This window comes from Paraburkholderia ginsengisoli NBRC 100965 (assembly GCF_000739735.1).
GTDB lineage: Bacteria > Pseudomonadota > Gammaproteobacteria > Burkholderiales > Burkholderiaceae > Paraburkholderia > Paraburkholderia ginsengisoli.
The window spans coordinates 1-57,671 of record NZ_BBJF01000017.1 but is presented as its reverse complement, the minus strand read 5'-3'; the positions used below and the strand labels follow the sequence as shown (position 1 = coordinate 57,671).

The 57,671-nt window shown below is 59.9% G+C and carries 39 protein-coding genes and 2 pseudogenes (1 of these 41 running past the window's edge); 21 read left to right on the top strand and 20 right to left on the bottom strand.

Going from position 1 to position 57,671, the window contains the following annotated elements; translation table 11 throughout:
* Positions 1-95, bottom strand: the beginning of a protein-coding gene (locus BGI01S_RS22010; protein ID WP_042328152.1) for an MFS transporter. 1,312 nt of this gene lie to the left of the window's left edge; the window shows 95 of its 1,407 coding nt (coding positions 1-95); its start codon is at positions 93-95; its stop codon lies beyond the left edge, outside the window.
* Positions 96-384: 289 nt separating this feature from the next.
* On the opposite strand from BGI01S_RS22010, the gene BGI01S_RS22005 reads away from it, so the two are divergent.
* Together BGI01S_RS22005 and BGI01S_RS22000 are read left to right on the top strand one after the other, a co-directional pair.
* Positions 385-1,341, top strand: a complete 957-nt coding sequence (locus tag BGI01S_RS22005; protein ID WP_042328151.1) for a LysR family transcriptional regulator — start codon at positions 385-387, stop codon at positions 1,339-1,341.
* A 247-nt stretch (positions 1,342-1,588) separates the two neighbouring features.
* Positions 1,589-3,112, top strand: a complete 1,524-nt coding sequence (locus BGI01S_RS22000; RefSeq protein WP_042328150.1) for a CoA-acylating methylmalonate-semialdehyde dehydrogenase — start codon at positions 1,589-1,591, stop codon at positions 3,110-3,112.
* Positions 3,113-3,219: 107 nt separating this feature from the next.
* Here BGI01S_RS22000 and BGI01S_RS21995 read toward each other — a convergent pair whose 3' ends face one another.
* The 4 genes from BGI01S_RS21995 to BGI01S_RS21980 form a co-directional block, all read right to left on the bottom strand.
* Positions 3,220-4,572 (bottom strand): MFS transporter, encoded by a 1,353-nt coding sequence (locus BGI01S_RS21995; RefSeq protein WP_042328149.1) that lies wholly within the window; start codon positions 4,570-4,572, stop codon positions 3,220-3,222.
* Positions 4,573-4,639: 67 nt separating this feature from the next.
* On the bottom strand, positions 4,640-5,203 hold the full coding sequence (locus BGI01S_RS21990; RefSeq protein ID WP_042328148.1) for an isochorismatase family protein: 564 nt from the start codon (positions 5,201-5,203) through the stop codon (positions 4,640-4,642).
* Between the two features lie 26 nt (positions 5,204-5,229).
* Positions 5,230-5,682, bottom strand: a complete 453-nt coding sequence (locus tag BGI01S_RS21985; RefSeq protein WP_042328147.1) for a MarR family winged helix-turn-helix transcriptional regulator — start codon at positions 5,680-5,682, stop codon at positions 5,230-5,232.
* Between the two features lie 128 nt (positions 5,683-5,810).
* The gene (locus tag BGI01S_RS21980) at positions 5,811-6,458 is read right to left on the bottom strand and encodes a VTT domain-containing protein (protein ID WP_042328146.1); all 648 of its coding nucleotides are present in this window, start codon (positions 6,456-6,458) and stop codon (positions 5,811-5,813) included.
* 164 nt (positions 6,459-6,622) lie between these two features.
* Between BGI01S_RS21980 and BGI01S_RS21975 the strand changes: the two genes are divergently transcribed.
* Positions 6,623-7,150, top strand: a complete 528-nt coding sequence (locus BGI01S_RS21975) for a GNAT family N-acetyltransferase (protein WP_042328145.1) — start codon at positions 6,623-6,625, stop codon at positions 7,148-7,150.
* 244 nt (positions 7,151-7,394) lie between these two features.
* Here the strand turns inward: BGI01S_RS21975 and BGI01S_RS21970 are convergent, their stop codons facing one another.
* The 3 genes from BGI01S_RS21970 to BGI01S_RS21960 form a co-directional block, all read right to left on the bottom strand.
* Positions 7,395-8,456, bottom strand: a complete 1,062-nt coding sequence (locus BGI01S_RS21970) for an alkene reductase (RefSeq protein ID WP_042328144.1) — start codon at positions 8,454-8,456, stop codon at positions 7,395-7,397.
* A gap of 85 nt (positions 8,457-8,541) precedes the next feature.
* Positions 8,542-8,844 (bottom strand): ArsR/SmtB family transcription factor, encoded by a 303-nt coding sequence (locus BGI01S_RS21965; RefSeq protein ID WP_042328143.1) that lies wholly within the window; start codon positions 8,842-8,844, stop codon positions 8,542-8,544.
* A 329-nt stretch (positions 8,845-9,173) separates the two neighbouring features.
* Positions 9,174-9,878: a response regulator transcription factor gene (locus BGI01S_RS21960; protein WP_042328289.1), complete on the bottom strand. Its 705-nt coding sequence runs from the start codon at positions 9,876-9,878 to the stop codon at positions 9,174-9,176.
* Positions 9,879-11,040: 1,162 nt separating this feature from the next.
* Between BGI01S_RS21960 and BGI01S_RS21955 the strand changes: the two genes are divergently transcribed.
* Positions 11,041-12,423: a right-handed parallel beta-helix repeat-containing protein gene (locus tag BGI01S_RS21955; RefSeq protein WP_084585462.1), complete on the top strand. Its 1,383-nt coding sequence runs from the start codon at positions 11,041-11,043 to the stop codon at positions 12,421-12,423.
* Between the two features lie 1,453 nt (positions 12,424-13,876).
* The gene (locus BGI01S_RS21950; RefSeq protein ID WP_042328287.1) at positions 13,877-15,217 is read left to right on the top strand and encodes a sigma-54 dependent transcriptional regulator; all 1,341 of its coding nucleotides are present in this window, start codon (positions 13,877-13,879) and stop codon (positions 15,215-15,217) included.
* Here the strand turns inward: BGI01S_RS21950 and BGI01S_RS21945 are convergent.
* The 6 genes from BGI01S_RS21945 to BGI01S_RS21920 form a co-directional block, all read right to left on the bottom strand.
* Positions 15,214-17,739 (bottom strand): glycoside hydrolase family 2 protein, encoded by a 2,526-nt coding sequence (locus BGI01S_RS21945; protein ID WP_042328286.1) that lies wholly within the window; start codon positions 17,737-17,739, stop codon positions 15,214-15,216. The two genes, BGI01S_RS21950 and BGI01S_RS21945, sit on opposite strands and share 4 nt — an antisense overlap.
* Positions 17,740-17,846: 107 nt before the next feature.
* The gene (locus BGI01S_RS21940; protein WP_042328142.1) at positions 17,847-18,902 is read right to left on the bottom strand and encodes a DUF1839 family protein; all 1,056 of its coding nucleotides are present in this window, start codon (positions 18,900-18,902) and stop codon (positions 17,847-17,849) included.
* A complete protein-coding gene (locus tag BGI01S_RS21935) occupies positions 18,899-19,873 on the bottom strand; it encodes an amino acid--[acyl-carrier-protein] ligase (RefSeq protein WP_042328141.1) in 975 nt (324 codons plus the stop codon). The genes BGI01S_RS21940 and BGI01S_RS21935 overlap by 4 nt, the downstream gene beginning before the upstream one ends.
* Before the next feature lie 11 nt (positions 19,874-19,884).
* Positions 19,885-21,117, bottom strand: coding sequence for an acyl-CoA dehydrogenase family protein (locus BGI01S_RS21930; RefSeq protein ID WP_084585461.1), 1,233 nt, complete (start codon positions 21,115-21,117; stop codon positions 19,885-19,887).
* Complete coding sequence (locus BGI01S_RS21925) at positions 21,114-21,365, bottom strand: acyl carrier protein (protein ID WP_042328140.1); 252 nt, start codon at positions 21,363-21,365, stop codon at positions 21,114-21,116. Before BGI01S_RS21925 ends, BGI01S_RS21930 begins: the two co-directional genes overlap by 4 nt.
* Positions 21,366-21,719: 354 nt before the next feature.
* The gene (locus tag BGI01S_RS21920) at positions 21,720-22,529 is read right to left on the bottom strand and encodes a Crp/Fnr family transcriptional regulator (RefSeq protein ID WP_408638635.1); all 810 of its coding nucleotides are present in this window, start codon (positions 22,527-22,529) and stop codon (positions 21,720-21,722) included.
* A 970-nt stretch (positions 22,530-23,499) separates the two neighbouring features.
* Here BGI01S_RS21920 and BGI01S_RS21915 point away from each other — a divergent pair.
* The 9 genes and pseudogenes from BGI01S_RS21915 to BGI01S_RS21880 all read left to right on the top strand — a co-directional run bounded on the left by BGI01S_RS21915 (position 23,500) and on the right by BGI01S_RS21880 (position 39,708).
* Positions 23,500-24,309: a Crp/Fnr family transcriptional regulator gene (locus BGI01S_RS21915; protein ID WP_042328139.1), complete on the top strand. Its 810-nt coding sequence runs from the start codon at positions 23,500-23,502 to the stop codon at positions 24,307-24,309.
* Between the two features lie 18 nt (positions 24,310-24,327).
* Entirely contained in the window at positions 24,328-25,710 is a 1,383-nt protein-coding gene (locus BGI01S_RS21910) for an undecaprenyl-phosphate glucose phosphotransferase (RefSeq protein ID WP_042328138.1), read from the top strand.
* Positions 25,711-25,817: 107 nt separating this feature from the next.
* A complete protein-coding gene (locus BGI01S_RS21905; RefSeq protein WP_042328137.1) occupies positions 25,818-27,089 on the top strand; it encodes a polysaccharide biosynthesis/export family protein in 1,272 nt (423 codons plus the stop codon).
* Between the two features lie 221 nt (positions 27,090-27,310).
* Positions 27,311-28,471, top strand: coding sequence for a glycosyltransferase family 4 protein (locus BGI01S_RS21900; protein WP_042328283.1), 1,161 nt, complete (start codon positions 27,311-27,313; stop codon positions 28,469-28,471).
* A 202-nt stretch (positions 28,472-28,673) separates the two neighbouring features.
* Complete coding sequence (locus BGI01S_RS21895; protein ID WP_042328136.1) at positions 28,674-30,965, top strand: polysaccharide biosynthesis tyrosine autokinase; 2,292 nt, start codon at positions 28,674-28,676, stop codon at positions 30,963-30,965.
* A gap of 608 nt (positions 30,966-31,573) precedes the next feature.
* Positions 31,574-34,876 (top strand): annotated as a pseudogene (locus tag BGI01S_RS31435) (ESPR-type extended signal peptide-containing protein); the annotation flags it as partial.
* Positions 34,877-35,107: 231 nt separating this feature from the next.
* Positions 35,108-37,051 (top strand): annotated as a pseudogene (locus BGI01S_RS31430) (autotransporter family protein); the annotation flags it as partial.
* Positions 37,052-37,358: 307 nt separating this feature from the next.
* The gene (locus BGI01S_RS21885; RefSeq protein ID WP_042328133.1) at positions 37,359-38,369 is read left to right on the top strand and encodes a glycosyltransferase family 2 protein; all 1,011 of its coding nucleotides are present in this window, start codon (positions 37,359-37,361) and stop codon (positions 38,367-38,369) included.
* 40 nt (positions 38,370-38,409) lie between these two features.
* The gene (locus tag BGI01S_RS21880; protein WP_042328132.1) at positions 38,410-39,708 is read left to right on the top strand and encodes a lipopolysaccharide biosynthesis protein; all 1,299 of its coding nucleotides are present in this window, start codon (positions 38,410-38,412) and stop codon (positions 39,706-39,708) included.
* Positions 39,709-40,265: 557 nt separating this feature from the next.
* On the opposite strand, the gene BGI01S_RS21875 is transcribed toward BGI01S_RS21880, so the two are convergent.
* The 3 genes from BGI01S_RS21875 to BGI01S_RS21860 all read right to left on the bottom strand — a co-directional run bounded on the left by BGI01S_RS21875 (position 40,266) and on the right by BGI01S_RS21860 (position 44,314).
* Entirely contained in the window at positions 40,266-41,834 is a 1,569-nt protein-coding gene (locus tag BGI01S_RS21875) for a mannose-1-phosphate guanylyltransferase/mannose-6-phosphate isomerase (RefSeq protein WP_042328131.1), read from the bottom strand.
* Positions 41,831-42,454 carry a GNAT family N-acetyltransferase gene (locus tag BGI01S_RS21870; protein ID WP_042328130.1) on the bottom strand — a complete coding sequence of 208 codons (624 nt, stop codon included), beginning with the start codon at positions 42,452-42,454 and terminating at the stop codon, positions 41,831-41,833. Before BGI01S_RS21870 ends, BGI01S_RS21875 begins: the two co-directional genes overlap by 4 nt.
* Before the next feature lie 552 nt (positions 42,455-43,006).
* A complete protein-coding gene (locus BGI01S_RS21860; RefSeq protein ID WP_084585460.1) occupies positions 43,007-44,314 on the bottom strand; it encodes a glycosyltransferase family 4 protein in 1,308 nt (435 codons plus the stop codon).
* A 358-nt stretch (positions 44,315-44,672) separates the two neighbouring features.
* Here BGI01S_RS21860 and BGI01S_RS21855 point away from each other — a divergent pair, with 358 nt between their 5' ends.
* From BGI01S_RS21855 to BGI01S_RS21830, 6 genes are all read left to right on the top strand, one after another.
* Entirely contained in the window at positions 44,673-45,293 is a 621-nt protein-coding gene (locus BGI01S_RS21855) for a YfiR family protein (RefSeq protein WP_084585459.1), read from the top strand.
* Positions 45,290-46,573: a diguanylate cyclase gene (locus tag BGI01S_RS21850; protein ID WP_042328128.1), complete on the top strand. Its 1,284-nt coding sequence runs from the start codon at positions 45,290-45,292 to the stop codon at positions 46,571-46,573. Before BGI01S_RS21855 ends, BGI01S_RS21850 begins: the two co-directional genes overlap by 4 nt.
* Positions 46,570-47,091, top strand: coding sequence for an OmpA family protein (locus BGI01S_RS21845; RefSeq protein ID WP_052400507.1), 522 nt, complete (start codon positions 46,570-46,572; stop codon positions 47,089-47,091). The genes BGI01S_RS21850 and BGI01S_RS21845 overlap by 4 nt, the downstream gene beginning before the upstream one ends.
* Before the next feature lie 396 nt (positions 47,092-47,487).
* Positions 47,488-49,932: a putative bifunctional diguanylate cyclase/phosphodiesterase gene (locus tag BGI01S_RS21840; RefSeq protein WP_167335673.1), complete on the top strand. Its 2,445-nt coding sequence runs from the start codon at positions 47,488-47,490 to the stop codon at positions 49,930-49,932.
* Positions 49,932-50,666: a TenA family transcriptional regulator gene (locus tag BGI01S_RS21835; RefSeq protein WP_042328126.1), complete on the top strand. Its 735-nt coding sequence runs from the start codon at positions 49,932-49,934 to the stop codon at positions 50,664-50,666. Before BGI01S_RS21840 ends, BGI01S_RS21835 begins: the two co-directional genes overlap by 1 nt.
* Positions 50,667-50,969: 303 nt before the next feature.
* Positions 50,970-51,470 carry a hypothetical protein gene (locus BGI01S_RS21830; protein ID WP_157004250.1) on the top strand — a complete coding sequence of 167 codons (501 nt, stop codon included), beginning with the start codon at positions 50,970-50,972 and terminating at the stop codon, positions 51,468-51,470.
* Positions 51,471-51,527: 57 nt separating this feature from the next.
* On the opposite strand, the gene BGI01S_RS21825 is transcribed toward BGI01S_RS21830, so the two are convergent.
* From BGI01S_RS21825 to BGI01S_RS21815, 3 genes are all read right to left on the bottom strand, one after another.
* A complete protein-coding gene (locus tag BGI01S_RS21825; RefSeq protein ID WP_042328124.1) occupies positions 51,528-51,980 on the bottom strand; it encodes a type II toxin-antitoxin system VapC family toxin in 453 nt (150 codons plus the stop codon).
* The gene (gene vapB, locus BGI01S_RS21820; RefSeq protein ID WP_042328123.1) at positions 51,977-52,237 is read right to left on the bottom strand and encodes a type II toxin-antitoxin system VapB family antitoxin; all 261 of its coding nucleotides are present in this window, start codon (positions 52,235-52,237) and stop codon (positions 51,977-51,979) included. Before vapB ends, BGI01S_RS21825 begins: the two co-directional genes overlap by 4 nt.
* Positions 52,238-52,456: 219 nt before the next feature.
* Positions 52,457-54,694, bottom strand: a complete 2,238-nt coding sequence (locus BGI01S_RS21815) for an NADP-dependent isocitrate dehydrogenase (RefSeq protein ID WP_042328122.1) — start codon at positions 54,692-54,694, stop codon at positions 52,457-52,459.
* Between the two features lie 1,075 nt (positions 54,695-55,769).
* Here BGI01S_RS21815 and BGI01S_RS31425 point away from each other — a divergent pair.
* A partial coding sequence (locus tag BGI01S_RS31425) for an ESPR-type extended signal peptide-containing protein (RefSeq protein ID WP_042328278.1) occupies positions 55,770-57,671 on the top strand: 1,902 nt, incomplete at its 3' end.

The following is a 57,671-nucleotide window of genomic DNA, read 5'->3' as shown; positions in this document are numbered from 1 at the left end:
TAGTACTCGAGCGCCGAGCCGATCCAGCCGCTGGCGGTTGCTTTGCGAGCCTGCGATTGATGCTCCTGGGCGCTCGCCGATGCATTCGTTTCCATATCGTCTCCTGAACAGAAATGTTTTTGTCAGCTTCTATGGCTGACTTATTGGCGCGCTGAAAGCAAAACATTGCAAGCCAGGACTTTCCTGGGCACGCTGCCTGCATCCATTGCCGCTTGCCATTAGCGCTTGCCGCGCTGCGGCATCGAACGGGTTGGCGGGTTGGCCACGACACAGGGTTAACCAGTGCCTGGGTGTCCCGAGCATTGAGTCCGGTCCGCCCGCGCTTGCCCGATCAATCCGTTACGGCTAGGGTAATGTGCTTCTGCACCGACACAATGCGACCAGATGGAAAATCAGAATGCGCTCACAGCCAGCAATGAGTCTTTCCTGCGCGATCTGCAACTGTTCTGCAATATCGCGCGTCGGGGCAGCTTCGTTGCCGCATCGACCGAGATGGGTTTGTCGCCGTCGCATGTGAGCAAGCGGATCGCGATGCTGGAAGCCAGTCTCGGCGTCAAGCTGTTTCAACGCACCACACGCCGGGTCAGCGTGACGAGCGATGGCGAAGCCGCTTTGCAGTGGGCGCAGAAAATACTCGACGACGTGCAGGGCATGGCCGACGCATTCGCGGACCGGCGCACGGAGTTGCGCGGGCTGCTGCGAATCAGCACGAGTCTGCGGCTCGGCCGCAAACACGTGTCGCCGATTCTCGCGATGCTGCGCGAGCGTCATCCGAATCTTGAGATCTGGCTGGAGTTGCTTGACCGGCGTGCGGATCTGGTCGGCGAGAACTTCGACATCGACGTGCGCGTGGGCGAAGTGAACGAGCCGCATCTGATCGCGCACAAGATGGTGGAGAGCACGCGGATTCTCTGCGCGTCGCCGGCCTATCTCGAACGGCGCGGCATGCCGGCCGATCTGGGCGAACTGACGCAGCACGACTGCCTGCTGTTTCGCGGCCGCGACGATCGCTTCGGCGTCTGGCGCTTGAGCGGGCCGAATGGCGAAAAGAGCGTGAAGGTGACGGGTACGGTCGCGTCGAATCTCAGCGACATCGTCGTGCAGTGGGCGAAGGACGGCTACGGCGTGGTGATGGTGTCGATCTGGGATGTCGCCGAGAGTTTGCGCGCCGGTGAACTGGTGCGCGTGCTGCCGGACTATCAGCAGTCCGCCGATGTGTGGGCGGTGACGGCGGAGCGGTTGTCGTCGTCGGCGAAGATCCAGGTGTGCATCGAGTTCTTGCGCGAGCAGTTGACATGCGGGCCGTATGCGCTCGTGACGCGAGGCGTCGGCGGGTTTTGACCGAAACGAAACCCCGAGCCGCGCGCACGACATCGCCAATACAGTTGCGACGCAAAAAACAACACAGTGAGGCGCGGTTCTATCGCGCTGTATCGGGAATATGACCGGCGCCGTCGATACAGTTGGCGGGTCTCGAAGTAGCCAGCCCGCAAGCGGACCGCTGCGCGCGCTGCATGACGTAGCCGATATTTTTGCTCACGGCCCGGTGGCGATGCACCGCGGCCTATCCCGAACACGAGGTCAGGACATGAATGTAGCGAACGAACAAGCGAAGCTGTCGGTGCGGCAGTTGGGCCATTACATCGGCGGTGCGTCGGTTGCGCCGGCGAGCGGCCGCTTCAAGGACGTGTTCAATCCGGCGACCGGCAAGGTGACCGGTTCGGTCGCGCTAGCCTCGGTTGAGGAAGTCGATGCGGCAGTCCGGGCGGCGAAGGCCGCGTTTGCCGCGTGGAGCGAAACCGCGCCGATCAAACGGGCGCGCATCCTGTTCAAATTCAAGGAGCTGCTGAACCAGCATCACGACGAACTCGCGATGCTGATCACTCGCGAGCACGGCAAGGTGTTCACGGACGCGCAAGGCGAAGTGGTGCGCGGCATCGAAGTGGTCGAGTTCGCGTGCGGTATTCCGAACCTGTTGAAGACCGACTTCACCGATCAGATCGGCGGCGGCATCGACAACTGGAATCTGCGCCAGCCGCTCGGCGTGGTCGCGGGAATCACGCCGTTCAATTTCCCGGTGATGGTGCCGATGTGGATGTTCCCGGTCGCCCTCGCGTGCGGCAACACGTTCGTGCTGAAGCCGTCGGAACGTGATCCTTCGGCGTCGCTGCGGATCGCCGAATTGCTGAAGGAAGCGGGATTGCCGGACGGCGTGTTCAACGTCGTGAACGGCGACAAGGTGGCCGTCGATGCGTTGATCGAGCATCCGGACGTCGCGGCGCTGTCGTTCGTGGGCTCCACGCCGATTGCCGAATACATTCACACCGAAGCGTCGAAGCATGGCAAGCGCGTGCAGGCGTTGGGCGGCGCGAAGAACCATCTGGTGGTGATGCCGGACGCCGATCTCGACCAGGCCGTCGATGCGTTGATCGGCGCCGCGTACGGCTCGGCGGGCGAGCGTTGCATGGCGATCTCGGTCGCGGTCGCGGTGGGCGACGTTGCCGATCGGCTGATCGAGAAGCTGGTGCCGCGCGTCAAATCGCTTGTCATCAAGAATGGCGAACACCTGGACGCCGAGATGGGACCGTTGGTTACAGCGGAACATAAGGCCAAGGTGACCGGCTATATCGCATCGGGCGAAGCGGAAGGCGCGAAGCTGATCGTCGACGGCCGCGCGCATCCGGTGGCGGCGGAAGAGGGCTTTTTCATCGGCGGCACGTTGTTCGACAACGTCGGCACGCAGATGAAGATCTATAAGGAAGAGATCTTCGGCCCGGTGCTCGCGGTCGTGCGTGTGCCCGATTTCGCGAGCGCCGTCGAACTGATCAACGCGCACGAGTTCGGCAACGGCGTGTCGCTATTCACGTCCGATGGCGGCGTCGCGCGTGCGTTTGGCCGGCAGATTCAGGTGGGCATGGTCGGCATCAACGTGCCGATTCCGGTGCCGATGGCATGGCACTCGTTCGGCGGCTGGAAGCGTTCGCTGTTCGGCGATCACCATGCGTACGGCGAAGAGGGCGTGCGCTTCTATACACGCTACAAGAGCATCATGCAGCGCTGGCCGGACAGCATCGCGAAGGGTGCCGAGTTTACGATGCCGGTCGCGAAGTAAGCCGTAATGAACCGCAGGTGGCACAAGTAGCACGAGCACTGCGGTAAAAACAAAGCCGCGTCTGATCGATTCAGGCGCGGCTTTTTTGCATCGAGTGGGCCGTGGTGCTAGACGCTTGACGACGCGTCTTCTTCCGCTTCATTCACGGCGGCATTTTGCACGGCCGTGACGGGACCGACATAAGAGGTTGCCGCGCTGGCGGCCGGACGTGGATCGTCGATGCTGTAGCGCAGCCGCCGGCCTTCTACATAGACGCGCAACTGGCGGTACTTCACCAGATAAAGCAGCCCGACGAGCGCCGCCGCGAAGCCCGACGCGGCGCCCACGCCGAGCGCCCAGCGCGGGCCGAAGCGGTCCGCGACCCAACCCACGACCGGCGCGCCGAGCGGCGTGCCGCCCAGCGCGATCGCCAGCAGGATCGCGATCACGCGGCCACGCATCGCCGGTTCGGTGGTGAGTTGCACGAGGCTGTTGGTGGACGTGGTGAAGGTTTGAGTCGATACGCCGATCACGACGAGCGCCATGCCGAACAGCACGTAATTCGGCATCAGCGACGCGACCGTGCAGCCCACGCCGAATACGGCCGCCGCGCCGAGCAGCAGCGCCATCCGGGGGCGCGCGCGGCGCGCCGTGAGCAATGCACCGGTAACCGAGCCGATCGCCATCGTCGAACTCAGCACGCCGTATTGCCCGGCGCCCGCATGAAAGGCGGTGACCGACATCGTCGAGATGAAGATCGGGAAGTTCAGCCCGAACGTGCCGATCAGGAACAGCATCAGCAACGCGGCTTTCAGATCGGGCCGCGTCCACACATACTTGAAGCCTTCGACGAAGCTGCCGCGCGAGCGCACCGCGCGCGGCTTCAGATGCAGTTCGTGCAGCCGCAGCAGGCGCAGCGAGCCGAGTACCGCGACGAACGACAGCGCGTTGATCAGGAACACCCAGCCGGTGCCCACCGACGCGATCAGCAGGCCCGCCACCGCGGGCCCGATCATTCGTGCCGCGTTGAACGACGTGGAGTTGAGTCCGACCGCGTTCGCCAGATCGCTTTCGCCGACCAGATCGGACACGAAGGTCTGACGCGCCGGCGAATCGAAGGCGGTGACGCAGCCGAGCAGCCCCGCGAAAACATAGACCTGCCAGAGCTGCACGAGCCCGGTGACGGTGAGAATGCCAAGGGCCAATGCCAGCGAGCCCATCGCCGCCTGCGTGGCGAACAGCAGCTTGCGGCGGTCAAAGTGATCGGCCGCGTAGCCGGTGAGCGGCAGCAGTAGCATCTGCGGCCCGAACTGCAATGACATGACGATACCCACGGAAGTCGCATTGTGATGCGTGAGTTCCGTGAGTACGAGCCAGTCTTGCGCCGTGCGCTGCATCCACGTACCGACATTCGAGACGATCGCGCCACTCGCCCAGACCCGGTAATTGAAATTTCGCAGCGAACGGAATGTGCCTGTCACAGCACGGTTCCTGTCTGAACGACGAACCAGGTGGCGAGCACGCGCGAGCTTGCGCTCAGGCGCATAGTCATGCGCGCGTGCTGTCGAGCAGCGCCAGGAGTTCCTGCGTCGTGCCGGTTTCGCCGAGACGCGGGAAGATGCGCGTGACGCTGTTGGTGTGCGCGTCCGCATTCAGATCGGTCATGGCGTCGACGACGAGCGTGACGTTCAGGCCGAGTTCGCTCGCGTAGCGCGCGGTGGATTCGACGCCGATGCTGGTCGCGATACCCACCAGCACGACTTGCGTGACGCCTTCCTTGCGCAGATACGCTTCGAGGTCCGTGTTCGTGAACGCGCCCCAGGTGCGCTTGGTGACCACATGATCCGACGGCTGCTGCTTCAGTTCGGGCAGCAGGTCGGCGAAACCGGCGGGGAAGTCGCCGACGTGTGTGCCCTGGTCGGTGCGGCCCGGCGCGCCGGCCGCGACGTTCACGAGCACCACGGGCAGGCCGTGGCGACGAAACGCGTCGAGCACGGTGACCGAGCGTTGAACGATTTCGCTCGACGGCTGAACGGTGGGCAGTGCGACGATGCCGCGCTGCAAATCGATGACGATCAGTGCGGTTTTTGCGTCGAGAGTGGTGAGTGCCATGCTGTGCTCCTGGGTGGTACGAGTCGTTACGAGTCGATGAGTCGTTTGAGCAAGTCGACGCCGATTGCGAGTTGTTGCTGTTCGGTCGCCGAGAACTGGCTCTGGATGGTGCGAAACAGCCAGTCTTCGCGGGCGGCCCGGCTGGCCTTGATTTTCTTGCGAAAGGCCGGTGTCAGCGAGAGAACCGTCTGCCGGCCGTCATTCGGATCGGGCGCGCCGTTGACGAACCCCGCGGCTTTCAGCGCTGCAAGCATTTCGCCCATCGATTGCGGGCGCATGCCCTGAGCACGAGCCAGCGCGGTGACCGTGGCCGGACCGTCGCGTTCGAGCAGAGTGAGAACCTGTGCTTGCGAAGGCGTGAAGTCGCCCACGTTCGACTCTTCGCGCAGACGGCGGCGCAGCTTCACGCCCACTACGCGCAGGTTTTCAGCCAGTGCGTGCAGCGCCTCGGGCGCAAGCGGAGGGGCGTTCTTGCTCATGCGATGACAACCGGATGTGAAGGTTACCTGCGAAGGTTACCTTCGTATCTCGTTCGAGTCAAGTTGGGATGTGGGCGCGCATTCCGGCAACGGGGCCGCGCCGTGTCGGCAGGCTGCTGCCGGAACGCTCACGGAGCGCGCAAGCGACGATGGACCACACGCCACACCGTCCCGCCGAGCAGCATCACGCCGCCGAGCGCGATGCCCAGCAGCACCAGCGAGCTCATATGCTCGCGCACCATCGGCATGTTGCCGAACAGCGCGCCGGCGGCCATCAGCGACACGACCCACAGCGCCGCGCCGGCGGTTACCAGCCACACGAAACGCGAGAGCGTCATGCGCGAGACGCCGGCGACGAACGGCGCGAACGTGCGCACGACGGCGATGAACGGCGACAGCAGGAAGGTCAGGCCGCCGCGCGCCTCGCTGAAATCGTGCGCTTTACGCAGCGCGCGCTTGTTCAGCCATCGATAGTTGGCGGTATAGACCTTGTCACCGACCGCATGGCCGATTCCATAACCGACGATGCTGCCCCCCACCGTCGCGACGAACAGCACAGGCGCGACGATCCACGGATTCAGCGCGCCCGTGGCCGCGAGCGCGCCGCAAATGAAAATCAGCGGATCGCCGGGCAGGAAGAACAGCGGCAGGAAGCCGTACTCGACGAACACGACGACAAACAGCAGCACGTACACTCTGTCGCCGAATTGCGTGATCAGAGCGCTCAGGTGCTGGTCGAGATGCAGGGCGACCTGCAACACATTCAGGAGATCCATCGTGGGCCGGGGGAGAGTAGATGTCACGAGTTTAGTCCCGTGGCGGCGCGTGCACTTGTGTATTTGTCGCGTGGGATGTCAATATCCCGCGATATCTTCGGCAATCGCGGCCCGTGCGCAGTGCTCACGCGGCCGCCGCCTACAACGACTCCCTTCGACACGCCATGCAGCCCTTACCCGATATCACGTTCCGTTTTGCCGCGCCGCGCGAGGCGAATGCGATTCGCGCGATCGAATTCGAAGCCGGCCAGCGCTTCGTCAGCGTCGGCATGACCGGCATTGCCGATGCGCCGCCCATGGCGCCGGAACTCGCCGAACGCAAGATTGCGGCGGGCGAGATCATCGTCGCGGTGGACGCCGATGCGATCTGCGCGGGTTTCGTGATGTTCGAGCCGCAACCCACGCGCATCTATGTGCAGGAACTGGACGTGCTCACCTCGCACGCCGGGCGGCGCATCGGCGCGGCCTTGATCGAGCAGGTCGCGCAACTCGCGCAGACGCGCGGCTTGGCGCAACTCGTTCTGTCGACGTATCGCGAGGTGCCGTGGAATGCACCGTACTATCGGCGGCTGGGGTTTCGGGAGATCGAATTCGCCGAACTCGACGCGGCGCTGATCGAGCGGCGCAACGCGCATATCGCGCGAGGACTCGACGAATCGAAGCGTGTGTTCATGCAGCGCGATCTTGTGTGACGGGTGCGGTTTGCGGGTGGGCGCGGATCGTAACGAACGTGACGAGCGCGTTGAACCAAGCAAACACGGTTGAACGCGCGGCGCAAAAAAACGCGGCGGGTATGAGCTGAACATTGTTCGCTCATACCCGCCGCGCGGTTTTACAACGCTCTGCGATTCACGCGCCGCTTCACCGGAGCGGAGCGGCTCTGCGTCAGCCGACCACGCGGTGCATCGCAACGCGTCGCTCAGCACACACGGCCGTTTATTCCACCGCTTCCAGCGCCGGATAATCGACGTAGCCGGTTTCGCCGCGAGCATAATAGGTCGACGGATTCGGCTTGTTCAACGGCGCATTCGTCTCGAAGCGGCGCACCAGATCCGGATTGGCGATGAACAGTTGACCCCATGCCACCGCGTCCGCTTCGCCCGCGTCGAGCACCTGCTGCGCGGTCTCTTTGGTGAACTTCTCATTCGCGATGTAGGGGCCGCCGAATGCCTTCTTCAGTTGCGGGCCGAGGCGGTCTTCGCCGAGCGATTCGCGTGCGGCGATGAACGCGATCTTGCGCTTGCCGAGTTCGCGGGCCACGTAACCGAACGTGCCGATCGGATCGGAATCGCCCATCGTGTGCGAGTCGCGGCGCGGTGCGAGATGCACGCCGACGCGGTTCGCACCCCACACGTCGATACACGCGTCAGTGACTTCGAGCAGCAGACGCGCGCGGTTTTCGATCGGGCCGCCGTAGGTGTCGGTACGCTTGTTGGTGCTGTCCTGCAGGAACTGGTCGAGCAGATAGCCATTCGCGCCATGCACTTCGACGCCGTCGAAACCTGCCGCCTTCGCGTTTTCCGCGCCCTTGCGGAACGCTTCGACCACGCCGGCGATTTCATCGAGTTCCAGCGCGCGCGGCGTCACGTACGGACGCTCCGGACGCACGAGGCTCACATGGCCTTGTGCCGGGATCGCGCTCGGCGCGACCGGCAATTCGCCGTTCAGGAACAGCGGGTCCGAAATGCGGCCGACGTGCCACAACTGCAGGAAGATCTTGCCGCCAGCCGCGTGCACGGCGTGGGTGACGAGCTTCCAGCCTTCGACTTGCTCCTGCGACCAGATGCCCGGCGTGTCGGCATAGCCGACGCCTTGCGGCGTGACCGAGGTGGCTTCGCTGATGATCAGACCGGCCGTTGCGCGCTCGGCGTAATAGCGCGCCATCAGCGCGTTCGGCACGCGGATTTCTTCAGCGCGTTGACGCGTGAGCGGCGCCATGATGATGCGGTTCGACAACGTGATATCGCCAATTTGCAGCGGATCGAAAAGAGTCGGCATAAGAGTTCACCTTTGGCGGCGGGTGCGAGCCCGAGCCTGAAAAAAACTGCGTGATGAAAGTAGCGCGGCGACGCGAACGAAGCGTTCAGAGCCGGGAGTTCATATGTTCGAGGAACGCCTGGATGACGGGCTCGTTGCGCTTGAAAAAGACCCATTGACCGACCCGCTTCGACGTGACGAGCCCCGCGCGCTGCAAGGCCGCGAGGTGCGCCGACACGGTGGACTGCGAGAGGCCGCAGCGCGCGTCGATCTTGCCCGCGCACACGCCGTGATCGAGCGGCAAATCCTGATCGGCGAAATGCGCGTGCGGTTCCCGCAGCCAGCCAAGAATCTCCCGGCGGACCGGGTTGGCAAGGGCTTTGTGAATCGCGTCGATATCGGGCTTCATCTGGGTTCGTTCAAGGTATTCGACAACGGGCAGCCGGGACGCCGGGGGCGCCCACGCATCTGCATCGCTACATGACGAATCATATATCGGAAATTGACGATATATGGGGAAGCACTACTGCGTGTGGGGCGATCGTTTCGCACTTCGGCCCGCGCTTTATGAAAGGTCGTTCTAAGTAAGGGATTTATTAATCCAGATTTTTCGAATGCGCGATGAGGCATCGCCCCGGAATATATTGTTCGGAAAACTAACGGAGGGGCGTATTTGCTTTGAGTGATTCGGCACCGTGAAAATGCCATCAATTTAGTTTCGGAATCCGCCACCCCGCTTCAGGCGGCAGCCCCATCGGGAGCAAGCTTTTCAAGCCGATACCCGTAGCCGTAGACGGGTGCCAGCCGGTAGCCGCTTTCCGGGCGCAGGCCGAGTTTCGTTCGCAACAACGAAACATGAGTGTCCATTGTGCGGGAGGAAACGTCGGGCGCCTGCTTCCACACCCGCTCGGCGATGTGTGCGCGTGACAGCGGACGTCCAAGATTCTGGAACAGCAGCAAGGCCAGCGCGAATTCGCGTTGCGTGAGTGTCGTCGGCATCCCCTTTTTCAAAACCTGCTCGGAAGGCAGATCGAACTCGAAATCGCCGAAGACCTCCCGCGTTGCCGTGGAATTGATTCCATAGACACGACGCAGTAATGCCGAAACTCGCGCGAGGAGCACGCCGGAACTGACAGGTTTGATGAGATAGTCATCGGCCCCGGCGTTCAGCATGGACATGATGTCGTTTTCACGGCCGTATGAGGTGATGAAGATGATCGGCAGGCGTTGCGGTCCGTTCTGCTTGACCCATTCCAGTACCGCCTTTCCCGTCATGTCGGGAATCTCCCAGTCGAGGACCAGGAGATCGAAGGTTTCCCGCCGGAGGGTGCGAACCAGCGCCTGCCCTCGCGCGAATTCATGACAACTGTGCCCTGCGACTGAGAGCGCTTCAATCGCGAACGCAGCCTGAGCCGGATCGTCCTCAAGTACCGCAATTCTCATCATTTCTCCCCAATTCGCTGGACACAGCGACTCACATCAGATGTTTTTTTATTGTCGGCGCTGGAGGACACGCGGATTTTTATAGTGATTGTAGGCAATTTTTCGAACTCCAATCGCTTGTTACAACTCTCCGGCGGGTCCCGGACGGCGGACGGTGCGGCGCCCGGTGGCTACGCGATCGGCACGTTCACGAACTGGACGGTCAGTTCCCGCGCGATCAAGGACGGAGTCATCTCGGCCTCGGTAGTTGTCCTGGGTTTGAGTGGTCCATCTGCACCTCGAGCTTCCTTTTACGCGTTAGACACGACACTTACGACGGGCCAGATTCAGGAAGCCTAAAAAGGCAAAGGGCGAGAGTAAGGCTGCCAGGGTCTCCCGCGCCCATGGAAGCCGACGAGAAGGCAGGAGGGCCGAGGGTCGATCAGAAGGATCTTGGCGTGCATGGTTTGTATAAAGCCTTCCGCGTTTCGTTCGGCGTGCTCCAGACGCCTTGCCATGCAGATCGAACGCAGGATGGCACGCTGCACCGACTGAATTGACAAACGACTCAGTTATCGTTGGCGAAACGTGTCAGCTATCCGGCGCGTCACGAGCTCTCTTTTGGAGGGGACAGGCGCGAGCTTTAGGGCGTTTCTCTTTGGTGCGCATCGAACTCATTCCGTGCGCTAAGCCGGCCATGGTCTGTGGAATTGCATTGGCTTTGCGAGGATTCCTGATATCGAATTCCAGCGCTTCGATTGCTGCTGTTACGTACGGCCCTCGCCACTACCCGCCCATTTTATGGCGTGACGCCGATGGGTTCTATTAGGAGCAGATCGAGTTTCACGCCTACTGATTTCAAGAGGTGAGCGCATACGGTTCCCCGATAAGGGCGCCTTCGCAAGAATGTCCGTATGGGTTTCATCGCGTTCTCGGAACGGGTAAAGTGGCACCCCCAATCTAGGCTCCGGTCACATTGGACGTTTTCCATATGCAGCGATATGGCGAGAGAGGGTGGTGCGGCATGGCGCTTTGGACGGCGAATCTCTACTTTCGGCGTGGCACTTGTTCTCCGGCTTACCGGTGAAATTCGACGGCGGCTAATGTCGTTGCTATACAAATTTCTTTAATCGACGACGCGCAAGATAAGGGCCGGCGAATTGCAATAGCCCACGCGAACACTATGAAAAAATTATTCTGGACTGCATTGGTGACTTTTGGGATCAGCGTCGCTGCATGTGGAGGCGGTGGCGGCAGTAGCAGCAGTGGCGGCAATATTCCGTCCCACCCATCGGCCACTGGCAATCCCGTCGGCCTAACGCCGGAGGACAATCCAGGCAGCGCGTCGACCAACGCTCCGACAAGCACGTCACTCTCGACGGGTACGTCAGTTCCGACGAGCGCGCCGTCCTCCGCAGGCGGGCCCACGATCTCCGACGCTACCGTGCTCCCCGCCGCCGACGGCAGCGATCAGGCCGACTCGCTTCAACGGGCACTCGACGGATTGCAAGCGGGGCAGCGTCTGGTGTTTGCGCCAGGGCAATATGTCGTCACTCATTCGCTTGCAGTGAAGAACCCGCAAGTGGTGATCTCGGGCTATGGCGCAACGCTGCTCGCAACCAACGTGAGCGATCAGACAATTGTGATGAGCGGTAGTAACTCGACGCTTGTGGGTCTTACTCTGATCGGGATCGGATCAACTCGACTCAGCACGCCTGGCTCGACAAAAATCGAAGTAACCGGCACGGGTGTTCAGGTGCTCGATATCACAATCCGAGGCGGGGCCAGTGCGGGCATCTTCGTGTTCGGCGGAAAGGATATCGCGATCGTGGGGAACCGGGTGCAGGACACGCTCGCCGACGGTATCCACACGACCTATGGTTCGCGGAACGTGCTCGTGCAGGGCAACACCGTCACGGGAACGGGCGACGACATGATCGCCGTGGTGAGCTATCAGGGCGACGGCGCGTTGAGCAGCAACATCCTGATTACGGGTAACGCCTTGTCGAGTAACTACTGGGGACGAGGCATCTCGGTGGTCGGCGGCTCGGACGTGACGATCACCGGCAATACCGTGCAAGGCGTGCAGAAGGCCGCCGGCGTGCTGATATCCCAGGAAGACAGTTGGCACACCTACAATGCGACGAACGTCCTCGTCACGAACAACCAGATCTCGGACATACAGAACTCGACGAGCGCGAATAACAGTCGCCTTCCAAGTCAGCAAGCCGCCATCGAGCTCGACACGGGATCAGGCACGGTGACACTCGTGTCCGTCACGAACAACCAGGTCTCCCGCTCGGCCTACGCCGGTTTCCGCGCGTTAGGCAATGTGTGTCAGTTTCTCGTCACCGGTAACGTATTCGCGTCGATAGCAGGCACGGTCACCTCTCTGCTATCGACCGGTTGCTCGGCGAGCCAGAGCGTCATCAATTCGAACATGCTGGACGGCAGCGCGCTGTTCAACCCGGTCGGAAGTTCGGCAGCAGGCGCGCTTAAGATCACGGGCGCGAATGCGACCCTTCTGCCGCAGATCCGGGATTACCTGAGGCAGACGTCGGACTGAGGCTGTTTCCAACCTGCGTTGTGTATTGCGCTGTCACGGACTCACAGCGCAACACGATGAATAAGCTTGATAGCGGCGCCCATCTGCTCAGATCGCTTGGCTCTGCAGAAGGGGCCGCTATGTTGACTGAGCGTCGCGTTTCGGCCAATCTCGCGCGAAGAAAGTCAACTTGGGTGATTCCACTACTCAAGACAGGCTTCATCTGAACGTCGCCGATGCTGAAGAATACATTTCGTGGCCGCAGACATACAGTTGACCAGAGAAAGCACTGTCGGATCTGAATTGATTGAGGCGACGAGAGCAGGATCTCGTTGCAGTACGCAATTTGTACTTCTTTCCCAACTGCCCGCGGTAGTCAGAGGAATGTTTAACATTTGACAGGCGCTAGCTTGCAATATTTAACGTTCCAAGCGGAGACAAACGGCTACCATTGTTCGGTCGACGTACGGCGTTCGTTGTATCGGAGCGCTATTTCTCCCGGTTTTTTTCCGAGTACATGTGTCAGCAACGGCCAACACGATCCTGATTGAGACTGCGAAATAGCTTGCGCCCGTTTGCAGGTCGATCGATTCGTACGATCGCAAGGTTTGGAACTGAATGGTCACATTCTCGGGATTGCAACAATGCAGGAGTCTCTCGCAACTTGGGACGGCCGCAGCGATGCGGCTTTGCCTCCATACCGGCAGCTTGCGGAACCGAAGGGCGATAGAACGCTTTCGGCTTCTGTTGGAGCGCCGCGGACTTGTGGTCCATGTGTTCGCGCCGATAGTCGAGACAAGTTGCCAAAGAAATTCAATGTTCAAGTCTGGGTAGTTGACCCTACGCTGATTCTGCTGCCACTCCCCACAAAGAATGTTTTCAGCAAGCAGAACACGGAAATGCGTTCGACTCGAGAAGCGGAATTGCGTACTTTGACAGTATGGAATGGATATAGAGTCCCAAAGCGTATCGTGGTCGACTCGGCAGTGGAAATCCGCATTATCGAGGCAGCGTACGTTGTTGTACGTGCTGAATAGGATGCCCATGTTGCCTACCTGACAACGTGGCGATCCGCAGAAGACGCGTTGCCCAGAGTTGCCCAAAAAAGAAGACAGATGGTTACACCCTGCACGCGGCACGACCCGCGAATGTTGCTCATGGTTTGGTCGAAGATGGAACCATGTTTTTTGAACTGGTACTACGAGGCTACAGTCTACGTAAGGACGTCGTAGTCGCCCCGACTCACGATCGAGACATCTGGACATCCCAGACACTGTGCGCTCATTGCTGGCCACAGTACCAACCGAGGTGTGTAGACATTCCTTAACACCCGCTGCAGGTTAAAGATCTCTCTGGGAGACTTGAAACCTGTTTTTGAGATAACCGGAAGGTGGAATAGGGAGTCAATGATGACGAAACTGATGATGAGCTGGACTATGGGGAGCCTGTGTTGAGAACCCCTCAACAGCGCCCGCTGATCTACCTGACGCAAACGCCGCTGCGCGGTCTGTGCGAACAGTTGAAACGCCGCGACTGGAATGTGCAGGTCGTTGCGGATGTGGGCAGGATCTACACCGCTAGTGGCGAAATAAGGGGAGGAGTGCTCGATCTGAGCACCGTCCGGACAGAAGCCCTGCATGAGATATCCGCGGCGTGCGCAAGATTGCGTGACGTGGCATGGGTCGCGCTCGTCGATGCTAACCAGGCTCAGATGCCGGCAGTGCGATCGTTACTCAGGGACTACTGCTTCGATTACATCACATTGCCCTCGGCGGAAGAACGGATTGCGGATGCGGTAGGACACGCGTACGGAATGGCAAGCCTGTCAGGTCAGCCGTTGGAAAAGGTTCCTGCTGTCGAGAAAAGCATGATTGGCACCTGCGACGCGATGTTGGAACTGTTTGAGGCAATACGCCGGGTCGCGCGTACAGACGCACCGGTTCTGGTCTCGGGAGAAACGGGCACAGGCAAGGAACTGACGGCAGTCGCAATTCACGAGAGCTCGCCGCGACGGGCCGGCGCTTTCGTTGCGATCAATTGCGCCGCAATTCCTCATAACCTGTTGCAGTCAGAATTGTTCGGTTATGAACGCGGCGCGTTTACCGGCGCCAACACACGGAAGATCGGGCACATTGAAGCGGCCGACGGCGGCACGCTGTTTCTTGACGAGATAGGCGATCTCCCGATGGATAGCCAGGCGAGCCTGTTGCGGTTTTTGCAGGAACGCACGATTCGTCGGCTCGGCGGCAATGAACCGGTGGCCGTCGATTGCCGCATCGTATCCGCTACTCACGTCGATCTACTTGGCGCAATACCCGAAGGGCGCTTTCGCGCGGACCTGTTTCACCGCCTCTGCGTATTGCGCGTCGACCAGCCGCCATTAAGATCGCGCGGCAAGGATATCGAACTGCTTGCCTTGCACATGTTCGAGCGCTTCAGGTCGGATGCGCCACATCGTGTCCGCGGATTTGCGGCGGACGCGATTGACGCCATGTACAAGCATGACTGGCCGGGCAATGTTCGAGAACTGATCAATCGAGTGCGGCGCGCGCTGGTAATGGCGAAAGGGCGACTCGTGACCGCTGAAGATCTGGAGTTGCAACGTAGCTCGGAGGCTGCGCCATTGTCGATTGCGGCTGCGAGGCAAGCGATCGAGCGGGAGACGATCGAGTTGGCACTGGCCCGCAATCGCGGACGCCTCGCGGGGGTTGCGCGCGAATTGGGCGTATCTCGCGCGACGGTCTATCGGTGGATGGACGCGTATGGGATTCCGCGGCCACGAAATGCGGCTTCCCAATCACCGGACGCCGGTTAGCTCAAGCCTTTCGCATCGACGAAGCTTTGGTCAGGCTGCTTACTTCTTACGCGAAGGGTTTTGCTTGAGTTGACCGCCCGGACCTCAATCACGGAAGGCTTTGTATCGGCGTCAGGCGCTTGCGCGGTGGACTGAGCGAAAGGATGTGAGCGTGGAGCGCTGTCGCTTACAAGTTCTACCCGGACAGTAGCCCCAGGCGCGAGATGAAACCAGTTGTCGGATGGCACGAAGCCCGGCGCTGAAATCTGCACGTGACGCGCAAGTCTGCTGGTCTGGAGAGTGACCCACCATCGCCCATCGCTCGGCTCCGCGTGTGCTTCGAGGCCGATATCTCCACGCTCGAATATGCCAGCCTGAGTGCGTTCGGGGAAATAGAATGCCTGAGACAGGAGGACACCGTTAGTGGAGTACATCGAGGCAATCACCGTATCGTGCTCTCGCGGGCCAAACCGGTATGCGTAGGTGAAGTCAAAAAATCGCCCCAACAATTCGGCTGCGTTGAATACGGCTGCGCCATGTGCGGCGATCCGCACTTCGTGGCGAGCGCGGGCGAGCGGGATACTGCCGTCGCGCATCGCCACGATTTCAACGTGTGCGTCGAGCCTCTGCTGGCTGTCATTGAATACATGGATATCGAGACCGTTGAGGCCTTCATCCGTGAGCAGAATCTGTCGCGGCTGCAGCGACTGTTTCATCGCATACCAGAAGGACTTCGGGCGGCGGTACGCATCAACTATGCCCCAGCCCGCGCCTGGCAAGACGTCCTGCAATTGCCAGACGAGCGCGCCCGAGCAAACGGAGCCGATGCGCCGCCACTCCGCGAATGTCTCGCCGACAACTTCGGCGACCACGGCACGTGAGAGCTCCAGGTAACGTGCCGGGTCCTCATTACGCAGGCGGGCCGCATCGACACCATAAAGTTCATGCAGATAGTGATCGCGAACATCGTCAAAGTCCCACGATGCTCCGGGGTCACGCGGCACCGCGCGCTTCCAGCGCGGCTCTTGCGGTGCGGGTGAGCCGATTGCCTCGAGTGTCGCATCGCATGGCACGTTGGCAAAGGCCAGACATTCGCTCGCAAATCGCACACCCGCGCGACGGGCATCGTCGAGCGGCCGACGATAGGCTCCCACGCCGTAGTAGTGCGACGCGCCTTCATTCGGGTAGAAAGGCAGGACGCCACCATGCGGCGAATCGCTGATATAGATAGCGTCCGGGCGGTAGGTTGCAGCGATATCGGCGAGCGTACTTTCGGTGAGTTCGACGCCGCGCTGCGGTGGCGACAGTCCGACCATCGCGGCTTGCTGCGCGATCTCGCTACCGCCGCAGAAAACCACGAGCGATGGGTTGCCAGCGGTACGCGTCATGAACTGAATCGCTTCGCGCTCGACCCGTTCGACAAAGCCCGCGTCAAGCGACGGATAGTCGAAGTTGGCAAACATGAAGTCCTGCCATACCAACAGTCCCAACTCATCGCAGAGCGCGTAGAACGCATCCGCTTCATAGGTCATCGTGCCGCCGAGCCGAATCATGTTGAGACCGGCGGTCTTTGCCAGATGCAGATAGTGCTCGTAAATGGACGTGTCAGCGTGCAGGCTCAACGGAGCCGCGCTACTCCAGCAGGCACCGCGTGCGAAGACCGGCGTGCCGTTAACCGATAGCCCGAAGTCGCGCCCTTCAGGACCGCGTTCGAGAGTTATCGTCCGAAAGCCGGTCCGCCCTAGTGACAGCGTGACTCCGTCGATATCGGCCGTGACTTCGTACAGGGACGGCTCGCCGTGGGTGTGCGGCCACCATAGCTCGACCTCGGGCAAAGTGAGACGCGCGCTGAACGAGGACGGCGCGAGTTGCGTGAGCGGTGCTTCGTGCTCGCCGCATCGCAGCCATGCGTTGCGTCCTTCCTCGACAGGCGCGGCCAGTTTGATTTCGACTTCGAGCAGGCCATCATGGCCACGCACCGATGAGCGCAGAGAATGTTGCCAGAGGCGAGGGGGGCCGTGCGGATCGACGATTTCGATAGCACGCCACGGGCCAATCGGTTCGATCGAAGGGAACCAGCCGGGCATGTGTCCGAGCAGTGTAGTGCGAACTTCACGCAACGACGGTGTATCGACCAGACGTGTACGCCAGCGTGCCCGTTTGGACGGCGGGCAAGTACTCAGATGATGTTCGAGCGAGCGAAAGCATACATAGAGCGTGCTCGCGTCGGGGCCGATGTCGACAGCAGTCTCATGAGAGACGAACATGCTGTCCGATCGAAGCAGAAGCGTCTCGTCCAACCAGACCTCAGCGATGGTTGCGAGACCGTGAAGCCGGATCAATCGTCGGCCTGTGCCGGACAGCCGCAACCGGTACCAGTAGTCTTGCCGACCCAGAGGCGTGGGGGTGAGCGGATCGAACACGCCATGGACAGCAAGAGCTTGCGCTACCGTACCGGGCACCAGTGCTTCGAACCATGCCGCGGAATTGATTGTTGCCAATGCTTCCGGTCGAGTGGCCGCGCCAGCAGGCGTGCTACACATCTTCCAACCGTCGGATTGCGGCGAGGGCGGTGTTTCGACTGCGGTGCCGTTGTCCGCTTGCGCCACGGCCGGAGGTTTCATCATCGAACAGTCGTAGAGCTGGGCGGTTAATTCATGAGAACTTCATCCGGCTGGCTGGCCGGTTGGGTTCGGGAGAACACGCGATCAATGCCACTCATCAGCGACGCGTAGGCGCGCTCCAGTATCTCGATGCTGCCTTCGCCATGATCCGCCTTGCCCTTTGAACACGCGCGTGCGAGGCGAAACTCCAGCACCATCGACTCCGACGCGATCGTGTCGCACGCCGCAATCAAGGTATCGAGCGAGTCCGCGTAGTCCGCACCGGTCGCATTCAGCCAGCGAAAGTACTGACCCAGCAATTCGAAGTTTGCCCCGAGCTGTCGGAGCGTATTGAACGAGTAAGCGTGAAAATGCGCCATGGGACGGCAAGCGAGTTCGCTCGCGTCACGGGCGAGGGCTTCTCCAAACGCTGTGATCGGGTTCCCGGCCGGCCGTCGTAGAAGATGTCGCCGCAGCAGTGACAGCGAAGTCTCCCGCAGTTGCTCTGCCGCTAAAGGCGCAAAACGACGCCGCGCGCATTCCACATAGGGGGGCAACACGGCGGAGCAGGATGTGTCCAGCAAGCCGTCGTAGTCAGCACCTTCGGCGAAGTAGTAGCCCGAATTGTGGAAGTAACCGAGTTGACGGCTACTGCTGTCTATCGCGTGAATGCCGATGGTGGTCTTTGTGTGTTGCTGCTGATACGCAACGCCGCGCGTGTCCGGCAAGTGCCACGCGTCGACTTCGACCAGCATGACACCGCCACGTCGCAGCTGATTGGCGACGTGGACTTCAAGCGGTTCGAAAATCGCGTGTTCCTGGATCAGCACACCATAGAGCCGCTCGATGTCTTCCGGAGGGAACTTGAAGAACGTGAACTCATCCCCTTCGAAATCCAGCGCGACAGTGAAGGGCAACGCCGCATGCGGGTCCAACCCCCACCACGCCAGCAGTTCGATCCAGAGGTCGACATAGCAATTGGTTTGCTTGCGGACCATGGTCGGACCATGCAACGGATGGGCACGCCAGGTCTTCATGCGATCTTGCGCCTCGCGCAGCAGATCTCTCGACGCGCGGGTGACAAATGCGGCTTCAGTGGTCATGCATTGCCCCACAGCGCATCCCGGACTTTCTGCGGCCACTTCTCGATGTCAAATCCGTGGTGCCTGAAAAGACCGAGTGTGAGTCGCTCCAGTCCGAAGCCGACGCAGCCTGTGTGGGCAACGCCGCCGTCCTGCGTCTTGATTCCCCACAACAAACCGAAATGGTCCATGTGATAGTTGAAGCTCAGGCAAGCGGTCAGCCTGTCTTCACTCTCGATCGGAATCAGCAACTCGAACTTGAGGTTCTGTTCACGCTGGCTGCGCGCAACGATTTTGCCGCCTCGGCCAAAGAACGGATCATTGGCGAGATCGATGCTGTTCGGCAACTCGAGCATGTCGATCATCCGCGTACCGCGTTCGATCCATTCGCTGCGGAACGCCTGAATCTGCTCCGCAGTGCCAAGCCTGATGTACTCGCGCATGCGGAACAGTTGCATCCGCGTCGGGTCGAGCGAGGGCTCGTGCCGGAAGCAATACGAAAAGGCATCGACGATGCGGCCTTCCTCCGGCAAATGTCCTCGTTGTGCAATGACCGGGTAGACCGGATAGCACGCAGCGGGTGTCAAAACCACATAGGTGGGCTTCTGGTGCTCGGTCCAGTCTTCGCCGCGCTCCAGACATTGCAGTACGCGTTGCTGCTCGTGTTCACCGCCGCAAAAGCTGTGTACCGTGCCGGCGAGTTGGGGAAAGCCTTTGAGGTATTCGCTACGCTCGAATTCGGTGCGGCTCATGGCTGGCGGGAAGCGCAGAACTTCAGCGTTCTGGTCGGCGCCCAGACGTGTGATCAGTGCATCGAGCCCATCGACTACACGCTCGAATTGTCCGCTTCGACCGAATAGGCCTTGCACGCCCGTCGGTATCAACAGACCCGCATCGACGAGCGCGTCGCGGAACGGATTGACACCCGCGCGGTCGACGATGGCGTTGGAGGTTTCAATGGATTGCTTCTGGATCGTAGCTGAATCGCTCATCACTCTTCTTCCTAGGAGGCGGGACGCTGGGCAAGCATCAGGTTCGCGGTATTGGCGTCGATGCGGTCGTTGTTGATCATCAGCGGCGCGGAGTAGAGGTCGCGGAGATGTCGGCTGAGGGTGAATGGCGTGCCGTTTTTGTAGGCCGCCATGCCACAGATCATCATTGCGTGGTGGACGATCTGTAGGCCGGTCGTGGAGACAAACGTTTTCAACGTATTGATCTCGGCGGCGTCGGCCATCGACTCCGACCATGTGCGCTCACCACGCGGTCTCGCCTGAAGGCGTAACGCGCACGCAATCCGTCCGTCGATCGCCTGCATCAGGCCCAGTGCTTCGGCAATGCGTCGACCGGCCGGCGTGTTGCCGTTGGCATTGCTTTGCGCCTGGCTACGGAAATAGCGGTTGGCGCGCTGAAACGCATCGTTTGCGATACCCGCCCACAGCGCGGCCCAGAGAATGTGAGAGACAGGCACCATGGTCTGTTCGGCGATCTGCGCGAAGGGCATCGGGAAAATCTGCTCCAGTTGACCTTGCGCATCGAGAACGAAGCCCTCGCTGCACGTACCACGCATTCCGAAGGTGTCCCAGTCGCTACGCCGGGTCAGCGTCGCGTCTGATTTCAGCAGCGTGACGAGAACCTGCTCCGCGGGCGCCGCCGCCGAATCGCGTCGCGCCGTGGCAAGAATGGCATCGGCGTGGGCGCCATATGAAATCGTCGGCGTGAGCTTGTGAAGCGTGAACGCGCCGCCTTGAGCGTCGATTGCGCATTTGCTGCGGCGCAGGTTGCCACCCACTTCGTCTTCGGACGTTGCCGAGGCGAGCAGCCATTGACGCTCGACCAGCTGTTCGATGAAGACGTTGTGCCACGTACCTCCTTGCGCATGTGCGACGATGCACGCGACCTGAATCTGATGCATGGCGAACACCATTCCTGCAGATGAGCAGGACTGGCCAATAATCCGGCAAGCCGATGCGATATCCGCAAGCGTTGCACCGAGTCCGCCGAATTCGCGGGGAATCATCGCACCGAGCAGACGTTGCTCGCGCATGGCGTCGATCGCTTCAGTGGGAAACCGCGCATCGCGATCCACCGCGTCGGCAAAGTGCGCCGCGATTTGGGCGACGCTATGAGCGGCCTTGTCTACTGCGTTGCCGTCGTGCTCGGCAGGGTGTCGAGGCGATATCGAGGGCGGCACGCCGACGGCACGCGGGGTGTCGTGATTGATTTTAGGTGCGTTCATACTGAAGACACACCGCACTGCAGCGTGGTGACGGCATCGGCGAGCGAATTCAGGCTCTGGAACAGGTGACGGTTGAGCATCTGGTCCGGGATTTCGATGTTGAAGTGCCGTTCGATCGCCAGCATCAACTGGATCGTGTTCAACGAAGAAAGTCCGGCTTCGTAGAGATCGTCATCGTCCGAGATGCTGTCCATCGACACTTCGAAATGCGCAGTGTCTTTGATGATTTGCCTGAGTTCGTTCTTCACCTGATGCTCCGCGATAAATAGTGGTTCAGACGTCGGCGGGGAAAAATGGACATAAAGCCCACGCGGCGTATGTATGTTAGTAAACCACTCAGTGCAGGCTAGCTCTGTGCGCGAGGTTACAAGTAGTTACAGTGGTAGGGGGCGGAACGAGTTCAGATCAAAGGACGAGTGGAAATACAACACTTCTCACATGATGTATCGGTCGAGTACTTTTCTGTCTGCAACTCGGATGCCGCCACTTTCGTGAGGCCGTGATCAGCACTGGCCAGCGCTGTTCAAGATGTAAAAATCGACGTTCGTGCCGGCGTTGACGGCAGCGCGGGCCTGTTGCCTAACAACGCATTTCTAACCGAACTATGCGGGGGTTTCGCCGGCAAGACGTCCCGCCGGAATTCGCACGCTGTCTGGAAAGATTCGGTTCATTTCCTTGCGGATTGCTCTGTGGCAATCGCAGGCCTGCATATCGAGTCCCTGCAAATCGGCGAGGATGATCGATCTGCGATGTTGATGTATCAGCCCCATCTTCTGTAAGTCACCCGCTGCATCGGAGATGCTCTCGCGCCAGACCCCCAACATTTGCGCGAGCATGCTGTGAGTCACCTTGATCTCTACGCTGCGGGATCGGTCATAGGCAAGGATGAGCCAGCGGCACAACTGTTTCTTTAGCAGGTGATGTCGACTGCAAAAAGAGATTTGCGCGATCTGCGCCATCAGAAACTGAATGCAGCCCAGGACCAGGCTACGAAGCTCTGCCGAACCACTCAGTACTTTGAATAGCGCGTCTGTGCTCACTCGATATGCAAACCCGTCGCGGCAAGTCACAAGCCGATAGGGCGTGACGCTGTTCGTACCCACCAGGTGCTGGCCGAAAAGACCTTCACTGCCGATCTCGGCCACCTCGAGCATCATCCCGTTGGAGAGGACGTATTGGAGCGAGAGGACCGTCGTGGTCGGCAGATAGATGTGCTCGAAGTTATCTCCCGGTTCGCAGAGCACCTGTCCTGATTGCAGATGAACCAGTTGCAGCTGACTTAACAGCGCGTTGCGCTGAAGTGAGTCAAGTGCATCGAGCTTGCCGAGCAGGCGGTTCGCGTCGTATCGATGGGGCAGTTCGATGATCTTGCCGGACTGCTTCGGCATGCAATCGTACTCGCGATTGATCACGGTAATTCTCGAATGAGGTGTAGGAGAAAGCCTGCGGATTTAGGCAACCACTCACGATAAATGAGGATTGTCTGTTAAGGGGTGAGGCGATTTATGGGGTTCGAAATATTCTATTGTTTTTAATAGTCGCCAATATAACCATCTTAATAAGATAGCATGGATTGTCCGGCTTGCATTCGAGCCTTTCCAAATCTGACAAAGGTTGACAGTTGGGCGGCACATTGGATTTGGTCCGTAAGTCGGGGTCTCGACGACAGACCGGTTTGAAATTTAACGATTTATATATTGAAATGTCAAAAACCGGCAAATAATTCGCGCTGCGGTAATTGTGTCAGGGCAACTTTTCGATCCAGTAAAACTTGCTCTCGTGAATTTGAATGGTCGCATAGGGGGCTCGAATGAATTGTTCAAGAAACATTAAATTGTTATAAATCAGACTGTTGTGCTCTATCTGTTGGGTAGATTACATAATGGATGGCGCAGTGAGAGTTCGCCCCTGAGACATTTTCTATCTGCTGAATCCGTTTTATAGCCTGCGTGGTGTGCGCTATGGCGGGACTGAAAATACGTTCGGCAAATAGCGGGTCCGCTAATGAGATGGCGCTGCGAGCGATAATCTCCGGCGCGCGCGCAGAATTCATTAACGCGTGCCTGCGCATTGCGCAGCTTATTCCAGATGCAATGTTCGAAGATGAGACGGTTTTGAGGCGGTAAATGGGCCGTTTCGTCTGGGTCGAATCCTATCGGGTTATCCAGCAGGCTCTTTACGGATGGTGGCACGCAATTCGCTTTTAGAGGCCTCGCTGGTCCGGGCTTCAGACTTAAAGCTGCGAAAGGACGCGTGAAGACGTGCATAAAGCCGCCGACGCGATCATGACGTAGAGAATGGCGACTCCCGTCTCGGGGTATCGGCTCTGGCGGATCAGCTCCCGCGCGAACAATCGCGCTAACGCCAAATCTGGATACGAACATGTCTTGTCTCGATCGTGACCTTTGCTCGAATCATCTCCTTGGTGCTCTCGCCGAAGAAGATCTGCGGGCCCTCGAACCGCACCTCGAACTCGTACGTGTCAAAAGCTTGCAACTACTCTGCGACGCGGATGCGCCCGCGACGTATATGTACTTTCCGACCACGGCGGTGATGTCATTGCTCTATCTGATGGAGGACGGGGCCATCGTCGAAGTTGCCGCTATCGGCAAGGAGGGACTGGTTGGTGTCGAAACGTTGACAGGGGGCGGTACTACACCTAGCCGGGTTGAAGTACGTAGCGGCGGGCTGGCGTATCGCATCCCCGTGAACGCGATCAGGAAAGAGTCGGAGAAGTCTTTTGGAATCTACCAGGTGATGGTGTTGTACATGCAGGCGCTGATGACACAAATTGCCCAGAGCGCACTTTGCACACGCCATCATTCAATACGTCAGCAGCTCTGCCGATGGTTGCTGGTCGCCCACGATCAGCTCGAGAGCGATGAGCTCACCATCACGCAACAGATGATCGCGAACCTGCTTGGCGTGCGCCGCGAAGGTGTGACCGACGCTGCGGGACAGCTTCAGGAAGCGGGATTGATCCGGCAGCGCCGTGGCCGGATCAATGTGCTCGACAGAGAGGGTTTGGAGGAGCGCGCGTGTGAATGCTACAGCATGATCCGCCGCGAATTCGACAGACTGCTGCCGCAAATGGACGATGCGGTTTCCACCGACGAAGTACTGCAAGTTTCTCCTTCGGGTGGAAGGCCGTTGCGTATCGACCGTCGCGCAGCTGTGTTGCGCTCGGCCTGACATCCTGGAGAGTCGATCATGTTCGGAATTGTTTCCAGGCTTTGCGATGTCCTGTTGATTGCGGCGGGAGCCTGGCTTGCGCATGGAATGCGTTATGACGGCTCGTTCGTCCTGACTAACGCAGAGCGTTTTCTGGTCGTGCAGTCGTGTGTGTTCGCGCTGCTCGTGTTTCCGCCCCTAGGCGTTTACCGCTCGTGGCGAGGCCAGACGCTATACCGCCTGCTGTCACGCGTGACGCTAGCCTGGTTGGCCGTCGTCGTGCTGGGGCTGTGCGTGGTCTTTTCGCTGCATCTGACCAATGACATATCGCGACTCTGGTTCGGACAAGCGGTACTGACCTCGGGTGCACTATTGCTGGTCGAAAGGGTGATCGTGCGCGCCTTCCAACGCCATTGGCGAAAGAGCGGAAAGGACCAGCGCAATGTGGTGATCGTGGGCGCCGGCAGTTATGGTCGCGCGGTCCTCGCTCAGTTGCAGGCCGCCGCGCCCGCCGGTTTCACGCCGATCTACGTATTCGATGATGCCGCCGAGGCCACAGGTTTTCGCCGCAGTGTGAGCGGCGTACCGGTCATGACCGACTTTCGCGAGTTGAAGCGGCGAGTGCGTGCGCGCGAGGTTGATGAAATGTGGCTGGCTTTGCCGTTATCGCACGAACGCACGATTCAGCGCATCGTCCGGGATTTCCGCAACGATTTCGTGAACCTGCGCTTCTTGCCGGATGTTCGCAGCATGACGTTGCTGAACCGCTCGGTCACCGAAGTACTGAACATGCCCGCAATCAATCTCGCCACCAGTCCGGAGCCGGATCCGCAGCTCTGGCCAAAATTTCTGTTCGATCGCGTCTTCGCGCTCGCCGTTCTGATTCCGCTTTTACCGCTTTTTATTTTTCTGGGCATTGCGGTGAAGCTGTCTTCTCCGGGGCCGATATTGTTCCGTCAGAAGCGCAAGGGAATCGATGGGCGCGAATTCAATATTTTCAAATTCCGGACGATGAAGGTGCATAGCAACGGCGCCGGGACTGTACGCCAGGCTTCTCGAAACGATCCACGGATCACGAAAGTGGGGGCGTTTCTGCGCCGAACTTCACTCGACGAACTACCGCAATTCCTGAATGTTCTGTTCGGACAGATGTCGGTTGTCGGCCCGCGCCCGCATGCCATCGAGCATGACGATTTGTATAAGGATGTGGTGGACGGCTACATGTACCGCTACCGGATTCGTCCAGGAATAACCGGCTGGGCTCAGGTGAACGGCTACCGGGGTGAAACGCTCAAAGTCGAGAAGATGGAAGCACGCGTGAAGTTCGATCTGTTCTACATCCAGAACTGGACCTTCTGGTTCGACATCAAGATCATCCTGATCACCCTGGTGAAGGGGTTCGTGGGGCGCAACGCGTTTTGAGGGACGGTGCGAGTCATTACCACGATACAGATTCCGTTTGCTCGCGTCGGGACGGCGCGGCGCCATACATTCCTGAGTTCAGGACCATGAAACCTGGAGAAACAAAGATGTTGAAGTCCCCCATCGGCGTGACCATCGCAATGGCGGTCGCATTGTCGGGTTGCTCGCTAGCGCCGGGGCCGGCACTCGACGCGAGCCGGATGAACGACGATCTAAGCCGGCCGACGGATACGGCCGTGTACGACGTCAAGCTGATCACGCCGCAACTCGTTTATCAGCTCAAGGAATCGGATGAAGCCGATGCGCATGCTCGGGAGAACGGCATTCAACCCGGTGTGCCGGAGAAGCAAACCGACTACCACGTCGGATTCAACGACGTACTCGGCATTACGGTTTGGCGGCATCCGGAGTTGACGTTAGGCGGTGGCGGTCAGTCGACCACGACGGATTCGAGCGCTCTGCAGGGCATGGGCGTGCTCGGAAGCGCCCAGACATCGCAAAGTGCGTTTGCCACTAACGGCGCCGGGGATCTCGACGCTCAGGGGCAACGTGTGGCGGCCGACGGCACGATTTTCTTTCCGTCGCTTGGACGTGTGCGCGTCGAGGGGATGAGCACTGTAGAGATTTCGAAGTCGCTCTACAACAAGCTGAAAGATCGACTCAAGGACCCGCAGATAGACGTGCGCGTGATTCAGTATCGCAGTCAGCACGTGCAGGTGACCGGCGACATCAAGAGCCCGGGACAACTGCCGCTGATTGGCACACCGACGCGTGTGGTCGATGCGATCAGCCGTGCGGGCGGTGCGAATCCGGATGCGGATTTGCAGCGCGTGCTGGTGTCGCGCGGTGGCCGGGTCACGACGATCGACGTCACCCGGATATTGAATCGGGGCGACATGCGCCAGAACATCGTTTTACAGGCGGGCGACATCGTGAACGTGCCGGATCACACGCAGAACCGTGTGTTCGTGATGGGGGAGGTCTCCAAGCCGCAGACCCTGTATATGAATCAGGGGCAAATGTCGTTGGCCGACGCGCTCACGACGGCCGGCAGTATCGACGTGAACGGCGCCAACCCGCGTCAGATCATCGTCATCCGTCACCCCGATCCGCCGCTCACACAGGCAGCCAATGCGCAGGGTGCGCTCGAAGAAGGATTCAAGAAGGCGAGCTATAAGCCGTCAATGAACAAGCCGGAAATCTTCCGCCTCGACATGACTCAGGTGGACGCAATCATGCTCGCGACGGAGTTCGACATGAAGCCGCTCGACGTCGTGTATGTCGGAACGGCACCCGCCGCGCGCTTCAATCGTCTTCTTGCGCAGATCTTGCCCTCTGCTGAGTCTTTCTACCTGCTGTGGTCGGTGGCGCGTAACTGAAGGCCGCATGCGCCAGGAGAATGACAAACAACTTTAAATTTAGGATCGCAAAGTAATGAACCATTGCGGATTTTTCGGTGACCGGTGCGGGTGTGTGGGCGGGCGCGGTCACGGCAGCGAAACCTGTAGCGGAGGGCGTTATAAGCAAGGGTCGCCCATCCAGTTGGCGAGGTCGTATGCGTGAGAATCTGAAGGGGGATGAGGCGGCAGACGTAGCCGCGATGGCGTCGGCCGCCGAATCAGGCGGTGCGGCTTCCGTAGCGGCCATTGTCGACAACAGAAGCGCCGTAGGCGAATTGCCGATGATGATCGCCATCAACGGAAAGTTTACTTCGCAGCGTCTGACCGGCGTGCAGCGTGTCGCGCATGAGCTTACCTATGCATTGTGCCGCCTGCTGCCTACTCACGAAAGCCCGATGTTACTCGTGCCTCGCGACTATCTCGACGATCAGGTATCGCCGTGGGTCTCCCGTCGTGTGGTGCCGCGCTTTCGTGGCGTGCTGTGGGAGCAGCTTGCCCTCCCGTTCGCGGCAAACGGACGAACGCTGTTGAGCTTGTGCAATGTTGGTCCGATGCTCATGCGTCGACAGGTGCTGATGATTCATGATGCCGCGATCTTCGACTTACCGGAGGGATACTCGGCGAAATTCCGGCTCTGGTACCGCTTTTCGTTTGCGTTGCTCAAGCGCAATGTTCGGCACATCCTGACCGTATCTGCATTTTCAAAGGCTCGTATTGCCGCGCAACTGGGTGTGTCCCCGGACAACATCTCGGTGATCAGAAACGGAGTGGATCATCTTGATCGAGTCGTCAGCGATTATTCGATATTGAACCGGCTAAATGTGGAGCCGGACGGTTTCGTATTGATCGTGGGGTCGCTTGCGCCGGGCAAGAACCTTGCGCGCGTCCTGGACGCAATTGCGCTGCTCGCGCGTGATCGAAGTGGCCCGAAGTTCGTGATTGCGGGCGGCAAGAACGTCAAGATATTCGGCACGGAGGCACGAGATGACGGAGCCGCTCCGGAGAACATCGTTTGGGCTGGCTACGTTACCGATGGCGAGTTGAAGGCGCTCTACGAGCGTGCTGCGTGTTTTGTCTTCCCCTCGCTGTATGAGGGCTTCGGCTTGCCTCCCCTTGAGGCCATGTATTGCGGGTGTCCGGTGATTGCTTCGCGGGAAGGCGCGTTACCGGAAGTGTGTGGCGATTTCGCGCTGTATTGCGATGCACGCTCGGCCGAAGATATCGCAGCGAAGATTGCGCATTTGATGGGCGATGCGGACGCTCGCCAGACCATGCGCGTGAGAGGCCGCGAGCACGCGCAGAAGTTTCGCTGGAAAGAGGCAGCTACCGATTTGCTACGTGTGCTTCGAGGGCTCGAATAGGAAGCTTCAGCGCGGCGAAGGAACGATTGATCCGCGGTTGAGGCAGTTTGATACGCGTGACACGGTCGTGTTTATTTTCTAATCCACTAGTGGACGATGGTGTGATCTAGCCGCAGTCTCCGACGGAAGCCGCCACCAATCACCGGGGAAACATGCTCGTGAATGAAGAGCAGATACACCTAATGTTAAATTGGAATTTCACATGAAAACGCGACAAGTCCACACCGGCTACGTGAATTCGCCGCGCGTCAGCGATGGTTTCGTGCTGCGGGATCTGGTTCGCCTGATCATCGATAACCTGTGGGTTGTGATCGGCATCACCGTGGCGACCGTCGTGCTTGCTGGGGCGTATGCCATTTTTGCAGCACCGCTGTACTCGGCCGACGCATTGGTTCAGGTCGAAGTACCAAAGCAGAATGAGCTGGCCCAGTTGGTGAGCAAGCAGATGCAGAGTAGTCCGTCGCCGAACGCACCACCCACCAACACCGAAATGGCGATCATCAGAAGTCGGGCGGTGCTCGCTCCGGTCATCTCGCAGAACGGTCTGGATATCGTGGTGACGCCACGCAGATTCCCCGTGCTCGGCAAGCTCGCTGCGAGTTTCGCCACGCCGGGGACGCCGTCGCGGGCCTGGCTCGGACTGTCCTCGTTTGCGTGGGGCGGGGAAGAACTCGGCATCGCGCAGTTGAATGTGCCGATTGCGTTGCAGGACAAGAAACTGGAACTGAAGGTACTCGACAACCGGCACTTCCAGCTATTCGACCCTGATGGCAAGCTGTTGGCCGAAGGGGAGGAAGGACAACTGGCGCAGGCAGGCGACGTGTCCATTCTGGTGAACAGGCTGGTTGCGCCTGCGGGAGTGCGTTTTACGGTTGAGCGTCTGAACGAGGTGACTGCGGTCGATCTATTTGCGCCGCATCTGAAAATCGCCGAAATCGGCAAGGAAACCGGCATCGTGCAGATCAGCTTTGAGGATCGCGATTCTGCGGTTGCAACCGCAGTGACGAATTCGATTGCCAGGAACTACGTTGCGGCACATCTCACGCGGGATCAGCAGGAAGCGAGCAAGATGCTCGCGTTCATTAACGGAGAACTGCCGAGCTTGCGAGACAATCTGAAGCGTGCCGAAGGCGAGCTTCAGAAGCATCGAATTACCTCCAGCTCGATGCAGGCGAGCACAGAAAGTCAGAGCTACCTGCAAGGCAGCATCGAGTTTTCAAAACAGATTGCGGCACTGAACCTGCAACGCACGGAGTTGCTCGATCGCTTCACCGCTCACAGCCCCGAAGTGAAGACAGTGGATGCGCAACTCGCCGAATTGCATGCCGCACAAGACAAATTCGAAGGGCGTTTCAATGCAATGCCTGAGGCCGACCGGGAGTCGGCCGATCTGACACGCGACGCAAAAGTGGCCGAGGATATTTACGTCGCGATGCTCAACAAGGCGCACGAACTCTCCGTGTCACGCGCGGGCACGGTGGGCAACGTGAACGTGATCGATACGGCGGTGGAGCCCTCGACACCGGTGAAGCCGCAGCGCGGCATGGCAATCGCGGTGGCGCCTGTGCCCGGATTTTTCCTCGGGGTGCTATTCGTGATCGCGCGTCGATATCTGTCGCAATCCGTGAGCGAGCCCGAGCAGATCGAGACACGTCTGCGGTTGAAGATGTTGGGCGCGGTGCCGTTCAGCAGCGAACAGGCGAATCTGGAACTCACGCCGGCATTGCTTGGCGCGCCGGCGGCGCTTGCTCAACGGGCAGGCGGCAGGCGCGCGCTTGCGCCTCCGTACCGCCCGAACGCCGACGCACTGCTGGCGGTGAAGTGTCCAAACGATCCGGCGATCGAGGGCTTGCGTCGTATCCGAACGATGCTCGACTCGACGCTCGTTACGACGCAGGACCGCGTGGTGATGGTCACCGGCGCAACGCCGTCCACGGGCAAGACGTTCGTTGCCGCCAATCTCGCCGTGTTGTGCGCGCAAGCGGGCAAGCGCGTGTTGCTGATCGATAGCGATCTGAGGCGCGGGCGGCTCGGCGCTCTTTTCGGGTTGCCGCACGCGACAGGGCTGGCCGAGTTGCTGACGGGCGATGCGTCGCTGGAAAACACCGTCTATCGAACCAGTGTCCCGCATCTGTCGTTGTTGCCCGCGGGCATGCATCCGGATAACCCCTCCGAACTGCTTGCAATGGAGCAGATGCGAAAACTGCTCGATCACTTTAACGAGCACTACGACCTGGTGCTATTCGACACGCCGCCAGTACTCGCAGTAACGGACGCGCTGATTGTTACCCGTCACGCCGGCGCGACTGTGCTCGTGTTGCGGGAGAACGCGCAGACTGAACAGGAAGTCGAGGAAACGCTGAAGCATCTGGATAGCGCAGGCGCATTGATCGCGGGCGCGGTATTCAATGGCATGTCGCCGCGTCGGAGCGACCGGCGCAGCTATGAGTACATTCACGCCTATGCGAATGAAACGAAAGCGTCGGTGATCTGAGCGACGCTTACCGAGGCCAACTGCTGCTGACAATAGCTGTTGCATTCGCATTCGATGCATGACAGGGGCCGTCGCGGACGGCGGCCTTTTGACATGAATGGCCACGTCGACGGTAAGTCGCGGCGAACTGCTCCAACGGACATGATCGCCTTGCGGCGCAAACGGTGGCCCGGCCGGCCAAAATGTTCCGCACGATGACCCACGCAAGCTGACGACGACGCCGACAGCTCTTAGCTCCGTCATTTGAATACGCGCACGACAGCGACCGCTGATCGCTATTCAGGTTTAAAAAATTGAAGTCGCGGCACATCAAGATTCGAAATTGGCTTTCTATTAAACGGCGAGCTATTCGAGTCGCGTCTGTTCGTGTGATTACATTGCCGATCACTATTTTATTTTAACAAAATCGCGGCGCCATTTTTCAATAGTTGATGATCGTATCGCGACGTGTCAGCTAAATTTCATTTTAATTTCAATTGGATGCATCAGGTGCTGATGCGAGGCGTGGAAGAAGTCACAGCACGCCATTGAGAGCCATTGTTTGTCGTATAGACGCAGCCTGCGGTATTGGCAGGTCGGACAATTGATTATTCAAAATAGGACGGGCCGTGAATAAGTCTTTTCGCTCAATATGGAATGAAGCTCTTGGCAGTTGGGTCGCCGTTTCGGAAACCACCATGGCGCGCGGCAAGCGTTCCGGCGGAACTGTCGTGGAAAGCGGGAATGACGCCCGGCCACCGGTACGGCGCCAGCGTCGCCTGATTACCGCGCTGGGTTTCTCCGTTGCAGCCGTGTCGACGATGGGCACCGCCTATGCGTCCACTTGCGGCGACGGCTCCACGGTCTCGACCGGCGGCACGTGTGCGCTGGGGGCTTTCAGTCCCACGGCGAATGACAACCTCGCCGGGTCCGTGACCGTTTCTGGCGCCGATGTGGTCCATCTGTCTGGCGCGTGGACTGGCGCCCAAAGCGATGCGGGCTACACCATCATGCCGCTGGGCAGCACGACGATCGTCTCAGGCACTGCCAACCAGCCGCGCCTTGCTCTTGGTGCCGAGGCGCAGAGCGTCAGTACGCCTGATCCGATCACCGGCGGCAACATTACCGTTGCCACCTATAACTCGGGCAACTTCGTCGCGTCGAGTTGGGACACGGCAAACGTGCCGGTTTTCCATAACGTCGATGGGAGTCAGTATGTCGATACGCGGATCGGGACGATTTCCAACACAGGGGGCACCCTTGACGTCGCCATTGGAGTTCCGGCCAACGCTCCGGCGTCGGCCGGCAATAGCATCGCAATGGCAGCCAAGGAGACCGACCTGGTCTACGCCGATGGCACCGGCGCTGCGCCGAGCGCGGTCAATTGGAACTCGCGCAATCAGGTTGATTTCGCGGCGCTCGCCCCAGGCGGAAGCGCCAGCAGCTATACCATTCGCGTGCCATCGTACGCCGGCACTTTTCAGGCTTTCAATGGCAGCACGTGGAGCGTCACCGACGCAACCTCTCTGGCCGCCTACAACGATTTCCTGGTGCAGTCGCTTCAGAGCGGCGCATTGAGTTCGCAGTCGGCCTACGACTCCGCGTTCAATCAGGCCGTCAGCTTCACGCAGCAAACCGTTCAATACACCAACAACGTTTCCGCAGCCGACGAAGTCTCCCTCGCGACCGCGAACCTGTCGGTCATTCATGGCACGGGCGCCAACGCCATGCTCCATATCGCTGCCGGTGGGCAGATCGACGTTCGTAGCGACAGCGGCCAGAGTTTCGCCGTCCTCGCGGAAAACGGCGCGCACGTCGTCAACGATGGACAGATCTCCGGCGGCTTCACGCTGGTCGGCCTGCGAAGTGGCGCACAAGGTGTCAACAATGGCGTGATCTCATCCGGCTACGCCTCGGGCAACAACTTCAACACCGGCACGGCGGCTCAGCCCGACAATTTCGGCTTTAACGCCTATACCGAAGGCTTCGGTGTATCGGCCAATGGACCGGGCACCAGCTTCGTCAACAACGGCATCATGAATGTCGCTGCGTGGAACTACAACGGGAGTAACAACCGCTCCCTGCAAAATTATGCCGTTGCCGTATCGGGTGGCGCGGTGGCGTCGAATGCCGGTGTCATCAACGTGGGCATCAACGCGACGAACCTGAATAGCCAGGTGATCGGCGGGCTCGTGTCCGACGGTAGTTTCACCAATCTGGCGGGCGGCACGATCTACGTTGGGCGCGCGGCGCAGTATGACGCTGCTGCCCCAGAAGCCACGGCAGACGTGGCGCTGTCCACGCGATCGTACGGCGTGCTGCTCGGCAGTTCGGGGAGCGCGAAGAATTTCGGCGATATCGTTATCGGCAGCCAGACGCAAAATGCCGCCGCAATGGCTAGCATCCAGTCAACGTCAGGCATCCTGAATAATGGTGGGAGCATCATCGTGAACGGCGCGGCGTCGGGACTGCCGCTTGCAAATGTCGGGATGCTCGCCGACAACACGGCCGCAACCGTCAGCAATACTGGCACGATTGCTTTGAACGGCGTGAACGGTGTCGGCATCGAAGTCATCGGGACCGGCTCGACGCCGACGGCCGCAACGTCGACCGGTACGATCACCGTCGCCGGCGGTGCCGATCCGGCCTCGGGCACACGCAATTATGGCGTGTGGGCACAAGGCTCGAATGCCACCGCAACGGTCGACGGCGCCGTCAACCTCACCGGCACCGGCGCGATCGGCGTGCATGCGCGTTCGGGCGCGACGATCAAGGTCGACGCCAACGCGGTCCCCAACTTCATCTCCGGCAGCAGCCAGATCGGCTTCTTTGCCTATGGCGCCAACTCGAAGATCAACGTAGCCGCGCAGCAACTTGCCGTCGGCACCGCTGACTCGACGCTGTTCCGCGTCGCCGGTGGCGCGGCGTTCACGGGGTCTTCGACGGCAGGCACGTTGACGATGAATATCAATGGTCAGAATGCGCGCGGGGTCGTGGCAACGGATTCCGGCTCCACGCTTTCGACCGGCAATTCGGTCTACAACGTCAATGGACCGAGCGGCGTCGCCATCACCGATCAGGGCGGCGCGACCGGCACCATCGATGCGGCGACCGTCATCCATCTGAACGCGGCCGGAGCGATCGCGGGCGTCGTGGATGGACAGGCGTATGACCTGTCCAACGCGACGAGCGGCGTGCCGACGGCGACCATGCTGACCAACAATGCGGCCGTGCGTTCGAACACCGCCGGCGTGACCGGCTTTGTCGCACAGAACCTCGGCACGCTCGCGAACAACAACTCCGTCATGTTGACGGGCGCCGGTTCGACCGGTGTCGTCGTCGGTCCGCAAGGAACGGTCAACAATGCGTCGACGATCCGGGTGTCTAACGGTACGGGCGCTTTGGTTCAGGGCGCGACGGCCACCTTGATCAACACCGGCACCATCGAAGCGGATGACGGCATCGCGGCCATCCGCTTAGCCGGCGCGGGCGCGTCCGTTGCACTGCCCAGCAGCGGAACTGTCATCGCTGGCGGAACGGCGGATGGTATCCAGATCGACTCGACCGATTCGGGCGGCGGCGTCACGGCGGGTGCGGCGTCGATTACGGCGAGCGGCTCAGGAAAGGGTGTCGATAACCTCGGCGCGAATTCGACCATCGCGTTGACCGGCACCCGAATCGACACGATCGGTGCCGGGGGCGATGGCGTATCGTCGACCGGCGCCAGCGCAATGATTTCCGCTGACGCGGCAACGACCATCAAGACCGCGGGCGACAACGCGATCGGTCTGTTTGTTTCCGGGGCCGGTTCGACGTTGACGAATTCGAGCGCCGCGGTCACCACCACTGGTCAGAACGCCGTCGGGATCGAGATGAGCAACGGCGCCAGCGCGGCGCTCGCAGCGGGCGTCGTGTCCACTGCGGGGCAGGCCGCGCATGGTGTCGAAGCATTGGGCGCCGGATCGTCCATCGTGTCGAACAACGAAACGATCATCCGTACCACGGGCGCCGGCGCGATCGGCGCCGACGCGACCAATGGGGGATCGCTGACGCTCACCGCTGCGCAGATCTCGACCGCAGGCGCCTCTGCGCACGGCGTCGTGGCTTCCGCTGGCGGCGTGGCCAACCTCGCATCGACCGCCGTCAAAACGACGGGCACGCTGGCGGACGGCGTGGTTGCGCAGAACGGCGGCACGGTGACCGATTCAGGATCGTCGATCACCAGCGCCGCAGCGAATGGCGCGACGGCGGATAGCGGCGGCGTGCTGACGTTGAATGCCTCGACGCTGAAGGGTGCCGCATCCGGCATCGTCACGTCGGATTCGCTCGCCGGCGGCGCGACCAGCAGCGTGGCCGTGACCGGCGGCAGTGTGACATCGACGACCGGACCGGCTTTCCTCGCGAACGGTGGCATCGCTGACATCACCGTGCAAAACGGAGCAACGGTCACTGCGGGCAACGGCACGCTGCTGAACCTGACCAACGGCAGCAACGTTACGTTCACCGCGTCGAACGAGAACCTCACCGGCAATATTTTTTCGGACGCGGCCAGCATCGGCAATGTGTTCCTGACGAACCATACGACGCTCACCGGCCAGATCGATCCGGTCGGCGTGACGATCGACGACACGAGTGCGTGGAATGTCACCGGCAGTTCCACGCTGAGCAGCCTGAACAATGCGGGCAACGTGGCCTTCGTCGCGCCGACCGGGGACCCGACGGCGGCGGCCAGCTACAAAACCGTGACCACGGGCAGCTATGTCGGCAACGGCGGCACGATCGCGTTGAACACGTACCTCGGCGCGGACGCATCGCCAACGGATCGACTGATTCTGAACGGTGGCAACACCAGCGGCACGAGCGCACTGAAGATCACCAACACGACCGGCTCCGGGGCGCAAACCACCACCGATGGGATTGGCGTGGTCGTCGCGACGAATGGCGCGTCGACTGCCACTTCCGCGTTCCATCTCGCAGGGCCCGTGCAGGCCGGCGCGTACGAATACCTGTTGTATCGCGGCGGCCAAAGCAACGCGAATAGCTGGTACTTGCGCTCCGACCTGCTTCCGACTTCGGCGACTACACCGCCTGGCCCGTCGGCCGACGCGACCCAGGCTCCGGCTGCGGCACCTGCCGCGTACCGGCCGGGCGTGGTGGGCTACACGATGACGCCGTCGCTGAATGTCGACTACGGCTTCGCCACGCTGGACAGGCTGCATGAGCGGGTCGGCGATATCGCGAACGTCGAGAAGAAGCAGCCTGGCAATCATGACGGAGTGTGGGGACGCATCGGCGGCCAAACGCTCGACGCGGACGCCAGCAGCCGTTTCGCCGCCGACGAGAAAACGTTCTTCGCGCAGTTCGGCAAGGACTGGACGCTCGACCAGGCAGCAAGCGGTGGCAGCACGCATGCGGGCGCGATGGTGACCTTCGGAACGGCGGACGCCAGCTTCAGCGACATGGCGCGCAGCATCAATCCGGCTCTGTCGACGTCGACCGGCTCGATGGAGATGCATGCGCAAAGCGTGGGCGGCTACTGGACCCGTTACCTGGCGGATGGCACCTACTTCGACAGCGTCGGACAACTGACCCACTACAACAACCGCTATAGCGACGCGTATGGCAGCAGCGGCTCGCAGAACGGCTTCGGCGTGGCGTTGTCTCAGGAGGTCGGCAAGCCGTTCAGTGTGGGCGGCAGTGCGGTCGCGATCGAACCGCAGGCACAGCTGATGTATCAGTACCTGAAGCTCAATGGGTTCGACGACAACATCTCGGCAATTTCCGGCACGACCACCAACGCGCTGCGCGGCCGCCTCGGCGTGCGCGTGTTCCGGGCCAACATGGAGAACGACACTCGCACGAGCGCCGCGACGCCCTATTTCACCGCCGACGTGCTGCACGACTTTTTCTCACCCGGTCAGACAACGGTCGGCGGAACGTCGTTTGATTCGGGCCTCGGTCGAAGCTGGTACGAGCTGGGCGTGGGCGTGACCACGAGCTTCGGAAAGTCGGGCGAGTTCTACGCCAACGTGAAATACGCACGCAATCTGGGAGGGCAGTACCGTCAAGGGGTGATCGGCAAGGCGGGCTATCGTTATAGCTGGTAAGCGGAACGGCGTATGATCGCCAGGACGCGAGGCGGTTGCGGTAATCTCGCGAACAGAGACCCGAGAGGCGCACGGTTAAGCTTGCGCGTGCTGGTTGCGGTTCCGCAGCCGTACCCGAAGCGGGCACGCTGCGCAACCGGAACGACGCCGCGCGGGCGACCGAATCCGCTGGCTCCGCGGATAACCGCCATACTCCCAGAGACAGATGATCGCGTACGCGCTCATCCGTCCTGCCCCCTCCCGGCAATATCGCAAGATGCGATGATATTGCTCCTGTGATCGATGCCTTCTCCATTGCAACAGAGACATGAAGTCTGTCACCATCGCCATCTGCAACTACAACTATGAGCGCTTCCTTGCCGATGCTATCGATTCGGCGCTGGCTCAGAACTATCCCGCGACGAAAGTGCTGGTCGTGGACGACGGCTCGACCGATGGTTCGCGGGCACTGATCGAGCGATACGGCTCACGTATTTCGACCGCGTTCAAGGAAAATGGCGGACAGGTGTCGGCCTACAACCGGGCGATTGAAGAGATCGACAGCGATGTCGTCATCCTGCTGGACGCGGACGACATTCTCTATCCGGACGCGGTGTCGGCCGTCATGCAGAAGTTCGGGCCGGGCGGATATGAAAAGGTGCAGTTCCGCCTCGACGTCATGACGGGCGATGGTGAATTCACGGGCACGCACGTCCCGCATTCGGATGCTCCCGTCGACAGCGGTTCGTTGCTGCGCGACGGCTGGCTTTATCCGTCGCCGCCCGCGTCCGGCAACGCATATAGCACGAAAGCGCTGCGCAGTCTTTTTCCGATTCCCGAAACGGCCGAAACGCGCTACGGAGCGGATTTCTTCGCCATCTACGGTGCCGCATTGCTCGGACCGGTTGCTTCGATTGCCTGCTCGTTGGGCGGTTATCGGGTGCATCAATCGGCAACCTCGACTGTTTCGTTTGCGAACTCCGAGGACACCGAGAAGGTGCCAAAGGCACTCTTCGCGCGATGGAACATCCTGCGTCAGATAGCGCACGACCGGCTCGGCGTCGAATTGCCGGCCAAGTTTCACGACTTCTCCTACGAGAAGGCAATTTTCTGCACCCAGCTCCACGGTGCGTCGCTCGTCAAGCGCTATCGATGGTTTGCGCTGAAGTCCCGCAACTATTTGCACTCGATCGTCGCCAATCCTTTCTGGGGGATGAAGAAGAAGATCGGCGTGCTTGCATTGTCGAGTCTGTGCCTGTTCCCGTACTCGCCCGTATCGGACTACGCGGTTCGATATATCGCCAACCCGCTGTCGCGCCGCAGCCGCGCGGCACGCTGACGCCGCTTCCGCATTCGGGGCAGGCTCTAGAGAAATCGTTATGAACAGGCAGGAGAACATCCGGGTACTCGCATTCGTCTACGGCGGTTACATCATGAGGTATCTGTACCTCATCGTCGTGATTCCTTTCTATGGACGCGTGCTCGGTGTAGCGGAATATGGCCGCGTACTCGCGGCCATGTCGCTGATGAACGTCATCTGGATGCTCGTGAGTTACGGCTTCACCTATGTCGGCATGCGAGAAATTTCGAATACGCAGACGCCCGGTGAACACCATGCGATCTTCTCATTGCACCTGAGCGCACGCTTGTTGATGGGATTGCTCGGTGGCGCGGTCGGCGTGATCGCCACGTTCTGCTCGCCGGCTCTTGCGGAACGCCCGGCCATCGGCATTCTCGCGACGGCGCTGGGCATCGTATCGGGTTGGAACCTCGGCTGGCTTTTTCAGGGGCGTCAACGGTTCCGCACTCCGATCATGCTCGAGGTGCTCGGCTTCGCCGTGAGCCTGGTGTTGATACTCTCGCTGGTTAGCGGCCCGGCGGATTCGTCATGGGTGTTGGGCAGCCTGTTGATTGCCGGCATGATTTCGTCCGTGATCGCCTATGGCCTGACGATCTTCGAGATCGGATTGCCGGTGATTCGCTGGCGCGGCGTACCTCAATTGTTCCGCAGCTCGACGATGCTGTTTTGCTACTCGACCGGATCGGCGGTTCTCACGGCTTCGTCGACATACCTTCTTACGCTGCTGTCGACGTCCTCCCAAGTCGGATACTTCGGCGCGGCGGAGCGCTTCGCGACGATCGGACTGAGTCTCATGGGGCCGGCGGGGCAGGTCTTCATCCCGACCATCTCGCGGCAACTGTCGCAAGGCGATCACGCCGGCGCGCGCGCAACGACTCGCCGGGGCGCTGCCTTACTGATCGGCTACGGACTGCTCGCGCTTGGCGGCGCGCTCGTCCTTTCGCCGTTGCTGTTGCCGCTGATACTCGGTAAGGCATTTACGCCGAGTGCTGCGGTCCTGCAATGTCTCGCGTGGATGTTTCCGTTCGCGGCGTTCAATCAGTTCGTCGGCTTTTATATTCTCGTTCCGCGCAAAAAGGACCGCGTGCTTGCTGTCGCCGGGGTGATGTCGGGGCTCGCCAATCTGGCGGCCGCACTTATTCTTGCACCTCGACACGGTGCGATGGGCATGGCCCTTGCGCGAGTGGTCGGTGAAACGACGCTTTCGTTTATCCTGCTGTGTTTTACCGTGCGCGCGGGCTTGCTGGACGATAGCGTGCCGCGGGCCGTGCGGAAGATGCTCGTCAAGGCCCGCCTTGGGGCGGTATCGGACGAGTGATCGGAGAGGGTTGCAGGAAGACTGAATCGCGTTCCGCAGTTACTCTCTCGTGTGGATTCTTATTCGCCCTCGTGCGTCGCAAGCCATTGCGACTGTGCGACGGGATTCGGCCTGAAGGTGAGCAGGCTTGTTACCTGCCGAATGATCGAAGTTCGCAGATCGAGTAGATGGATTTCAGCGCGCATTCTGGATCGATGAGTATGCGGCGGTGACAGCGATCCTGCGGTCGATCGTCGACAGAGGTCTTGTCAGGCGGAGAGAGAGGGGCGGAATTGCAGCGTGAGTGGCGGGGCAGGCGCTCCAGCCGCGATCGCGAGAAGAGAGGTCGAGAATTGCGCTTCGCAGATGCGCGCACGCAGCTCGGTAGTTTTCAGCATGCGTCACCCGCGCTCTAGTGCAGGGCTTTCGTGTCACACCGTGTGCGATGCAGACAGGCCTGAGCCGATATCAGGCGTATCGGCGGCGACAGAGAGCCTTGATGGGGCGCCGACGCTAGCATCCGTCGTCCGACCTGGAAGCTAGCGCCCGCGCTCTCCCGCCACCTGCAATACGCCGCTTTATCCCGTCACCGAAGGTACAACCGGTGCCGGTGCCGCGGTACTATCCACCGCGGGCGTACCTGCGCGTCCATATTGATCGTCGAAGCGCACGATGTCGTCTTCGCCGAGATAGTGCCCGGACTGTACTTCGATCATTTCCAGCGGCGTCTTGCCTGGGTTCTCCAGACGATGCACCATGCCAACGGCAATGTATGTCGACTCGTTCTCGCTGAGCAGGAAGGTCCGCTCACCGCAGGTCACCCGTGCAGTGCCACGCACGACGATCCAGTGTTCGGCGCGATGGTAATGCATCTGCAACGACAACTGTTTGCCCGGATCGACGACGATGCGCTTGACCTGAAAGCGCTCGCCGCGATCGATCGAATCATAGTGTCCCCATGGCCGGTGAACCTTGCGATGGTCCTGCGCTTCGGCATGGTGTTCGGACTTGAGCCGCCCAACGATCGCCTTGACCTGCTGCACGTCGTTCTTGTTGGCGACAAGCACCGCGTCGGCGGTTTCGATCACCACGACATCCTTCAGGCCGACGCAGGCAACGAGGCGTCCTTCCGAATGCACGAAGCTGTCTTCCGTTCCCTCGAACATCACACGGCCGCGCGCGACGTTGCCTTCCGGACTCTTCGGCATGATTTCCCACACCGCGTCCCACGATCCCACGTCGGACCAGCCGGCGGCGAGCGGCATCACGATACCTCGCGGCGTGTTGTCTTGCGAGGTCGAGGTGAGATGCTCCATCACGGCATAGTCGATCGAATCTGACGGACACGCCGCGAACTTTGCCGCGTCTGCCTTGAAGAAGCCGCCCTCGGTCGTGCCGTTGCTCCATGCTGCATCGCAGGCGGCGAACATTTCGGGCTGGAGTGCTTCGATAGCGCGAAGCCACGTCGACGCCCGCACGACGAAGATGCCGCTGTTCCACCAGTACTCGCCGGATTCAAGGTATCGCTGCGCCAGTTCCTGATGGGGCTTCTCCACGAAGCGTTCAATCAGGTGAGCGCCCGACGTACCGCGCACGCCGGCCAGCGGCGCGCCGAGTTTGATATACCCATAGCCGGTTTCGGCGTGACGCGGCAATACACCGAGCGCGACGATCGCGTTTTCCTGCGCGTAGGTGGCCGCTTGCGCAACCGCGAGTTGGAAGGCCCGGTTGTCCGATACCGCGTGGTCGGCAGGCATCACGACTAGCACCGGGTCGCCATGGCGGGCGCGAGCATCGAGTGCCGCGAGCGTGAGGGCGGGTGCGGTGTTTCGCGCAGCGGGTTCGAGCAGAATACGGGCAGGCTTGCCACTCACGCGAACCTGCGTAGCGCTCATGAATTTGTGATGCTCGCCGCAGACCACCAGCAACTCGTTGGCGAGTTCAACTTCATTCAGGCCGTCCAGTCGTCCGGCGGTCGAACTCAGCAGCGATTCGTCGGCGATCAGCCCGATCAACTGCTTCGGATGGTGTTCGCGCGACAGTGGCCACAAGCGGGTGCCTGATCCGCCGGCGAGGATCACGGGCAGGATGAGGGGAGCCGCTTCAGTGGGATGGCGATTCGGTTCGCCGGACGTGACCTGTTTCATTGACTAACTCCGGGGATGGTGTTGAAGCGGGACGACAGGCTGGGCTTGCCTTCTGCGCGCCGCGCCGCGTGTTCGGATTCGGCTGTCTGTGCGGCCGCTTCTGCGCTGCGTTCTGGCGAAGCGCGGTTCTTACCCGACGGGTTGTTGAACGACTTCTGTGTGTCGGTGGCAGGGCGGATCATGCCGATAAAGGGCATGCCGTGTTGCAGGAATGGTCCGTCGGCCTTGCGAAAGCCGAAGCGCTTATAGAACGTCTCGCGATGAACGGGCGAGTGGGTTCTCACCGGCGCTTGTGGCCAGCGCTCATGAGCGGCTGCCAGCGTGCGCTCGATCAACCGGTCGGCGGTGTCGTCGTCACGGCGCGTGGTGTGCGTTAGCGACTTGTCGATCATCGCTTCCGGGTCGACTTCGTCGCCGGGACGCAGACGCGCATAGGCCACGACCAGTGATTCGCCGCCGACCGTGTCGACAGCGAAGACGTGCACGGCGCTAGCGTCCTTGCCGTCGATGTCCTGATGCATGTGAGCATCCTCGACGACCAGGATAGCGTTGCGCGCGCGCAGAATCTGATAGATCTCCGCTGAACTCAATTGACCGAATTCGCAGCATTTCCAGTCCATGATGTGTACCTCGTTCGATTGCCGGTCGAATAAGCCGGTCCGCAATTCGCAATCCCTTGCGAGGTCGCGATGCGAAGCACAGCCTCTTCATAGGGAGATGATATTAACGAGCACGACTTTGGGTCTCTGTTCGACAGAATACCGATCGGCGATTCGTTCGAATTGGATCGTTGTCCAAAGTGTCGTGCTATCGGGGATGCTTGCTGTCAGCAGCATGACTTATGCGAAGCGGACGAAAAAAGCGGCAGTGGAATCGCGCCGTTATCGTTGCGTCGATGACGTCTGAAATCGGGCTAAAGAGGATGTGGGTCAACGCGGCTCGTTGCCTTACGTGGCGGCCAATTCGGCCACTTTCTGTGCGATGTCGAAGGTCCACGCACCAAGCTGCGCGACGGGGCCATGACACGACAGGGGGATGACGATAAGCGCGATAAAATTATCACGGTGCCGTGTGGCGTACCAACGGATGGTCCAGGCGCTGGCGCTGTGCAACTGCCAAAGTCGCAGAGGAGAGAAAGAAACTGCATGGCCGGCTAGCTGGAGCGTGCGCAATCAAAGCGCCCGTACCAGTTCAGCTTCGCTGCGCAGGCCACGGCTATGGTCTTCTGCCTCTGCGTTTTCATCGTTGCCGAGCAGGAAGTTGGTCACGCCGGCAGTCTCGGTAAGTGACGGTGTCGACGAGACGCTTTCGTGTTCCGGCACCGATAGCGAGCCGTCTTCATCCACAGGCATGGTCAATTGCGCGTGCAGTTCGCGATGGCCGTCTTCAACTAATTGCAAAAGCGCGCTGCGAAACCGCTCGGCGCCGAAGCGTTCCGCGTTCGTGCGACAGGCATTGGCATCGAATGTACCTGACGGCATCGTTTCGAAGAGCGCCAACGTCGCGAGCAGCGCCTCGGGCGTTTGTGTGTCGAAGAACATCCCCGTCGGACGCGGATGGGGCGCGACCCTGACCGATTCGCACACGCCGCCCTTGCCATACGCGATCACCGGCGTTCCGCACGCCTGAGCCTCGACGGGCGAGATGCCAAAGTCTTCCTCTGCGGCAAAGACGAATCCTTTGGCTCGCTGCAGATGATCGTGCAGCACATCGAATGGCTGATATCCGAGCAGCGTGACATTGGGCCCGGCCAGTGCACGGATCTTCGCCATGTCCGGGCCGTCTCCGATCACCACGAGCTTGCGTTCCGGTGTGCGGGAGAACGCTTCGACGATCATGTCGATACGCTTGTACGGCACCATGCGCGAAGCGGTCAGATAGAAGTCGTCCTTCACTGTGCACAGGTTCAGGTGATCGACGTCGACGGGCGGATAGATCACCGTCGATTCGCGTCGGTACACCTTCCGGATGCGCCGGGCGATGAAGCGCGAATTCGCCGCGATCAAATCCACACCGTTCGCGGAGCGCGCGTCCCAGTTGCGGATGTAGTGCAGCAGCGTGCGCGCGAGCAGCGATTTGAAGCCACGCGCCAACCCCGCCTCGTTCAGATACTGATGCTGCAAGTCCCACGCGTAACGCACCGGTGAGTGCACGTAGCTCACATGCAGTTGGTCCGGTCCGTTGAGTACGCCCTTCGCGACAGCGTACGAGCTCGAAAGGATGACGTCGTAATCCGACAGATCGAATTGCTCGATGGCGAGCGGAAATAGCGGCAGATACGCGCGATATTTTGTTTTCGCACGCGGCAACTTCTGGATGAAGGACGTTTTAACCGGGCGTCCGCGCAAGCAGGAGCGGTCCTCGAGAAAATCGACGAGGCTGAAGACGTCGGCCTGCGGAAAGCAGTCGATCATCTGCGCGAGCACGCGCTCCGCCCCTCCGTTGACAACCAGCCAGTCGTGAACGATCGCTACTTTCAAAACGTGATTCCTTTCGAGTTTGATCGCCAGCCAAACTTTCACCTGGCAGAGATTGCGCAGTGAGCCCGCGAGAGGGGACCACGCTTCTGTCGCCAGATTATCCGTGCATAGGTCCTGTTGCTATGTACGAGACCTTACCGTAGCGTCGCATCCGGTTAAAAGTCGGAGTGCCAACAATTGGTCAAGAGTACTTTCCGACAGACATCACGTAGCGACAGGTTCGGTTTGACAATGTATGACTTTGTACGGCGAGAAAGCCGTTAGTCTTGAAGTCGAATGTGATGGGCTTGGCCATGGGATGAGTGCAGCAATGACTCGTGGCCGCGCAGAGAATCAGGTACAGAAGAAATAGGCGCGGATGCCTCATATCGTGACAGAGAGAGCACTGAACACCGTCGTACATCAGTTAAAGTCGGGACAGAGGTTTTGTGAAAATTTCCTGACCTTCATCGGTATATGTGGCGCGGTTTTATGCGTGCTAATGCCGGTGGAATCCGCCTTCGCGGAGCGCCTGAGTCCCGGCGATATCGACGCGCCCGCGAACATTGCGCGCGCGGTGCTGGACATTATCAGCTACGCTCATTGGCCAGTTCAGCCCGAGGTGTATCGACTGTGCGTAGCGGGAGGTACGGCGTATCTGCGTGATATGTCTGTCCAGGCGAATGTCGTCGCCGGTCGGCCCGTGCAAATGCGGGATCTCGAGATGCGTGGCGAGCCGTCGTTGTCGAGCTGTGATGTGGTCTATATCGGCGCGCTTCCGGGCGAGGCGCGTAAGAACCTGTTGACCGGTTCACAGCGGTTGCAGATTCTGACCATTGAAGAGCAGGGCGAAGATTGTACCGACGGTGCGATGTTCTCTCTGCGCGCACTCGGCAATCGCTTTTCGCTGAAAGTGAATCTCGATGCGATTTCCCGTAGCGGGATAAGAATCAGCCCGAACGTATTGTTGCTCGGGCGTCGTAAGCCTGTTCAACCATGAGCAAGCCCGATGCCATCGACCGGCGCTCGCCACTGACGCTCAACGCTGTGCTGAGGCGCGCGCACCTGAGCGTAGCGTTGATTACCGTTCTGCTCGTTGGGGTGTCGTTTATCATCGCGGGCCTGGTCATGCTGCGCATGTATATCAACTACAACCTCGAACTTGTGGCCCGTGCCGCGAGCTATACCGTGGAAGCCGCATTGGTCTTCGACGACCAGGGCGCGGCAGTCGATTCGCTGACGCTGGTGGTATCGCGTGAACGCGTCGAGAAGGCGGAGGTATTGACAGCCGATGGTCAACTGTTCGCCGGATGGATGCGTAGCGAACCTGGCCCGAGGTTTCTGGCCGAACAGCAGCTTGCGAAGCTTATCCTGCCGGCGCCTGTGATCAGGTCCATCGTGCACGATGGCATACCCGTCGGCGAAATCAGGCTGTACGGATCAGGCGAGGACCTGCTGAAGTTTTTGAGCTTGAGTATTGCCGGTGCTGCCCTGTGTCTCGCGCTAAGCGGTGCGGGCGCGCTTTACCTTTCACATCGAACCCGCTCGGAGATCGTGTTGCCCCTGCAACAGCTGGCGCAAACGGCGTACACCGTGAGACGCGAGCGCATGTTTGACAAACGTGTCGCGCCGACCGCGATCCTTGAACTGAACCGGTTGGGAGACGACTTCAATGCGCTGCTCGACGAAATGGAATCGTGGCAGAAGCAGGTGGAACTCGAAAACGCTTCTCTCGCGCATCAGGCTAGCCACGATCCTCTGACCGGCGTTAGAAATCGCGCTTTCTTTGAAGCACAACTTCAGCGATGCCTGAGAAGCGGGCTCGAATCCGGCGAGCGGGTGGCGGTGCTCTTTATCGACGTCGACCGTTTCAAAGCGGTTAACGACGAACTCGGGCACGAAGCGGGCGACGCGGTGCTATGTGGCATTGCGGCCCGGCTCAAGTCGAGTGTCCGCGAGAGCGACCTGGTCGCTAGGCTTGGCGGAGACGAATTCGCGATTGTCATGAAACCCTTGGGGGAAGCAAAGCACGCGGTCGCCCTTGCCGAGAACATCCGGCTCAGAATTGCGGAGCCGATTTCGCTGCCGTCAGAAGAACATCTGACCGCGTCCTTGAGTATCGGTATTGCGATCTTTCCGGATCATGCAATCGACGCCGCATCGCTTTTACGTAGTGCGGACGCTGCGATGTATAAAGCCAAGCGGCACGAGCGTGGCACCTATTGCGTCGCTGGCGGCGGCCGGGATGTGCAAGTCAGAAATGGTTGGAGAAGCCCTTGAGCGAATTTATAAGGAAGATCACGGAAAGAGCCGTGCATGGCTTTTTCAGTCTCACGCCGATGCTGGCTTTGCTGACAGGTTGTCAGTCGTGGCACCCCGCGCACCATTTTACCGACACCCAAGTGGCTGCACTCGAGCGCACGGGATTCAGCCGGATGGCCGACGGTAACGCGATGGAGTTCGACGGGGCAGACCGATTGCTCTTTGCCAGCGGCGAGGCGACTTTAGGACCGGAAGCCCGGCACGCGCTCGAACGCGTTGGTTACGTGCTGATCGCGATGAACGTCGAGCATATCTGCGTGAATGGTTACACCGATGCAGACGGCGGCGCGAACTATAACCAGCAATTGTCAGTGCGTCGCGCAAAGACCGTCGCGCATCTATTGGTGGACATTGGCATCCCCGCCAAGAACATTCGGACGCGTGGTTATGGCGAGTCGAGTCCAGTGGCGGATAACGGCACAAAGTCCGGTCGGAGCCAGAACAGACGGGTCGCGGTGGTCGTTTCATCGGAATAGTTATCGGTGAGAGGCGGCGAAGTGCCTGCCCGAAAAGTAGCGCGACCGGCGGGCTCGAGAAGTCCGGAATAACGGTGCGTTGTGATGTGAAAACAGTGCGAAGAAATTAAAATATTGTCAATTGAATGTATTGTTCAGATACGTCCGGATAGACTGACCATGTAGTCTGAATAGTTCGGATAACGTAGAGAAAAGCGGCAAGAGTAGAGATCGCGAACGGGATCGGGATCGGTAGATATGATATCCGGCGTGTGACATTTCACTGCTAACGATGCCGTCGACTATGCTTCATCGCTGCATTGCTTTTTTTCTATCCAAAAAGCACTAGCCCTTTCATCATAATTCTAATTAGCTGACACTTTTTGCGCGCATCGATGATTGCCTATGGATAGTGTCTTGAAAAACCCGTCGAAATACCTGAACGCGCAACTGTTGCGGATCACAGGACCATTCCTCCTCGCTGTACTTGCCGTGTTGATTCTTGCCACGGTCAGCATCCGGGTCATGTCTTCCGCTCGTACTTATATTGTTGGTGAGAGTCTGTGGTCGAAGGAGCAGAAAGACGCAATTTTTTACGCGCAAGTCTATGCGGAGACCGGCAGCGAAGATGCATACAAACAGTATCTCGCCACCGCCGACAATTTGCGCAAGCTAAGAAGCGTCCGACTGGAGTTTGCGCGAGGTGCGCCCGATCCGGCGTTTGCGCGTACCGCACTGATTGACAGTGGAATAGCGCCGGAGGATGTCGGCGACGTAATCTGGGTTTCGAGAATCTTTCGCCATACCGGCTACTTTAGTGAAGCAATGAGCTACTGGTCGCGGGGCGATTTGGAACTGGAGCAGCTTGACCAGATAGTGCGGACTTTGCGCGAAAAGTTGCAGAGCGGGACGCAAGTGGGCGGCGTGACGGACTATCTGAAACAACGGATTTGGCAGATCAACGTCGAGATCCGACCGCTCGCGAGCAAGTTTTCGGATGTGATCAGTGCGGCATTTCGTAGAACGGCCACGCTCCTGTTGGCCACCGATCTTTACGCTTCGATCCTGCTGATGCTTCTGTCCACGTTACACGTGAGACGTTCGATATTGGAGCGTAGGCAGATTGAGATTGCGCTTCGTGAAAGTGAGGCGCGAGCGAAGGCGACGCTTGGCTCGATAGGCGAGGCGGTGATCGTCACAGGATCGTCGGGCTATGTTGAATTCATCAATGCCGCGGCCGAACGGATATCGGGCCGTCCTGCGGCTGATTGTGTCGGCAAGCGCTTGCACGAGACACTTCGGCTGGTGCACGAAGGGAGCCGGGAGCCGGTCAACCCTGTATCGAACAAATTGACCGAGCCGGGTGAGGCCGGCTTAGCCGCAGACATGCTGCTTCTGCGTGGTGACGGTAAGGAGATATTCGTACAGGCAGTGACGTCGCCGATTAGTGACGATGCCAGTGACTCGGATACGAATGGCTACGTCCTCATACTTCGCAACATGACACGAGAGCGCGAATACCGCGAGAACGTCGCGTGGCAGGCGTTGCACGATGCATTGACCGGGCTCGTGAATCGCGCTGAGTTCGAGCGCCGCCTGCGTGTCGCGCTTCAGACGCCCCGCGAAGATCCGCTGGCGAAGGAAACGTCGGCGCTGCTATTTCTTGATCTCGATCGCTTCAGGGTTGTCAACGATACCTGTGGGCACGCGGCGGGAGATTCGATGCTCCGCGAAGTGGCGAAACGGTTCCAGCAGTGCCTGCGCGCCAACGACACCCTCGCACGATTTGGGGGTGATGAATTCGGCGTGTTGTTGCAGAACTATTGCTCGTCGGACATCGAGCGGGTCACAGAAGAACTCCGGACCTGCCTGAATGAATTCGTATTTATGTGGGAAGCTCAGCCGTGCACGACCAGTGTCAGTGTCGGCGTGTTGAAGATTGTGGATATTGACGGCGGCATGACCGTGGAACAGGCGCTCAGACTAGCCGACGTCGCTTGCTACATGGCGAAGGAGAGAGGTCGCAACCGGGTGCAACTGGCGGACCTGTGCGATAGCGAATTGCTGCACTACGTGGACGAAGCCTCGTGGGGTCGACGAGTCAAACAGGCGATGGAGGCCGATGAGTTCTGCCTTTACGTCCAGCCGATTGTGGAGATCAACGAAGCGAGTTCGCTCGGCGCCCCGCGTGGATATCACGCGGAACTCCTGTTACGGATGAATGCGAGAAGCTCTGGAGGCGGCGTGGTGGCGCCGGGCCTCTTCATTCCCGCGGCGGAGCGGTACGGGCTCATGCCGGCGATCGACCGCTGGGTGATTCGGACGGCGCTGGAACGGTTGTCTCGCATCGAGACGCCGTACTTCGCTCAATACGGCATCAATCTGTCGGGTTCGTCGATCGGGGATGAACGCTTCCTTGATTTCGTCCGTGAGCAGTTCGTCCGTACAGGTGTTGCGCCAAGTCTCATCTGCTTTGAGATTACGGAGACAGCGGCGATTGCCAATCTCACTCCCGCCGTCCGTTTCATGCGTGAGCTAACCAGAATGGGCTGCCGCTTCGCGCTGGACGACTTCGGTGCCGGGATGTCCTCTTTCGGCTATCTGAAGCAATTGCCGGTTGAATATCTGAAGATCGATGGGAGCTTCGTCAGGGACATCAGTCATGACGCTGTCAGTTGCGACATCGTTGCCGCAATCAACGATATGGGACACGCGATGAAGTGCAAGACGATTGCCGAGTACGTGGGGAGCGCAGAAGTTTTGGAGGCGCTGCGCCGACTGGGTGTGGATTGCGCGCAGGGTTACTACTTGGGGCAGCCCGCCCCTTGGATCGAGGCCGAGGTGTGTACGCAGGAGGTGTAATGGTTGAGTCGTTCTGCAGGGAAGGGGATCTGAAGGACATCGCGAGCTATCCACGCTGGGTGCAGGATGTGGTGGGTGAAACGCTGGCGGTAAGACAGGAAGTGACCGGGCATCCGCTATTTGCAGCGATGCGTGATAACCGGCTCAATGAACGGGAAATGCGTGCATTTCTCGTGAACGGTTGGCCCGTTATCGATCAGTTCCCGCAGTATATGGGTATGAATCTGCGGAAGCTTGGCCCGCATGAGACACCCGGGACAAGAATGGCTCGCCGGTACCTCACGCGCAATATTCGAATCGAGCAGAATCACGCCGACTACTGGGTTGATTGGGCCGCTGCGCACGACGTGTCGCGTGAGGCAATGCAGAATGCGACGGGGCCTTCGCTCGCTTATGCATTAAGCCACTGGTGCTGGAAAAGCAGCAGCAGCGATTCATTGCCGGCAGCAATCGCCGCGACCAATTTCGCCATTGAAGGCGTCACCGGCGACTGGTCGACGCTTGTCTGCAGTAGCGGCGTACTCGAGAGTAGCTATCCGGAGGAAATCCGTAAGCGTGCGATGCGGTGGCTGAAAATGCACGCGCATTACGACGATGCGCATCCGTGGGAAGCACTGGATATCGTCGCTACGCTGCTCGGGCGTGCACCACAAGCGCAGGATGTGCGCGACGTCAAGCGTAGCATCACGTATAGCTATGAGTACTTCAAGGTCAGTCTCGATTGCTGCTGTTAGGCTACTTCTTTCGAATTTGAAGGCGCTGGCTGGCTTCAGGAGTGATGGAAGAGGGGATTGTAAAGGCCGGGTGTGCGTCGCTATACCGAGTGCCTGCACGCCTATGCGTGCAAGCGCGCTGCAGCCAACACCATCTCTTTCTGATGGTGTAATTGCCACGCGGAAACACCGATGAACCGAATTTCGATGATGAGGATATAGAGGGGCTATGGGCTTGCCTGCGCGACAGAGGTGACCGGTCCATCAATGAAGTACAACTTGCGATCCAATTGCTAGAAGAGAGGGCGAAGGATGGCGGTACGCGTGGCACTGCGCCATTCGAAATGGGCATGGATGGCTTTGATCTGGGCATCGATCCCGGTCGCTATTGGCGCCGTATGGTTAGCAGAATCCGTATCGACGCCTCCCAGCCAGCAGATATCCGAAGCGGCCGAGTTGCGCATGATTGAGCTATTCAAGCAGGGGCGATTCGGCGAAATCTATGACCGGGCAGACAATGCGTTCAGGACCGCACAGCGACGCGAGAGTAGCATCGAAGCGATGAGGATGGTGTTCGCAACACGTGGGGTGATTATCGACGATCGCAATCTCGCGACAACATGCTTTCTTCGTCAGGTGAGGATGGTGCGCTTGCTAAGAATGTCGACTGGGATGGATTTGACTGCTACAAGTGTATGGTACGTCTTCGATGACCAGGCGACGTTGCTGTTCCTGCAGCTAGGCGCGGGTGAGGAGCGCTCCGAACGGGAAACGACACAATTTCACGCGTGTACGACGCTACCGTCGGCAGCGTCCCACCAATAACGGTTGCTCACTTTCCTGCGGGCCACTTCCCTGGAGACGCCGTTTCGCACGGGCGTCTCATAGCTTCTCCGGCTCGGTCGCGCGCTGGCTCACTGCCGGTTTTGCCCAGTCTTCGATATGAAGTCCCCGCACGTGTCGGAATTCCCGCGCGTTGTTGGTCACGAGAATGGCGCCCACCGCGAGCGCGTGACCTGCAATCGCCGCATCGTTCTCACTGATTGGGGCACCCAGATGGGCGAGCTCGACGCGCACTCGTATGGTTCGGTCCGCAGCCATCGCATCCCACGGCAAAACGCCGTCGAGGCGCGCGACGAAAGCCGACACCAGTTGCGCGTGCGTGGGGGAGTCTATTTTCCCCGCTGAGGCAAAGCGCATTTCCGCGTACGTGATGGCGGAGATGACAATGCGCTGCTGGGCGTTGCAGGCCTGCAGCCTGGCCAGAATGCACTGAGGCCGCTCGCGCACGACCAATGAGCAGATGCTGGTGTCCAGCATATAGAGCTGGGTCACGATGCTGACTCCTGAGCGTCGACTGCATCGGGCAGGTCATACCGGCCTGCCCGAAAGACGGCGGCGCGCCCGGACATGAAGTCGGCATCGGCACGGGGCTCATCGGCGAAAGAAATCCAGCTCGGACGTGCGGGCCGCAGCAGGATGGTGTCGCCTTCACGCCGGATCTCGAGCTCGGTCACACCTTCGAACCGCATATCCTTCGGAATGCGAACTGCCTGGCTGGTGCTATTCTTGAAGATGGAAACAGTACGCATGCGAGTGTGCTTGTAGCAGATTAACGTTTATATGCGCCGTGGTATTCTGTTTTATACGTGACGACTCGTGTTTGCTCAATACGAGGAAACACGAGCAAATGAATGCGACGGCGGTGGCGTTTTCACTGAGCCTGCGTGCGTCGCTTGTGCCGCTTGTGCCACGACGCGAGAGTGTCGACCAAAGGGGAGCCGCCCCGGTCGACGAGGCGGCTCTGACTGTTAAGCCACGCAGGTTGCCAGCGCCGCGTTCAACGTCTTGCTCGGGCGCATGACGTCCGCCAGCTTTTCGGCGTCGGGCTTGTAATAGCCGCCAATGTCGACCGGCTTGCCTTGTACTTCCGATAACTCGGCCACAATGATCTGCTCGTTGTCGGTCAACTGCTTCGCCAGCGGGGCGAACCGTGCGGCGAGCGCGGCGTTTTCGGTCTGCGCTGCCAGCTCCTGAGCCCAGTACATGGCCAGATAGAACTGGCTTCCGCGGTTGTCCAATTGACCCGTTTTCGGCGATGGATTCTTGTTGTTGTCCAACAGCTTGCCGGTCGCTGCGTCGAGGGTTTTGGCCAGAATTCTCGCCTCGTCATTGGCGGTTTTGATTCCCAGCTCTTCGAGCGACACGGCCAACGCGAGGAATTCGCCGAGAGAATCCCAGCGCAGGTGATTTTCTTCGATGAGTTGCTTGACGTGCTTCGGCGCGGAGCCGCCGGCGCCTGTTTCGTACATACCGCCGCCGGCCATCAGCGGAACGATGGAGAGCATCTTCGCACTGGTGCCCAATTCCATGATCGGGAAGAGGTCCGTGAGGTAGTCGCGCAGGATGTTACCCGTGACCGAAATGGTATCGAGACCGCGGATGACACGCTCCAGCGTGTAACGCATCGCGCGGACTTGCGACATGATCTGGATGTCGAGGCCGGTGGTGTCGTGGTCCTTCAGGTAGGTCTCGACCTTCCTGATCATTTCCGCTTCGTGCGGGCGATACGGGTCCAGCCAGAAAATAGCCGGCATCCCGGAGTTGCGCGCGCGTGTAACGGCCAGCTTGACCCAGTCGCGGATCGGCGCGTCCTTGACCTGGCACATGCGCCATATGTCGCCTTCTTCAACGTTTTGGGTGAGCAGCACTTCGCCGCTATCCAGATCGACGATGCGCGCCTCGCCGGCTTCGGGCACTTCGAAGGTCTTGTCGTGCGAGCCGTATTCTTCGGCCTGCTGCGCCATCAGTCCAACGTTGGGCACGGTGCCCATCGTGACCGGATCGAAGTTGCCGTTGGTTTTACAGAAGTTGATGATCTCCTGATAGATGCGGGCAAACGTGCTCTCCGGAATCACGGCCTTGGTGTCCTTCGGACGCCCGTCGGCGCCCCACATCTTGCCGCCGATGCGGATCATGGCCGGCATCGATGCGTCCACGATTACGTCGTTAGGGGCGTGCAGGTTGGAGATGCCTTTGGCCGAATCCACCATCGCCAGTTCGGGGCGGTGCTCGTGGCAGGCATGCAGGTCGCGGATAATCTCTTCACGCTTTGACGTGGGCAGGCTTTCCAGCTTGTCGTACAGATTGACGAGACCGTTGTTGACGTTCACCCCAAGTTCTTCGAACAGCTCGCCGTGCTTCTCGAAGGCATCCTTGTAGAAGATCTTCACCGCGTGTCCGAAGACGATGGGGTGCGAGACCTTCATCATCGTGGCCTTGACGTGCAGCGACAGCATCACCCCGGTTTTGCGGGCGTCCTCCATTTGCTCTTCATAGAAGTCGCAAAGCGCCTTCTTGCTCATGAACATGCTGTCGATGATTTCGCCATCCAGCAGCGCCACCTTGGGCTTAAGCACAATGGTCTTGCCGTCGGCGGTGAGCAACTCCATTTTCACGTTGCGGGCATGGTCCACGGTCATGGACTTTTCGCCATGGTAGAAGTCGCCGTGCTTCATGTGGGCCACGTGAGTGCGCGAGGCCATGCTCCACTCGCCCATGCTGTGCGGGTTCTTACGCGCGTAGTTCTTCACGGCGGCAGGTGCGCGGCGATCCGAATTACCTTCGCGTAGAACCGGGTTGACAGCGCTGCCCAAACATTTGGAGTAGCGCTGGCGGATCGCTTTCTCGGCATCGGTCTTCGGTTCTTCCGGGAAGTCCGGTACTGCGTAACCCTTCGCCTGCAGTTCCTTGATCGCGGCAACCAGTTGATGGACCGAAGCGCTGATGTTGGGCAGCTTGATAATGTTGGTGTCGGGCAGCAGTGTCAGCCGGCCGAGTTCGGCGAGGCTGTCGGGCACCTGCTGCGCGTCGGTCAGGAATTCGGGGAATTCGCCGAGTATGCGGCCGGCCACGGAGATGTCGCTGGTGGTCACCTGGATTCCGGCCGGCGCGGTGAACGTGCGAACGATGGGTAGGAAGGCACTCGTCGCTAGCAGCGGGGCCTCATCGGTCAGGGTGTAGATGATCGTGGGTTGCTCGGTACTCATCGCTTGCCTCAAAAGGGGGACACGGGTTGTGGGCGCGTGCGGCTGCTTCGCAAGCCGGCTTGGGTGTTGGTGTTCGTGTTCGAATTCTGCGGGATTTCGCTTTGGTGCGGACTCGACAGGCCGGGATTGAATGTTGTGCCATTTCCTTGCTCTGGTCGAGCAACGCGGTTTCAACCGGTTCTCCGTACGATGGCGCAAACGCTTACTTTAAGCCTTCCTCGCTTTTTTCATGAAGAGTGGATGGAAAGTTTTTCGTTTCTTGACGTTCGCGGTTTCCAGGGCTCTTACCAGGGCAATGCGGCACCTAGGGCGTCAACGCCTCTGCCCAATCTTTTTGACACTCACTCGATGCTCGATAACGCGGCCTCAGGACTCGGGAGGGCGGCCGTCGCGAATCTGTTCGGAGCGCTTAACAAACATCGGTGGTCCTGATCTGACATTTCCTCGTGGAGCGCCGCACTTCTAATCCTCCTGTTTCAATCGGTGCACACGCGCTCGCCCAACGCGCGCTAAAGCGCGTTAAGCACACACTGAACTGCCATCCGACGCTCGACTCTGGTGAAGCGAGGCGGCGGCCACAGGCCCTGGTGTGCCTGGCCGGAACGTCCGTACGCCGCGCTCTCTCGAGACTTCTTTGCGCTAGATCGTCACCGAGCCATCTCATTGCGACGATTGGCCCGCGTGGCCATTTCGGCTGCCTGCCAGAATTGACGGTTTTGTCACATTCCATTTCGCTATTTGTAAACGTAAGCAAACGATTGGCATCGGCTGCCGATTCTCGAATTGCCACTTTTCACGTTCTTCCGGAAAGTGACAATCACCCATGCATTTTGTTAAATCGCTGTCGAGTGCTTTAAATTGTTCTTATTTTTCAAAGACTTGAGAGTATTGAAGGAATTAACAATTATTAACAAACCACTCATCTCAAATTTGCATTGTTTAGCAGTTTGTGAACTGTGCGCGCCCTAGAATCCACCATCCGAAATATAAGCACGCCGAATTTCCGCTTATTCGGGCAGCCAGAATGACTCTGGTCCCTGCCCTGATGGCGTGCGCTCCCTGATAGGGCTTTACGATGAATAAGACATATCGATCGATTTGGAATGAAGCCCTCGGGGCATGGGTAGCGGCTTCGGAAATCGTTGCGGCGAGAGGCAAGCGCAGCCGGTCGGCGACCGTCGCTGCGGGCGGTAACGATGGCGGCTCGGCGAACGGTGTCGGCGGCAAGCGGGTGAATGTCCAGGTGTTGCGATCCGTCAGTGCGGCAGTGCTCGGTATTGCCGCGACATCGGCACATGCCGGCCCCGGCATTTTCATCAACGACGGTACGGACGCCGCCTGTCTCTGGACTTTCGACACCGCAGGTGTGTCCGTGATGGGCAATTACGGTGGCGGTAATCCCACGCCTTCCGGAGCGAACTCGATGGCTCTCGGGTCGCTCGGTGCGGCGACGCCAGTCCCGTCGGTCGCCGCCCTCGGTGCGGCAAGTTCAACGTGCACGACGACCGACAAGGGAACGCAAACCAACCGCGCATTGTTCTATGGTCCGTCGAGCGGCGCCGGTTCCAATTCGCTGTCGCTGGGCGGTGAGCTTTATGTGAACTCGGGTCTTCTCGGGTTGGGTGGCGGAACGGCCGCGGGCTCGATGCGTATCGGTAGCGCGGCCACGCTGGCTGCCACGATCGGTACCGCTTCGATTGCGATTGGCGAGGGCGCCGTCGGAGCGAGCGCCGCCGGCGATAACGCGATAGCTCTGGGGAGCGGCACGAAGGCGGTCACGAGCGGCGACGTTGCTATTGGGCAAAATGCGTCGGCCAATGGCGCCAGCGGCACCGGATTGTCTGCGACCGCGATCGGATATTCTGCCCGCGCCGCTGGCAGTGATGCGTCGGCCTTCGGCAATACTGCAAATGCGACCGCCAACTTCGCGACCGCCGTGGGCAATTACGCATCGGCAAGCGGAGCGAATTCAGTTGCCACAGGTAATTCGGCTACTGCAAGCAACACAGGGGCGTCTGCTTACGGCAATTTTGCTACCGCGTCGGGAATTAATGCCACGGCACTGGGCGGTGGTGGCGTTTCAGGCTCTTTTTCGGGTGCTCGGGCGGCTGGTGATGGCTCGGTAGCCATCGGCGGTAACGCGACGGCCGGCGCTTCCGCTGCGGCTGCGAATTCCGTCGCGATTGGCGGTCAATCGAACGCCTATGGCGCCAATTCCGTTGCGATGGGTCTGAATGCGACCGCCGGCGTGAGCGGCAATGCGGCCAACATCAACAGCATCGCTATCGGCAACGGCGCGAAAGCCACCGGCTCGCAGGCGATCAGCATTGGCACGGGCAACGTGGTCAGCGGGGCGAGCTCCGGCGCGATCGGCGATCCGACCACCATTACGGGCGCCGGCTCGTATTCGCTTGGTAACAACAACAGCATCAGCTCGAATAACGCGTTCGCGGTGGGCAACAACATCACGGTGCCGACCGGGCTGGATGGCGCCGTGGTCCTCGGCAATAGTTCCACCGTTGCAGCGTCCAATCCGACGCCGAGCGCGACCATCGGCGGCACGTCGTACACGTTTGCCGGAGGCGCTCCGGCTGCTGGCGGCGTGGTGAGCGTTGGCGCTGCCGGCGCCGAACGCCAGATCACGAACGTCGCTGCCGGCCGCATCAGCGCCGCGAGCACGGACGCTATCAACGGCAGTCAGTTGTATGCGGCTACGACGGCGATCAACACATTGTCGACCTCGACGTCGACTGGCCTGAGTTCGTTGTCGACGGGCCTGAGCACGACCAACAGCAGCTTGACCAGCCTGTCGTCGTCCACGTCAACGGGCATCAGTACTGCGCAGAGCGGTGTGAACTCGTTGTCCACGGGACTGAGCACGACCAACAGCACGGTGGGTAGCCTGTCGACCGGGTTGAGCTCGCTGTCGACCTCGACGTCGACCGGACTCAGCACGGCGGTGAGCCGTGAGAATAGT

Bases quoted from the DNA above. Each gene is read 5' to 3' on its own strand.
- BGI01S_RS22005 (WP_042328151.1), top strand. From the start codon at position 385: ATGGAAAATCAGAATGCGCTCACAGCCAGCAATGAGTCTTTCCTGCGC.
- BGI01S_RS22000 (WP_042328150.1), top strand. From the start codon at position 1,589: ATGAATGTAGCGAACGAACAAGCGAAGCTGTCGGTGCGGCAGTTGGGC.
- BGI01S_RS21990 (WP_042328148.1), bottom strand. From the start codon at position 5,203: ATGGCACTCACCACTCTCGACGCAAAAACCGCACTGATCGTCATCGAT.
- BGI01S_RS21985 (WP_042328147.1), bottom strand. From the start codon at position 5,682: ATGAGCAAGAACGCCCCTCCGCTTGCGCCCGAGGCGCTGCACGCACTG.
- BGI01S_RS21980 (WP_042328146.1), bottom strand. From the start codon at position 6,458: ATGGATCTCCTGAATGTGTTGCAGGTCGCCCTGCATCTCGACCAGCAC.
- BGI01S_RS21975 (WP_042328145.1), top strand. From the start codon at position 6,623: ATGCAGCCCTTACCCGATATCACGTTCCGTTTTGCCGCGCCGCGCGAG.
- BGI01S_RS21970 (WP_042328144.1), bottom strand. From the start codon at position 8,456: ATGCCGACTCTTTTCGATCCGCTGCAAATTGGCGATATCACGTTGTCG.
- BGI01S_RS21965 (WP_042328143.1), bottom strand. From the start codon at position 8,844: ATGAAGCCCGATATCGACGCGATTCACAAAGCCCTTGCCAACCCGGTC.
- BGI01S_RS21960 (WP_042328289.1), bottom strand. From the start codon at position 9,878: ATGAGAATTGCGGTACTTGAGGACGATCCGGCTCAGGCTGCGTTCGCG.
- BGI01S_RS21955 (WP_084585462.1), top strand. From the start codon at position 11,041: ATGAAAAAATTATTCTGGACTGCATTGGTGACTTTTGGGATCAGCGTC.
- BGI01S_RS21945 (WP_042328286.1), bottom strand. From the start codon at position 17,739: ATGTGTAGCACGCCTGCTGGCGCGGCCACTCGACCGGAAGCATTGGCA.
- BGI01S_RS21940 (WP_042328142.1), bottom strand. From the start codon at position 18,902: ATGACCACTGAAGCCGCATTTGTCACCCGCGCGTCGAGAGATCTGCTG.
- BGI01S_RS21935 (WP_042328141.1), bottom strand. From the start codon at position 19,873: ATGAGCGATTCAGCTACGATCCAGAAGCAATCCATTGAAACCTCCAAC.
- BGI01S_RS21930 (WP_084585461.1), bottom strand. From the start codon at position 21,117: ATGAACGCACCTAAAATCAATCACGACACCCCGCGTGCCGTCGGCGTG.
- BGI01S_RS21915 (WP_042328139.1), top strand. From the start codon at position 23,500: ATGTCTTGTCTCGATCGTGACCTTTGCTCGAATCATCTCCTTGGTGCT.
- BGI01S_RS21910 (WP_042328138.1), top strand. From the start codon at position 24,328: ATGTTCGGAATTGTTTCCAGGCTTTGCGATGTCCTGTTGATTGCGGCG.
- BGI01S_RS21905 (WP_042328137.1), top strand. From the start codon at position 25,818: ATGTTGAAGTCCCCCATCGGCGTGACCATCGCAATGGCGGTCGCATTG.
- BGI01S_RS21900 (WP_042328283.1), top strand. From the start codon at position 27,311: ATGGCGTCGGCCGCCGAATCAGGCGGTGCGGCTTCCGTAGCGGCCATT.
- BGI01S_RS21895 (WP_042328136.1), top strand. From the start codon at position 28,674: ATGAAAACGCGACAAGTCCACACCGGCTACGTGAATTCGCCGCGCGTC.
- BGI01S_RS21885 (WP_042328133.1), top strand. From the start codon at position 37,359: ATGAAGTCTGTCACCATCGCCATCTGCAACTACAACTATGAGCGCTTC.
- BGI01S_RS21880 (WP_042328132.1), top strand. From the start codon at position 38,410: ATGAACAGGCAGGAGAACATCCGGGTACTCGCATTCGTCTACGGCGGT.
- BGI01S_RS21875 (WP_042328131.1), bottom strand. From the start codon at position 41,834: ATGAAACAGGTCACGTCCGGCGAACCGAATCGCCATCCCACTGAAGCG.
- BGI01S_RS21870 (WP_042328130.1), bottom strand. From the start codon at position 42,454: ATGGACTGGAAATGCTGCGAATTCGGTCAATTGAGTTCAGCGGAGATC.
- BGI01S_RS21855 (WP_084585459.1), top strand. From the start codon at position 44,673: ATGCCTCATATCGTGACAGAGAGAGCACTGAACACCGTCGTACATCAG.
- BGI01S_RS21850 (WP_042328128.1), top strand. From the start codon at position 45,290: ATGAGCAAGCCCGATGCCATCGACCGGCGCTCGCCACTGACGCTCAAC.
- BGI01S_RS21835 (WP_042328126.1), top strand. From the start codon at position 49,932: ATGGTTGAGTCGTTCTGCAGGGAAGGGGATCTGAAGGACATCGCGAGC.
- vapB (WP_042328123.1), bottom strand. From the start codon at position 52,237: ATGCGTACTGTTTCCATCTTCAAGAATAGCACCAGCCAGGCAGTTCGC.
- BGI01S_RS21815 (WP_042328122.1), bottom strand. From the start codon at position 54,694: ATGAGTACCGAGCAACCCACGATCATCTACACCCTGACCGATGAGGCC.